Raw genomic sequence first — 57,671 nt, 5'->3', positions numbered from 1 at the left:
GTCAACGTCATCAGCCTAACGTGTCAATATTTAAAGCCCTAGGTGCGTCAATTTCGCATGTGAGAAAACTTTATTGTCTGCATTGGAGCTTATTGAGTTGTTTAAGTATCGCAGCAGGATTAGTGGTGGGTTATGGTTTGCTGCTACTGGGTGCTAATGCCATTGCGAGTTATTTATCATTAGCTGATGCACCGCTGACTTTTGTGCCGTTTTTAACGGCGATATTTACTGGTTTATTATGTGCCATTGCTTTTGCTATTCATCCGATTATGACCTTAGTAAAAAGCTCACCCTTAAATGTTATTCGAGGTTTTAGCCAAGAAAAAGTCGCGCGCTTTGGCTGGCATCAGTTACCGCCTTTATTGGCGTTATTTTTATTACTGTTTATTTTCAGTCAAGACTTAGTGATGAGCGCTGCGTTGTTATTCGGTGGTGTGGTTGTCTCCTTTATCTTGTTGTTGTTCGGCCGTGGCTTAATGAGCGCAGGCCGTAGTGTCGGTACTAAAGCGGGAAAGTCTTGGCATTTGGCCTTAGCGAACTTAAAACGCCGAGCTAGTGAAAACAGCGTGCAACTGGTCAGTTTTACTATCGCTATAATGCTGTTGTTATTGATTACAGTAATGAAAAGCTCAATATTATCAGAATGGGAGCAACAGTTTCCTGATGATACGCCCAATCATTACCTGATCAATATCACTCAAGATCAAATTCAGCCTTTAAAAAGCTTTGTTGAAGAAAATAATATTGCCAATCAAGGTTTCTATCATGTTTACCGTGGTCGTTTATCAGCGATAAACGGTGTAAAGACCGTCGATAAAGATGATAAAGATGATGACAGTCAAGTGCAAAACGCTGAAAAAACCGATGGCACTGAAAAACAACAAGCTAAGAAAACCAAGCAGAAAAAAACTCGGCAAGGTATGGGCCGTGAACTGGGTTTAACCTGGCGTACTGAGTTACCGGATGAAAATGAAATTATTGCTGGGCAGTGGTGGCCAGTTGGCGACGAAACACCTCAAGTGTCCATTGAAAGCAACATAGCAGAACGTTTGGCGGTTAAATTAGGTGATGAGCTAACCTTCACGCTCGGCTCGGATGAGTTTACCGTGCCTGTGACTAGCATTCGTCAAGTAAATTGGCAAAGTCGGCAGTTAAACTTCATTATGGTTTTTAACCAAAGTGTACTTGAGCAATTTCCGACGACATCAATTTCCGCTTGGTCAATATCAGATGATAACCGAGACTTAGTTTATCGCTTTTTGGCCAACTTTCCCACGATTACGGTAATGGACTTTGCTGCCATTATGGCGCAGCTCAATGGTATTATTGAGCAAGTGACGGTGGCGATTCAGCTGATCTTAATTTTAGTGGTACTTGCCGGTAGCTTAGTGTTAATAGCGCAAGTACAAGCCAGCATGGAAGAAAGAGAGCGTGAACTAGCGATATTGAGAACCTTGGGCGCTAAAGGCAGTTTACTGCGTAATAGCGTGTTATATGAGTTTGTAGCACTAGGGGCTATTGCTGGACTCATGGCAAGTGTTGGTATGGAAATAGCGGTTTATATTTTGCAAAGCCAAGTCTTTAATATGTCAGGCAGTTTTCACTTTCAGTATTGGTTAGTGGGTATTGGCGCGGGCGCATTCTTTGTGGGCTTAATTGGTATGCTTAGTTGTTGGCGTTTACTTAAATTGTCGAGCGTTACCTTAATCCGACGAACCATGTAACTTTCTCGGCTTATAACAACTATATCGCTTTTAATACTAGCGGGCATGCTATGAAATCGCGTATAGTTTTAAGCGCTTACACTATATTAGATAACCAACTAGGTTTAAAAAATGGCTTTACAAGGCAAGTCCGAAGGCGCGGTGAAATTTTTATTGGTTACCGCGGCATTATTTGTTGTGCTAGCCGGGATAAAAACCGCGGCAACATTATTAGTACCGTTTTTATTATCAGCGTTTATTGCCATTATTTGTAACCCATTAGTGGTGATGGCGGCGCGCTATAAAATTCCGAAACCGATAGCGGTTATCTTTGTTATTGGTATCTTTGTTTCTATTGCGCTTTCACTGGCGGGGCTTGTGGGTAACTCGTTAAATGAGTTGTCACAACTTATTCCCGTTTATCGCGCGCAACTTCAAGAACAGTTTGTATGGTTAACCCAACAACTTGATGCCTACAATATTAAAATATCGTCAGAATTACTTATTGAATACTTTGACCCCGCTGCAGCAATGGGCTTAGCCGCTAACATGCTCAGTGGTTTGGGCAGCGTTATGGCTAATTTATTTTTAATCATAATTACGGTTATTTTTATGTTGTTTGAAGCGTCATCTGTACCGCGTAAATTACATTTAGCGCTTGACGATCCACAAGCTCGCTTAAAGCAAATTGACCGATTTTTATCCTCAGTAAATAATTATATTGCGATTAAAACCTTGGTGAGTATTGCGACCGGCATTTGTGTTTCATCAATGCTGTGGGTGTTTGGTTTAGACTTTTTCTTACTGTGGGGTGTGTTGGCCTTTTTACTGAACTATATTCCCAATATTGGCTCCATTATCGCCGCCGTACCGGCAATGTCGTTAGCTGTACTGCAATTAGGGCCAGCGGCGGCAGGTTTTATTGGCTTAGGCTATTTGACCATAAACACGGTCATGGGTAATGTGGTTGAACCGCGTTATTTGGGCCGTGGCCTTGGGCTATCAACCCTAGTGGTATTTATTTCATTAATATTTTGGGGCTGGTTGCTAGGCACAGTGGGCATGTTGTTGTCAGTGCCTTTGACCATGATCATTAAGATAGCCTTAGAAAACTCTGCTGAAGGTAGTTGGTTTGCGGTGTTATTATCGGGTGAAGAAGAGTTGGAAGAGACTTAATCAAGCAAAAGGTGGCGATAAGCTACCTTTTCTAATCCACAGCACTTTAAAAGCTTAACGTTAAATCCTAACTTATGGGCTCATAACGTTCTAAAATTATAGGATTTTTAGCTTACCATATGATTCTTAAATAGCTCTGTAGCTAATTATTAGTCCATTATTAGTCAATTAATAACAGCCATACAAAAAAGCTCACAATTGATGGCGAATATTAAAAATCAACAAGATAACAATCACAGCCCCAAGTTATCGGCAATGCTTTAGCAAGTGGCTATAGCATTGAAGGGGCCAAGTGCCCATGTTTAAATTAACTGGGTTTTTGACCAACCTTAAAATAACCGGTTGAAAGAAATTGCACCGTTTCATTGCGCTTTTTACCAATTAAGATTGCTCCGTCATCCATAAACAGAAAATTCTTCCAGCAACGTTGAAATACTGCCCAAGTGGTTTCAATAACGTTATCTCGTGAACTACAATAATAAACCACGGTATTATTATCCCATTTTAGGTGCGCTAAAATGATCTCGGGTAATAAACATGCTTCACTATCCCAAATATTTTCCCATTTACCATTATCAAGCCAAGATGCAGAATTTTCTGGCCAGTCACCTTTTTTAAAAAAGTCTGGGTGATCAACTTGTTTACTGATAGCGCCATCCCAAAGTACTTTGGCACGAGTACTGATCATAGGTTTAATTTTTGTTTTGTCGCTATCGCTAATAGGTAAGCTTTTATGCTTAAAGATCCAAGCGTTTTTTAATTCGTCAATTGAGGTGTAATTCATAAAGATTATATTTGTAGCTTCAATTTTAGTAGAACAAGAACAACTAGTATCTCATTAATTTGCTTAAAATTGCAGGTTATAAAATGAAAAAATACAGTTAAAGTTACTGATTAGAGCGATTCGCTGGTTTTGTATTAGTTCACATGGGCCATTTGTCTATTAACGTTTTAGCTGTACTCACCAGTACGGCTAAATGTATTGATTTTTAGCCGCTTGTTGAGCTTTATCGTTTGTTATATTTAAAGCCGTATTAATGAATTTTTTGCTGGATAATTTTAAATTCTGGGCTGTTTTGCTCTTGTTTATGACAAATACTTAATAAATCTTCAATCAAACAAGAAAGTGCACGACGTTCAATTTTCTGGATTAATGCTTGCTGCTCGCCAGTGAGCATGTGGTACATAGTCGCGGCGCCAAAATCGCCAAAAATAATATTAGCGTTTTCATCAAACAAGGTATTATGCGCGTATAAATCACCATGAGATACTTGATTTGCATGCAAATGTTCAAACACGTCTTCCATTTGCAACACTATTTTATCAATTTGACTAACACTTAAGGTAAAGCCTTCTGGAAAAGTATCACGGGTACAGCTTTTAAAGCTTGGCGGTAAACCCAAATTTTTAAAATTAGCCGGTATTAAGTTCATGATTAAGGCTAAATAGTCTTCCTCATTAACTTGTGCTAAAGAACGGACAAGGTTTTGATGATCGCCGACTTTTAAACATGCCTGTAATTCGTCTTCTGGGTAGCCATCACTGGTTACTTTGCCTTTAAAAACTTTCACCGCAACATTATCTGGAAATGCTGATGGACTATCAGTCCAAGTGGCACTGGAAATAACGCCTGAAGCACCTTGTCCCAGTACCTTTTGTAAGGTAAAACTTGTTGAGGGCAGTGATGGAACTGAGGCAATATTGAGGTTAGCAAGGCTAAAAGGATTACCGGAAAAGGCAAACCATGCAAGTTTAGGTAATCTCAGTAATTGCTCGGGACATTCAGTTAAATTGTTCGCTGATATACGCACTAACTCAAGATTATGTGACTGCGCTAGTGTTAACGGCAGTTTGGTTAACCTATTGCCGGCTAACGCCAATTTTTGTAGTTTTGGCCGTTCGCCCAAAGCGTCAGGCAAAGTTTCAAGGCAGTTGTCGGTCAAGATTAACCAACGTAAATTCTCCGGTAAGGAGTTAGCAGGCACCTGTTCAATTTGATTTGATTTAAAGCCGACCATTTCTAGGTTTTCACAGCGCCCAAGCACTTCAGGTAATACTTGGAAGCGATTGTTTGAAGCAAAAATTATTTGAAGTTTTGTTAGCTTAATTAACGCCTTGGGTAGCGAAGTTAATTGATTGTCAGATAAATCTAGAATTTCTAAGCTATCTGCTAATGACAGAATTTCTACTGGGAATGAGCTTAAGTTTTCAGATAACTTTAAACGCTTAATACCCCTGAGTTGGCCAGATTTTAACTGAGATAGCGTATGCATTTATTAATCCAATGTTAGTGTTATTTTGAGTAAATGAAAATGTAGAATGCCACAAAGTGATATGACATGGCTAAGCATGGCTAAGATATAAAAAAACCGAGAAACTAATTTAAAGGCTTTCAGGTTTATCGGGGGGTAATTAACCAATATATTGTTTGTTACCAGCATTAAGCCAGTGAGACCTTATATCTTGTAAACAGGAATTTACCACAAGCTAGTCCCTATTAATATGGATGATCTTAAAGGAAATTCTGTGATTTATCAATATCAATGAGGCAATATCATGGCGGCTATAAAGCAAATAAAATCAGATGATTGGAACGCAGCGATTTGCATTTAAAGCACTAGACCTATTTGTAAACCTTAAGCTTAAAAATTGATGCAGAATCATTTGTTATTCAAAAGGAATAGAAGATAAAGCCCCATTTGAAAAGTCAGAAAATATTAAGTTTACAGTTTTTGAGATAGCTATAGGAAAGGGGGGCTTAATGATGATAGTTCACTGCGCGCTAGCGAACATGATATAGGCGATTTAGAAAAATCATGAGTTAAATTTTTTGCTGATACCACTTTAGATTAACTTACATCAACTATAAAATCTGACAGATAGCGATAGGTTATTAATTAATAAAAAAGGACCTTAATATATGATTAAGATTCTTTTTATGTTTAACTTTTTAATCCTTAATGGCTCAGTGGTATACTCATTATTTACTTTTTCGTCTTAAAGTAAGCGACTGATCTTCCCCCGCTTTAACGGACACCAAAATCTAACTATAGATGAGGTGTTCTATGCCCAAGTACAACAATCCAAGGCGAATGTTGACCAAGTCAATTCGCACAAAAAAGGTATCTGGTTTACACTATTCATGCAAGATTAATGACTTTTTTATTTATCGATTTATTGACAATAAGCTTTGTAAAACTAATCGAACTAATAGAGTATTCCAATGAAAATTAAATCCTTATTTTTTTTAGTATTCCCAATATTAATAGCGTGTGATGGTGGCAGTAGTAGTGAGATTAGTATCGAAGTGGTTATCTCAAATGGAAAACTACAATGCCAAGATAATGCCATCCCTATTAGCACGACTAAAGGTTATCTAACTGATTCTGGAATATCAGTTAAGTCCGAAAAATGGAATATCTGGGGTCAGAGTAAACTTTTAAGTAAGGCGAATATGGTAGCTTAGCTTTCAGAGTACAAATGGTTAAGCTAACAAATAAATGGATTAGGAAAGCAACCAGAACTTTGTATTGCGCACCCGTTATATTTGGCGATTGATAGGCAAACTAGTCGACGGTTAGAAAGTTACCGAGCCTTTATTGCTGAGCATGTCGATAAAGCGTTAATAACGGATATCAGACAAGCGACAAATAGAGGGATGGCTATTGGCAGTGAAGAGTTTAAACAACAAATAGAAGCTATAACAGACAGAAGAATGCGCCCAGCCAAAATGGGAAGACCTAAAGTTAAGGGTGATTAATAGAGGTTAGAAAAGTTTAGTCTGACCCTAGATAGATACTTTACAATATGACCCCAGATACTTTATAAAGGTTGTTTAAATTGACACTGACCCTTTTATTTCACTGACCCTTTTATTTCATGACTCAATTGAAAAATTAACAAGACACCCATGATAACGAGCAGCCTAAAAAATAGTTTTGCGATTTATTACGATGGGTGTGATCTTCCCCCGCTTTAACGGACACCAAAATCTAACTATAGATGAGGTGTTCTATGCCCAAGTACAACAATCCAAGGCGAATGTTGACCAAGTCAATTCGCACAAAAAAGGTATCTGGTTTACACTATTCATGCAAGATTAATGACTTTTTTATTTATCGATTTATTGACAATAAGCTTTGTAAAACTAATCGAACTAATAGAGTATTCCAATGAAAATTAAATCCTTATTTTTTTTAGTATTCCCAATATTAATAGCGTGTGATGGTGGCAGTAGTAGTGAGATTAGTATCGAAGTGGTTATCTCAAATGGAAAACTACAATGCCAAGATAATGCCATCCCTATTAGCACGACTAAAGGTTATCTAACTGATTCTGGAATATCAGTTAAGTCCGAAAAATGCGGAATTCATAAAGGGATTGATTTTCCCGCTGTTTGCTCTGGGGAAACAGGGCAGGTCCATATTTTCACTATTAATAAAAAAGATTTAAATGAGGCTGAAAATCTTGGATTTATTGAAAGCTCAACTTTCGAAGAAGGTTTTGAATTAGTAGAGTGTGACAGTTTATAAAAATTACAATTAAAAGCGGTGTCAAATCATCCTGAGTTACAAAAGTCAAATAGGGTGTCAGGTCTTGCCTTTTGTCTCTAACATGAAATGGCAAAAGACAAGACCTGACACCCTTTCTTTTCTTAAATTAATGTAGCACTTTATTTTTAATGCTACATATATGCTACAAAAATATAGGTAGCTCCATCGTATTACTGGTTAAGTCTATGTTTTTTATGTCTTTATTGTTTAGCTTTACTAGAGGGTTTGGGTGAAAATTAAAACTAAGAGGCAACATGCAAGATTATTTCCATACACAACAGGTTGTTTAATGGCTCCTATTGTTATTGGCTCTAATAATGAATTTGTTGGTATTGCACTTATCTCTGCTTGTGACTCGATTCTTCTATTTTATTTTGATCCTGTATTTAAATACTATAAGTCTCACCTTCCAAAATTCGATAAATATTGTAAAGTATCTTTTGCTCTGGAGTGCTCATTGCTGTTATTTCAAATTTATTACCTAGCTATTCTGGTGTTTTGTTGGCTTTTTGGGGGATTCCTGTTTTTATCTATGGGTTTGTATTCTGTCGTGAAATTGATCTGCTTGTGCAAAAGTAAAGCTAACAACTTAAAGAGGGACAAAATAAAGTTGGCTATTTTGTTCACTCCGTTCATCTGTTTTAGCCAACTCTATTTTGCCCCTTAATTGGGCGTTGCAAAGGTCTGGATTCTTTGGTGGCTAAGTTTGGTGGCACACATCACGGCTAAAAAATATTATAAATATAATTAAGGCGTTAAATGAAAATATCCAAAAAACTTAGTGAGTGGCAACAAGAAAATCTAATTGATGCAGCTATTGTAGAAAAAATAAATGAATATGAGTCACACGCTTCTAAACCTATCGCGTTATGGGTAGTTGGTGGTCTGGGTGTTTTTGCTGTAATAGTTGGGATTGTTTCCGTGATTGCGTCAAATTGGCAGCAAACACCTGCATGGGTGAAACTGTTTGCTGCGCTACTTATTTGTTTGTGCGTAGCGACTGCCTTATATCGAGTAGCGCGTCGAAATGACAACACTACTAAACGATTTTGGGTACAAGAATTACTTGTTATTTTTTATTACGGTTTTGTTTTGGCCGCTATGGCGCTTATAGGGCAAACCTATCAGCTAGGTGGGGGCTTAAATAAATTATTCCTTGCATGGACTTTGGCAACCATACCGCTGGTGTTGTTAGGCCGTGGAAAATTTCTTGCGACGTTATGGATGATAGGCATTGGTATTACATACTTTTTAAATATCGAAGTACTTTACGATGTGCTTGAAAAAATAACACAATCAGAATTCTATTCTAACATTACGGCGGGTTCTCTATGTGTTTTAACACCGGTGTTGTTTATATTGGTTTCACGTATACCTTGGCTGTATAAAAATCGTCCTTTATTTTCAGAGGCGTTTTCTACATGGAGTTGGTTTGCAATCATTTTGATGGGTTGGTTCTCTCAGTTCTTTTGGTATGACAATGCTAATTTAAATGGAAGCGTTATTAATTATATTACATTGATTTGCTTTTTAGCCGTAGTTGTACTTGTGCTTTTAATTCCAAAATTGTACGCCAATGGGCCTGAGGAAATGCATTTAGCAATGCGTATTGTATTAATAACCGTGCTTGTATTGAGCGCTGTTGGCGCATATTTTTGGCAAAATGACAGCTCACATCTAATCGGCGCTTTGAGTAATTTAGTGTATTTGTGTGTTTTAGGTTGGGCGGCATTGAAAATTAAATCGATAGGTTTTTTTAATACCGTAACAGCTTTAATCTGCTTACGTATCATCGCTATTTATTTAGAAGTATTTGGGACAATGTTTGATACAGGCATAGGATTAATAATAGGCGGTGTTTTAACTTTGTTTATTGCTTGGTGGTGGTTTAAAAAATCAGATGCCTTGGCAAGTCGTTTAACTATGGCGGGGGATGCCTAAAATGAATAATAAAATTTTAATCGCCGTTGCTATCCCTTTTGTTTTATTGTGTTTATTGATTGCTCGCGCTGAGTATCATGTAAAAACTGGGGAACAATGGAATGTGAATATCACAGGTTATGATCCTCGTGATCTTTTAAGAGGGCATTATTTACGCTTTAATCTTGCTTACGACTGGGAGACTACCGCGCATAAATGCGATTCAGGAGCAGCGTGTTGTTTATGTTTGACGAGTACAGACAGTCAAATTCCTAAAGTTAATAAAGTGAGTTGCGATGTGGCAAAAACACAATGTGATGCTTTTATAGCGCCAGAGTATGAAAGAAGCTTACACAGGTTTTATATAGCAGAAACGGATGGAAAGCGAGCTGAAGATTTATTGAGTGAAGCACGAGCCAATAAAAATGCATTTATTTCTCTTTCTATTAACAAAAAAGGTGAGCCAATAATTAGAGATCTGCTTATTGGTGATAGACCTATCGGTAATATATTGCGTGAGACAGCAGCAGAAAATAATATGCATAAATAAAAAGATGCATAACAAGTTGCTGCAGCGGAAAATGATTGCTACATAAACCGCAACAATTTGAAGATAAATTTACTTTCTGTAAGTTATTGAAAGGCAATCTGGAAGCAACCGCAGTAGACGACTCATGTGCCGAGGTTTGGCTTCTTGGGTTGCACGCCACCATAATGTAATTTATCCCCCAAAGACCTCTTATAATCAGACTCACTTAGTTTAAAAGTCTGTCCGTAGTAAATTGGTCATTCGTTGAAGGGAATTTTTTAGATACCATCTACAAATCAATAAGAGATAGTGATTTAGATTAGCTATAACATTTTGTTTGTGGAACAAAAAAGGGATAACATTTCTGTTATCCCTTTTTCTATAATATGGTGCTCGCTACTGGACTCGAACCAGTGACACCTTGCATGTCATGCAAGTACTCTAACCAACTGAGCTAAGCGAGCGTTACTTCTAAGTAAAATTGTTGAGTGACTCAACGAGGCGCTATGTTAGCGATCTGTTTTAGCAAGTGCAAGCAATTTTATCTAAAATATGATGCGATTGCTGTTTAATTCAGCACTGGGTATTGTGCTTGCTTATTTAAGCAACAAATAGCTCAATAAAAGTTACACGCTATTTTAAATAGTCTAAAAGCAAGGCGTTAGAGTACCAAGCTAAAAACATTCGATTAACTTTTCAAGGCTGCGTGTTGCTCAAAGCGCTTTTGCACTATTTTTAAGCGCCAAGCCAGTAATACGGCTGCTACTGTTAAGCCAGAAATAAAGCCTATCCAAAAACCATAAGGACCTGATGCTGGTGCTATCCAATCGGTTAAGCCCAGTATTGAACCAAAAGATAAACCCACAACCCAGTAGGAAAAGAAGGTGATATACAAAATCGACTGTGTGTCTTTATAACCACGAAGTGCACCCGCTGAAATAACTTGTATGGCATCGGAAAACTGAAATAAAGCCGCTAAAAACATTAAGCTGGCAGCAAGTTCAAGGACTTCGGTGTCTGTGGTGTAGATAGTGGCAATTTGTGTGCTGAACAATAAGGTAATGGCTGCGGTTACTACCGCAATAACCAGTCCCAAAATAACCGAGTATCGGCAGAGTTCCTTGGCTTTTTCAAAGTTTTTATTACCGACTTCAAAACCCACTTTTATGGTCACGGCCATGGCTAAACTTAATGGCACCATAAAAACCAAACCAGAAAAGTTAATGGCAATTTGGTGGCTGGCAACAACATTAGCGCCAAAGGGCACCAGTATTATGGCTACGGCGGCAAATAAGCTTACTTCAAAAAGTAATGAAAATGCTATGGGTGTGCCTAAAGCTAATATAATTTTAATTTCTGACCATTGTGGCCAATAGAATTTGGTAAACAATGGCGCGTGTTTTAGATGTTTTGAAAAATAAGCATAGGCAAGCATGCCAAGGAACATCACCCAGTAAACAATGGCTGTGGCAATACCACAACCCGCACCACCGAGTGCAGGCATACCAAACTCACCATAAATAAAAATATAGTTGGCGGGTATGTTAATCAACAAGCCTAATATGCTGATGATCATGGTCGGGCGAGTAAAAGACAAACCTTCTGAATAATTACGTAAAACCAAATACAGACAATAGCCTGGGCCGCCCCAAACAATGTAACCTAAATAGTCAAACATTAGATGTTTAAGCTTAGGCTCCATCGAAATAGAGTCGATTAACATAGGGGTGGCAATGTAGTAGAGAATAATGATGATTATTGAGAAAAAAACCGCTATCCAAGCGGTTTGATAACTGGCTTTTGCCACTTGATCAAACTGTTTGGCTCCCGATAATTGCGAAACAATACTGGCCAGTGCCATCACAAGACCTGATAGGGCTAAAATTAAGGGCAGCCAAACACTGCTGGCTACGGCAACGGCTGCCATATCAGTGGCACTAACACGACCCGCCATGACAGTATCGGCAAAACCCATTAAATTTTGGATCAATTGGGCGATTAAAATTGGGTAAGCCAATTTCATTAAATTTTTACTATTGGAAAAAAAACGATTTATGTTCATCAAAGCAATTATATCATTAGGTTATTCTTGCTAAGATAGCAAAAAGTAGAATATTCGTTGGATGATATATGTTTACCGGTATAGTGCAATCACAAGCTGAAGTAATTGCGATAATGCGTAAAAATAATGCGATAAGATTAAAAGTTGCGTTAGAAGCCCCACTAATAGCTAATCTTGAAATTGGTGCGAGTGTGGCGATAAATGGTGTTTGTTTGACCGCTGTTGAGTTTGGCCATCTAAGTGATCAGAGCAGCTTTATAAGTTTTGATGTGATTGATGAAACGTTACGGGTGTCTAACCTTGCTGATATTAAGCTAGGTACACAAGTCAATGTTGAGCGCTCGTTAAAAATTGGCGATGAAATCGGTGGTCATATGCTCAGTGGCCATGTTCATACTCAAGCTGTTTTGGCTAATCGTATCGATAGTCAGGACAACTGCACATTAAGTTTTACCTTAGCGCCTGAATATCAAAAGTATGTATTTGCCAAAGGTTTTATCAGTATTAATGGCATTAGTTTAACGCTAGGCGCTGAAGTAGGAACGCTATTTTCGGTCCATCTGATACCCGAAACCTTAGCGCGTACCAATTTACAGCATGCAGCGATTGGCGATAAAGTGAATATTGAAATTGATCAACAAACCATGACGATTGTTGAAACCATTGAACGTATGAAACTAAGCTGAAATTATTTTTGACGCGAGCATTTTTCTACGCGAAGGTGACTTGCTAGTACTCACCTTTTGCTAGTACTCACCTAAAGTGCAGTTAACTGTTGGGGGTTAGTACCTAGTAATCTTCTTGCTTGTTAGGTATTTACTTAACCGGATAATAGTGAGTTTAACTCACCATAAGTTTTAACAGAACGAAGGTTTAAAAAAACTGTTCATTATTACTACCCATACCGAACAAAATTTTTTGATGAGACTCGTCAATATGTCAATTCAAGTGCATTTTCATGTAACAAGCGGGGCATTCATCCTAATAATTTTGCTCACCTGCACTAGCGTCTAAGGCCAAATGTATAGGGTGGCCGAAATGTGGGCATTCAATGCGTTGTTCTTTAATTTTATGGGGCATGATGGCTCCTAGATTTTAAGCTCGAGGCGTTGTACGTTTTAGTATGAACATTTTTAGTTAACGTGCGATTTTTCTCTAGGCTCAATATCGCCCAAAACACTTGCCACTAAGGGCGAAACACTGTTTGGGTAAAACCCTGAGTTAGTGGAGGTAAAGCGCGTGGTAAAACTGTTGACAATTTTATGGGCGAAATTAATCAACTTCAGTGATTAGATGATTAATTTTATTGGGTACACCATCCCATTGCTCTGCATCAACAGGTGCTGGAATAATTTCGGTGATCACTGGCCATATTTTTGCCAGTTCAGCGTTGAGTTCAATAAAGTCTTTTTGATCTTCTGGCACATCATCTTCTTGATAAATCGCGCCAACAGGACATTCAACAGGGCACAAGTCGCAATCAATACATGAGTCAGGATTAATGACTAAAAAATTGGGTCCTTGATGAAAGGCATCAACAGGACAAACTGCGACACAATCAGTGTATTTACATTGAATACAATTATCAGTAACTACAAACGCCATTTTATTCCGCTTATTTTATCTTATTGAGCTATCAAATCGACTAGCATTACTACTATCAAAGGTCAGATCATACCTAGCTTATAAACAAATTCAATTATTGTTTTAGCTTTGTATTTGGTATCGCTAGTACTATCAGGTAAAATAGCGCCAATTTTTACCCTAGCCTCGCTTTGGATACACGATATGTTGCGTTTAACTAACGTCAAATTACCACTAAATCATCAACCGGAAGAATTAGAGCAAGTTATTCTTGCAACATTAAAAATCACCGCTGAGCAGCTTACCAGTTTTTCAATCTTTAAACGTGGTTACGATGCACGTAAAAAGAGTAAGATCATTTTGATGTATACCTTAGACGTAGAAACAACAAAAAATGAACAGCTTATTGCTGAGCATGTCAATGATCAAAATATTAAAGTTAGCCCTGATACAAGTTATAAGTTTGTTGGTCAAGCACCCGAAAATTTAATCGAGCGCCCAGTGGTTATTGGTATGGGACCTTGTGGTTTATTTGCGGGCTTACTCTTAGCACAAATGGGCTTTAAACCCATTATTTTAGAGCGCGGTAAAGAAGTACGCCAGCGTACTAAAGACACTTTTGGCTTTTGGCGGAAAAAAATTCTTAATCCTGAGTCCAATGTGCAATTTGGTGAAGGGGGTGCGGGTACATTTTCTGACGGCAAACTCTGGAGCCAAGTTAAAGATCCAAAGCATTATAGTCGCAAAGTATTACATGAGTTTGTTGACGCCGGCGCGCCAAGTGAAATTCTATACGTCAGTAAGCCACATATAGGTACCTTTAAATTGGTCACCATGGTAGAACAAATGCGGGCAGAAATTCACCGTCTTGGCGGCGAAGTACGTTTTGAACAACGTGTAGACGATATTCACTTTGCCGAAACGCAAGATAACAACGGCAATAGGCAAGTTACCGGTTTAACTTTATCGACAGGCGAGGTCATAAATACTAAACACATTGCTTTGGCTATTGGCCATAGCGCACGTGATACTTTTACTATGTTGCATGAAAAAGGTGTCTTTATAAAAGCTAAGCCATTTTCTGTTGGTTTTAGAATTGAGCATGAACAATCAGTTATTGACGATGCTCGTTTTGGCGACAATGCCGGCAATCCTATTTTAGGTGCGGCTGATTACAAACTTGTTCATCATTGTAAAAATGGCCGTTCAGTTTATAGTTTTTGTATGTGTCCTGGTGGCACAGTGGTTGCTGCCGCGTCAGAAGCAGGGCGTTTAGTCACCAATGGCATGAGCCAATATTCACGCCATGAACGTAATGCTAATAGTGCTATTGTCGTCGGTATTTCACCAGAAGATTATGACGAAAATGGTAGCAAAGACAACGTACTGGCGGGCATTGAGTTTCAGCGTCGGTTAGAAGAAGCAGCCTTTAAACTGGGTGGCGAAAACTATGATGCACCGGTACAGCTAGTGGGTGATTTTCTTGCTGGACGAAAAAGTGGCGAGCATGGTGTTGTAGCGCCATCTTATAAACCTGGTGTTAAATACTGCGATTTAAGTGAAATTTTACCTGACTACGCTATCGAAGCTATTCGTGAAGCATTACCGGCATTTGAACGCAAAATTAAAGGTTTCTCGATGGCTGATGCAACATTAACCGCTGTTGAAACACGGACTTCGTCGCCGATTAGTATAACCCGTGATAAAGATAGCTATGAGAGTTTAAATACAAAAGGCTTATATCCGGCCGGTGAAGGTGCAGGTTATGCGGGGGGTATTTTGTCTGCGGGTATTGATGGTATTAAAGTCGCTGAAGCCATGGCGCTTTCGATGCTGAAACATTATCAATAAAATGTTAACTGCGCTAGCCTTAACTAACTCATCAAAGTGAATAACCTAGCTTGATGAGTTACTTTAGCCTTAACTTTAGCCTTAACTAAAGGCTTTAGTTAAGGCTAAAGTTAAGGCTTAATACCTCATGCTAGCGTTTGAGTTGTACTGAGCTTACAAGCGCTTTACGATTAGTGTATTTCCTGGATATCTTCGTTAACTTGTCGTTGCCACTGACTTTGAGGCAATTGGCTTTGAATATTATGTAGCGTGGTCCAAATGCCATTCAGTGTCATGGGTTTGGTTAGCCATAGTGGAATATTACCTTTAGGGTCAACCATAAACTGGTAAGTTATTGCTATGCGGTCAATGGCCACAGGTACTATTGTCCAATGGGCGCTCAGTAAGTGCATACGTATCACATCTTGGGTTTTTTCTATGGCATGACTAGCGTCTTTAACCGCAATCTCAATCGATAGATCCTCGTTTTGCCAATAACGAGAGTGCGCCACTATTTCACGTGCTGAAATTGGCCATAAGCCTTTAAATCGAGTAACAAATACACTTTCGTTACTTGAACTTTGGCTAATGCATTTAGCGGACTCCACATTGTCTAGCCAATGAGGAACCTGCTTAAAATCTTCAATAAAATAGATAAAGCCCGCTAAGCTTGAATTAACCTTAGCCTGGGCCTTAATTTCAATCACATCGTCATATTGACTAGCACGATAAAAAACACTTAATTCACTATTTTTCTTCCAAATGTTCCATGACGACAAATCATTTGCTTGAACGTTATGACTTAACAGCAGCAGGAAAATTAGCAGACAGTAATTTAAGCACCTTAAATGAGTCACTGAGAAAAATATAACGCTGACATTAAAAGCTTGACGCAAATGCCTATTCCTTATCTTAAAGTATTGCTGGTATAAACAGTGTTTGTGCAATAACCTAGGTGATCAGGCACTAGTTCATCGATTTAATTATTTTTGATGGCGTGGGTTGCCATACACCGGCACCGTTGTGTACAAGATGACTCATACCTTGATTTAATACTTTATTACCAACAATCGTTGAATTTTCAGGATGACTAATTAAAAATCCTTGGATGTATTTAACCCCTAAAGACTTTAATAATTCTAGCTGTATAATATCTTCTATACCTTCAGCGACTATTTTTAAATCAAGTTGATAGGCCATATCTATGATTGATTTTAGTATTTTCTTATACTTAATACTACTAGTGGCTTCATTAACAAACATTTTATCAATTTTTAAAATATCGACAGGTAATGTTGCCAATATTGCTAATGAGCTAAAACCTGTACCAAAATCATCAATAGCAATAAAAACACCTTCTTGGCGAAGTTTCTCTAATTCTGTGATAATTTCATCTGATATATCAAGGAAGCAAGACTCGGTAATTTCAAGCATTAATGATGAAGGTGGCAGTCCGGTTTTTATCAGTGTATCCATAACCCACTGATAAAGTGGACGATGCTTAAGTTGAATAACAGAGACATTAACAGAAACTTTGGTTTTTTTCATACCGGCGTTATACCAAGCAAACATTTGACGACAGGCTTCATTTAATATCCAATCACCTAGTGGCAATATTTGATTAGACTCTTCTGCGATCGGAATAAACTCTGTGGGTGAAATAACCCCTTCCTCTGGGTGCTGCCATCGAACAAGTGCTTCAAAATAACTGATCACACAACCTTCAACATGAATAATAGGTTGGAAGCTTAAAAAGAAGCTGTTGTTAGATAAGGCTTGTCTCATCTCTTCCAATAAATAATGATAGCGCCTTAATTGGCTACCCATTTCAGGAGAGTAAATTCTATAAATCCCACGTCCATCTTTTTTAGCACGATACATTGCCACATCAGCTAATTGTACTAATGTATTAGGTTTGCTAGCACTCTCAGGGTACATAGCAATACCTATGCTAGCACTAATCTTAATCGTTTTATTGCCTAAAATGAATTCACGCTCTAGTTCTGATAAGACAAATTTTGCAATATTAATAGCAAACTCTGAATTTTCTATGTCAAAAAGAAAAAGAGTAAACTCATCACCACCAAGTCTAGCTAAGTTTTTTTCAATACGGTTATTTGATTGGCTGAAATTTAGTTTATTACTGCGAACAAGTGAGTTCAGTCGCTCAGCAACTTGGATCAGTACTTCATCACCGAATGAATGGCCAAACGAGTCATTAACTTGTTTGAAGCCATCAAGGTCAATAAATAATAGCCCACTTTTTAATTTTTCACTCTGTGTTAACTGCTCTTGGATATGTTGCAGGAAAGTGTGGCGATTGGTTAACTTTGTTAATGCGTCACAAAAGGCACCTTGCTCAGTATCTATTTTATATTGCTTTGCATATCGTGCTATATCTTCTAACGTAGAGTTTAGATTAGCTAATATAGAATATTCTGGTTTGTATGCATGCTTTTCACCAAATGTGTTTGCTATGCCATCAGTAATCGCATAAATAGCTTTTAATTTACTTTTTTGATAATTTAAAATTAAAAAACCAGCGATAAAACCAACCAAAAGTAGCGCTAGGGAAGGATAAAATACGGCTAATATAATGTTAAATAAAATAAAGTTTAATGGTGTTACTAACCAGTTATCATTCTTTTTTTCTACTTTAACAACCAGCTTCTGCTCATTATCTCTAGCTAAGTTATCAATCAGTAAAATATGACTTAAATAGCCATCAACATCAGTTAATTGTTGTTGAGGTAATTCATAAGCAATAGTGGGTTGGCTGGGATGAAAAGTAGTTATTTCTTTAGATAAAATTGAAACAAAAAATATATAAACAATAAGGAAAAATAATATAGTCAAAAGCGTGGTTGTTTGCCAATATTTAGCGGTAGATTTATTCATACTTTAATATTCCGTTATCAAGAAGCCCTACAATCAGTCATATTGCTTCTACAATACTGCTGACTAATATTAGGTTACATTTTATTTTTATTATTTTATATACGTCTAACGCTTTTTACATGTTATTAGCATTTTTATACACGTTTTTATACATATGAGTAACTTAATCGGGTCGCCATCATATCCACACTCGTTGATTTTATCAAGCCGTTACGGGCTTTCAACTATAATATTAGGGCTTTTAACTATCATGTTATGAATGGGTAGCGTGAGACTTAAAAAGAAACTTTATACTAACGAGTGTAACTAATGCATACAATATATATACAGATTGATAATAAAACTGAGTAACATACATTTATTTTTTATGCTCAATGATAGCGTCAAGGCTGTACTTAAAATTTATTTTCGGTTACCCTACGGCGAAATTTTATTGCTAGTTGTTAACGCTTAAGTAACGAGATACTCAAACGATACTCAAAGGTTAATGGCTGAAAAGATAATATTAACCAATTAATTTAATTGCCAAAATAATTTAATTCAAGTGACACTTCGTATGTGCCACCACTGAACAAAGGAAAATACATGCCTGTTATTACGCTTCCCGATGGTAGTCAACGCACTTTTGAACAAGCTGTCTCTGTTATGGCGGTTGCCTTAGATATCGGTCCTGGTTTAGCAAAAGCCACCATTGCGGGTCGCATTAACGGTGAGTTAGTCGATGCTTGTGAATTAATTAAAGAAGATGCAGCGTTACAACTTATCACCAGTAAAGATGCGGAAGGCCTTGAGATCATTCGTCACTCGTGTGCGCACTTATTAGGCCATGCTATTAAGCAGCTATATCCAAACGTTAAAATGGCGATTGGCCCAACGATTGATAATGGTTTTTATTATGATATTGACCTTGAAGAGTCAATTACGGAAGACGATTTAGTTAAACTTGAAAAACGTATGACTGAATTAGCCCGTACCGGCTATGAAGTGATTAAAAAAACAGGCTCATGGCAAGACGCTTACGATGCGTTTACTGAACGTGGTGAAAGCTACAAATTACAAATTCTTGATGAAAATATCGAGAAAACAGATACACCTGCTTTATACCATCATCAAGAATATGTTGATATGTGTCGTGGTCCTCATGTACCGAGCATGCGTCATTGTCATCATTTTAAATTAATGAAAGTAGCCGGCGCTTATTGGCGTGGTAATTCAGATAATAAAATGTTGCAGCGTATTTACGGCACAGCATGGGCGGATAAAAAACAACTTAAAGCCTATATTGTTCGTTTAGCAGAAGCTGAAAAACGTGATCACCGTAAAATTGGTAAAACATTAGATTTATTTCATTGGCAAGAAGAAGCGCCAGGCATGGTGTTCTGGCATAACGATGGTTGGACGATTTATACTGAGTTAGAAAAGTTTATTCGTGAAAAATTACGCGAATACGATTACGACGAAGTTAAAGCACCGATGATGATGGACCGAAGTCTTTGGGAAAAATCAGGTCATTGGGATAAATATGCTGATGGCATGTTTACCACTGAATCTGAAAAGCGTGAATACGCAATAAAACCGATGAACTGCCCAGGGCACGTACAAATATTCAACCAAGGGTTGAAATCTTACCGTGACTTACCTTTGCGTATTGCTGAGTTTGGCTGTTGTCATCGTAATGAACCTTCAGGCTCTTTACATGGTTTGATGCGCGTACGTGGTTTTACTCAAGATGACGCGCATATTTTCTGCATGGAATCGCAAGTGCAAGCCGAAGTCACCAAATGTATTGAAATGGTTTACGACGTATATGGCTCATTTGGTTTTGAAGATATCATCGTTAAACTATCCACTCGACCTGAAAGTCGCATTGGTAGTGATGAAATTTGGGATAAAGCGGAAGCCGGTTTGGCAAAAGCATTAACCGATAGTGACATCGCTTTTGAGTATTTACCCGGCGAAGGGGCTTTTTATGGCCCTAAAATTGAATTTACCTTAATGGATTGTTTGGGACGTGCTTGGCAATGTGGTACTGTGCAACTCGATTTTGCACTGCCAGAGCGTTTAGGCGCAACTTATGTCGGTGAAAACAACGAAAGATACATTCCGGTCATGATCCATCGTGCCATTTTAGGTTCACTTGAACGTTTTATTGGTATTTTGATCGAAGAGTATTCTGGAAAATTTCCAACTTGGTTATCGCCAATTCAAGCAACTGTGATGAATATTACTGATAAACAAGGTCAATATTGTGAAAAAGTTGTAAAAAAACTAAAAGAAAGTGGATTTAGAGCAAAACTAGACTTGAGAAATGAGAAAATAGGCTTTAAAATCCGCGAGCATACTTTAAAGCGTGTTCCGTATTTGTTAGTCGTCGGTGATAAAGAAATGGAAACTGGCGAAATTGCAGTACGAACGCGAAGTGGTGAAGATTTAGGAACAATGTCGGTTGACGACTTTATTGCTAAATTATCTGATGAAGTGAAAACTCGTCGCTAAACACTTTGTAAAACGAACACGTATATTATTATTTTATCCAAGTAAGCTAATACTAGCGCTTACTTGGTAACAACGTTCTTTGGAGGAACATGGCTATTAAAGGTGGACAACGTGGCGGGCAAAAAGAGCCGGCGCATCGTTTAAATGAGTTAATCACAGGTATTCTAGGCAATGAAGTTCGTTTAATTAAATATGACGGCGAACCAGGTGGCATAGTTTCATTCGATGAAGCTATGGACCAAGCGGAGGACGCAGGTGTAGATCTTGTAGAAATCAGCCCAACAGCAAAACCTCCTGTTTGTCGAGTTATGGATTACGGTAAGTTTATCTATGAGAAGGCTAAAGAGCAGAAAGAGCAACGTAAAAACCAGAAACAAATACAGGTTAAGGAAATTAAATTCCGACCTGGTACAGATGAAGGCGATTATCAGGTAAAGCTACGCAACCTGAAACGCTTTTTAGAAGGCGGCGACAAGGTCAAGGTAACATTACGTTTCCGTGGCCGTGAAATGGCCCACCAAGAGCTTGGTCTTGAAATTTTAACTCGTGTTAAAAACGATTTAGAAGAATTGACCGTAGTTGAGTTCTTCCCTCGTAGAGCGGAAGGGCGTCAAATGGTGATGGTTCTAGCCCCTAAAAAATAGATAATACCCGGTTTGCAAGTAGCTCAATGTTTTTCGAAATATTGAGCTCACCGCTATTATCTTTAAGCTGGTAAACAAGGCCTACAAGCAGAGTTCGACATCTTAGCTTAACCGCTAAGCACTGAGAAACCCTCGCCTAGTTTACTTTATATTTGGCATAACAATGCGGAGTTATTAACATGCCTAAAATGAAAACCAATAAAGGTGCTGCAAAGCGCTTTAAACAGACAGCCACAGGCTATAAATTTAAACAAGCCGGTCTTCGTCATATTTTGACTAAACGCCGTACTAAAGTTAAACGTCATCTTCGTGCGAAATGCATGATTTCGGCAGCTGACATTAAGTCAGTTAAAAAACTTTTACGTCACGGTTAATAGGAGAAATAGAAAATGGCAAGAGTAAAACGTGGTGTACAAGCGCGTGCACGTCACAAGAAGGTTCTAAAGCAAGCTAAAGGTTACTACGGTGCTCGTAGTCGCGTTTATCGTGTTGCTTACCAAGCTGTAACTAAAGCTGGCCAATACGCATACCGTGACCGTCGTCAACGTAAGCGTCAATTCCGTCAACTTTGGATTGCTCGTATTAACGCAGCAGCTCGTCAAAATGGTTTATCTTACAGCCGTTTCATTAATGGTCTTAAAAAGGCTTCTATTGAAATCGATCGTAAGATCCTAGCTGACATTGCAGTATACGACAAAGCAGCTTTCACATTCTTAGTTGAAAAAGCGCAAGCTTCTTTAGCATAGTTTGAGATAATAGCTCTGAGAAAAGGACGCCCTAGGCGTCCTTTTCTTTTTTTAATTTTTAAAAAATTGACTAAAAAGTCAAGAAAGTTGAATCGTTAATTAAGCAAATTAAGCGAGTTGAGTACAATATCAAACTGAGCAATAAACTAGCCCAATAGGTATAATACCAATCTCACTAATTATCTGATCATTTTTACTGGTTAAAACAACCAACTACTGCGTTATTTATTTAATAATTAGAACAACTAGTTATTAAAATAAATGCCTTATATTTGGTCATTTTCCCTGCGTATAAAGTAGACCACCTAATTAATGAAATGGGTATAAGTTTGTTTAATTAAAAGTTCATGTTCAATTATAGGAAGTAAAGGTCTTATTATGAGTCTTGCTGATCAAATTTTAGCGGTAAATAATGATTTACCTATTCGCACTGATGTTGCCGTTCATAGCGGTAAAGTTCGTTCTGTTTATTGGTTAACTGAAATCGACAGTCGTCGCTTAATTCAAGAAAAAAATTATGATGTTGCACAAGATACCCCATTAGCGATTATGGTGATCAGTGATCGCATCTCAGCGTTTGATTGTATTTGGCACGGCGAAGGTGGTATGAAAGGTGTTCCTGGTAAAGGCGCAGCATTAAATGCCATTTCTAATCATTGGTTTAAGTTATTTAAAGAGCAAGGGTTAGCTGATAGCCACATTCTTGACATACCGCACCCGTTTGTTTGGATTGTGCAAAAAGCTAAACCTGTGATGATTGAAGCCATATGCCGACAATATATTACCGGTTCAATGTGGCGATCGTATGCTAAAGGCGAGCGCGAATTCTGTGGTATAGAACTAACCGATGGCCTTGAAAAAGACAGTAAGTTGCCGCAATTGCTACAAACGCCATCAACTAAAGGTGTGTTACAAGGCATACCTGGTGTACCTGCAGTAGATGATGTCAATATCACTCGACAAAATATTGAAGATAATTTCGCCGACTTTAATTTTAAATCAGTAGGCGATATCGCTCTGTATGAAAAGTTATTAACCGAAGGTTTTGATGTTATCTCAGATGCATTAGCGAAACTTGATCAAATCTTTGTCGATACTAAGTTTGAGTTTGGCTATGTTAAAGACCGTAAAGGCAATGACAAGCTTATTTATATGGATGAAGTAGGCACACCTGATTCATCACGTATTTGGGACGGCGAGCAGTATCGCGCGGGTAAAATTGTGGAAAACTCTAAAGAGGGCTTTCGTCAATTATTACTTAAGCACTTCCCAGACCCTGATATTCTTCTAAATAAAGACCGCATGACTGAACGTGAAGCACTTGCCCGTGACAATGAGTTACCCGCAGAGGTATTAATGGCAGTTTCAGCAACCTATATCGCGATTGCTGAAAAAATAACGGGTAAAGAAATTGTTTTATCGACCAATCCTAAACAAGAAGTTATCGATATTTTACGCGACGAATATCAACTAATTGACTAACGTTTAGCTTTAGCCTTACATAGCCTCGCAATAGCGGGGCTTTTTTATGCTCAGGACGAGCGGTATGCTGCGCTCACATGGATGTGAAAGAGCAGCGATGCTCAGGACGAGCGGTATGCTGCGCTCACATGGATGTGAAAGAGCAGCGATGCTCAGGACGAGCGGTATGTTGCGATCACATGGATGTGAAAAAGCAGCGATGCTCAGGACGAGCGGTATGCTGCGCTCACATTATTGTTCCTAACCATCTGGGTCATGGCTCCTGCATTACGCTAATGACTTAACTCCTTTTTAAGAGCATAGCTTGATGGCATCAGCACATTGATGTGCAAAATAACGATGGTGAGTATTTATATTTTTCGCCTTTGCCAATGTCAACGTTAAAGCATTCGCCTTTAAATAACATTTAATCAGCCATCTATATTTAATTGTTCGTTTTTGATGCAAAGATAAAGGCTCTGCACCAAAATTGCTCCTTTATATTACTTTAATGCACCGTCCTGGTGCGATTAAATTATCCTCACCTTTCATTTTTAGTCTAATCTTTTGTATTTAAAGTGTTTTTTATTTTGGGTACAAATGGTGCTTAGTGTTATTGAAATAATAAGATTCAAACTTAAATTGACCGTGAATGCACTAAAGGTGATCGAATGAAATTAGTAACAGCAATTATTAAACCCTTCAAAATGGATGATGTCCGCGAAGCGTTAAGTGAAATTGGTATCGAGGGTATGACAGTGACAGAAGTGAAGGGCTTTGGTCGTCAAAAAGGTCATACCGAACTTTATCGTGGCGCAGAATACTCTGTCGACTTCCTCCCTAAAATAAAATTTGAAATTGCGGTTAAGGATGACTTTGTTGAACGGGTTGTTGACACTATTGTTAGCGCTGCTCAAACGGGAAAAATAGGAGACGGCAAAATATTTGTCACCAATATTGAGAACATCACCCGTATTCGTACCGGTGAAGTAGATGATGACGCCATTTAATCAAGCTTTATCGAGCAATAAAAATAAAATTGGCTGTTCAGTCTAAAGCCTAAAATGATTTAAATAGTGGATGTAAAAATGAATAAAATAATTATCGCACTTTTCGCTTTAACTTTTTCTCTACCAAGCTTTGCTGAAGAAGCAAGCCTTAATGGTGCCAATACCGCGTGGATATTAACAGCCACAGCACTGGTATTATTGATGACTTTACCGGGCCTAGCTTTGTTTTATGGCGGCCTAGTGCGTCGAAAAAATATTCTGTCAATTTTGATGCAATGTTTTGCCATTGCTGGCGTTTCATCCATTTTATGGTTTATTGTCGGTTACAGTTTAGCCTTTGGCGAAGGTAATGCATGGATTGGCGACTTTAGTAAAGTGCTGATGGTTGGCATGACCAAAGAAACCCTTGCAGGGGATATTCCTGAAAGCCTATTTATGCTGTTTCAAATGACCTTCGCGGTGATCACACCGGCGCTAATTATTGGTGCTTACGCTGAAAGAATGAAGTTTTCTGCGGTATTGCTGTTTTCAGGGTTATGGTTGTTAGTGGTTTATGCACCGGTTACTCATTGGGTTTGGGGTGGTGGCTGGCTTGCACAAATGGGCGTTTACGATTTTGCCGGTGGTATTGTTGTTCATATTACTGCTGGTGTTGCCGCACTTGTAGCAGCGTTAGTGTTAGGGCCTCGTCACGGCTTCCCAAAAACGCCGATGTTGCCGCATAACCTAACCATGACAGTGACAGGCGCGGGTATGTTGTGGGTTGGTTGGTTTGGTTTTAATGGTGGTAGTGCTCTAGCGGCGAATGGTGATGCAGCAATGGCCATGTTAGTCACGCATTTGTCTGCTTCAGCTGGGGCGCTCACTTGGGCTGCTATCGAGTGGAAAAAGTTTGGTAAAGCCAGTGTACTTGGCGCCGTAACCGGTATGGTTGCAGGCTTAGGTACGATTACACCCGCATCAGGTTTTGTTGGGCCAGGCGGTGCTTTAATTATTGGTGTTTCAGCGGGTGTTGTTTGCTTTTATTCTACGGTTTACATTAAACATAAACTGAAAATTGATGACTCATTAGATGTTTTTCCTGTGCATGGTATTGGCGGTATTTTAGGTACGTTACTTGCGGGTATTTTTTCTTCAACTGAGCTAGGAGCCTTTAGTGGTTTTGGTTACGCTGAGGGTATTAGTACCATGATAGGACAGGTAACCGTGCAGCTAGTTGGTATTGGTGCGACTATTATTTATACCGCGATTGTCTCTTACCTATTATTTAAATTAGTGGCGTTAATGACCAAGGGATTACGTGTGTCGAAAGACCAAGAAATCACCGGGTTAGACATAACTGAACATGACGAAGTGGGTTATAACCTTTAAGCACTAACTATTTAATCTATCATAGGAAAAGGCTGTAACAGGCCTTTTTCTAATATCCCCACCGAGTATATTTTTAATTCCAAACGCCATTATGGTTAAAATCAGTTACTTTTATAAAAGTATAAGTTAAATAGCACTGTTTTTTCTTGAAAAACGTAGATTTACCCTACTTTATCTACGATTTATTGTGTAAAATTATCTATCATTTTATTAATCGAAAAAGTCTAGCTAAAGGCCAATATTAGGCCGATGTTAATGTCCGATATTTTTATACTAAAAAACTATCGGCGCTTTAAACACGCTTTAGAGGAACTCATGAATTTAGACGATATTATATTGCAGGCAGAACAAGCCATTGCGGCGGCGACTGACCCTGCAGAACTTGACCAAGTTCGCGTTAACTTCTTAGGAAAAAAAGGTTTGTTCACTGAACAAATGAAAGGCCTAAGTAAGTTGTCAAAAGAAGAGAAGCCCAAAGCGGGTCAAGTGATTAACATCGCTAAACAGCAAGTGCAAAAGTTGTTAACTGAACGTGGTGAATTGCTACGTGCACAAGTTATTAAGCAACAACTTGCTGCGGAATCTATTGACGTAACCTTGCCAGGTCGTGGTGATGAGTTAGGCGGTTTACACCCGGTTACGCGCACTATAGAGCGTATCGAGAGTTTTTTTGGCGATTTAGGCTTTTCAGTAAAACAAGGACCTGAGGTTGAAGACGACTTTCATAACTTTGATGCCTTAAATATCCCAGAGCATCATCCGGCTCGCCAAGACCACGATACTTTTTACTTTAATCCTAAGTTAGTGCTGCGTACTCAGACCTCTGGCGTGCAAATTCGCACCATGGAAAAAGAACAACCGCCGTTGCGAATTATCTCACCCGGTAAAGTGTATCGTAATGATTATGACCAAACCCATACACCTATGTTTCATCAAGTAGAAGGGCTAATGGTTGATAAAGATGTCAGTTTTACGCATTTAAAAGGTGTTTTACATGACTTTTTACATCACTTTTTTGAAGAAGAAGTAGAAATTCGCTTCCGCCCGTCATATTTCCCCTTTACTGAGCCTTCTGCAGAAGTAGATATCATGGGTAAAAATGGCAAATGGTTAGAAGTATTAGGCTGTGGCATGGTGCATCCCAATGTACTGCGCAGTGTTGGCATTGATCCTGAAGTTTATACCGGTTTTGCCTTTGGTATGGGGGTTGAACGTTTAACCATGTTACGTTACGGCGTCAATGACTTACGTTCATTCTTTGAAAATGATCTTCGCTTCTTAAAACAGTTCAAGTAGGAAAGCCATATAATGAAATTTAGTGAATCTTGGTTACGTGAGTGGGTAAATCCTGCTATATCTTCAGATGAATTAGCACATCAAATTACCATGGCTGGCCTTGAAGTTGACGCCGTAGAACCTGTTGCAGGTGAGTTTAGTGGTGTGTTGATTGGTGAAGTGGTTGAATGCGGCCCGCATCCTGATGCTGATAAACTACAAGTAACAAAAATAAATTTAGGACCTGATTACAATAATGGCGAGCTCGCTGATATTGTTTGTGGTGCTAAAAACTGTCGTTTAGGCTTAAAAGTTGCCGTTGCCACCGTTGGCGCTGTTTTACCGGGCAACTTTAAAATTAAAAAAGCAAAACTGCGTGGCGTAGCATCAAACGGTATGCTGTGTAGTGAGTCAGAAATAGGTTTATCTGAAAGTGCTGACGGCATCATGGAGCTAGCAAGTGATGCGCCGATCGGTATGTGCGTGCGTGAATACCTTGATCTTAACGATGTAACCATAGATGTTGATTTAACTGCGAACCGTGGTGATTGTCTTGGTTTAAAAGGTCTTGCACGCGAAGTAGGCGTATTAAATAGCTTAAGCGTTACTGAGCCAAACATTACGGCCGTTAAGCCCACTATTGACGATACCCTTGCAATTACCTTATCAGCTGAAAAAGCTTGTCCGCGCTATTTAGGGCGAGTTATTAAAAATATTAACATTAAGGCCCAAACGCCTTTATGGATGGTGGAAAAACTTCGTCGTTGTGGCACACGTTCAATTGACCCTGTGGTTGACGTAACTAACTACGTCTTACTAGAGCAAGGCCACCCGATGCATGCTTTTGACTTATCAGCAATCGAGGGTGGTATAAACGTACGTTACGCCAATGAAGGCGAGAAGTTAACCCTGTTAGATGGTAATGAAGTCAGCTTATCACCACAAACACTCGTCATTGCAGACCAAGAAAAAGCACTCGCTATGGCGGGTATTTTTGGTGGTTTAGCTTCAGGTGTTACTAGTGAATCTACAGACATTTTTCTAGAAAGTGCCTTCTTTGCACCTTTAGCTATTTTAGGTAAAGCCCGTCAATATGGTTTACATACTGACGCATCACATCGTTATGAACGCGGTATTGACCCTGAACTACAACGCGATGCGATGGAACGTGCGACTAAGCTTTTACTTGACATTGTCGGTGGTGAAGCAGGTCCAATCGTTGAAGCAGCATCAAAAGAACATATTCCTGCCGAACGAACAGTGATACTTCGTCGGACAAAACTTGATAGTCGTATTGGTCATCACATTGATGATACTAAGGTTAGCGAAATATTAACGCGCCTAGGCTTTACTGTCGCAGAAAAGGGTACAGAGCAAGATAAAGTTTGGACCCTTGTTGTACCCGCATATCGTTTTGACATCAGCATTGAAGTTGACTTAATTGAAGAAGTCGCCCGCATTTTTGGTTACAACAATATTCCCAATGTTTCGCCAAAAGCCACCTTAGCAATGCGCGAGCAAAAAGAAGCTAAGTTACCTTTAAGCAAATTACGTCATGTTTTAGTTAACCGTGGTTACCAAGAAGCGATTACTTATAGCTTTGTTGATCCAAAGGTACAAGCGCAGCTTCATCCTGGTCAGGCCACTATGACCTTACCACATCCTATTTCATCTGAAATGTCAGAAATGCGGGTGAGTTTATGGACAGGATTATTGCAATCAGTTGTCTATAATCAAAATCGTCAACAACACCGTGTGCGTTTATTTGAAACAGGTTTACGTTTTATTCCGGATGAAAGTGTTGAAAATGGTGTGCGCCAAGAGAATATGATCGCCGGTGTGCTTAGTGGTCAACGCAGCGAAGAGCATTGGGATATTGAAAAAGCAGCAACAGATTTTTACGATATTAAATCTGACGTTGAAGCCTTGCTTGGTTTAACGAGCGACGAAAGTGCATTTGTATTTTCAAAGGCTGAAGTAGAGGCTTTACACCCAGGACAAACTGCCGCTATTCACAAAAATGGTGTGCTGGTTGGGCATGTTGGAGCCTTACATCCTGAATTAGAACGGAAATTAGGCCTTAACGGTCGGACATTAGTTTTTGAACTTTTATTGTCTGAAATTTGTACACAGAATATACCGCAATCGCGCGACATATCTCGCTTTCCGGCCAATCGACGCGATATTTCTGTAGTGATTGAAGAGCAAGTTAGTGCAAATAAAGTACTACAACTTATTGAAAAGGTTGGCGGAAATTATTTAGTTGATCTAAACTTGTTCGATGTATACCGAGGTAATGGTATTGACTCTGGTTTTAAGAGCTTAGCAATAGCAATGATATTGCAAGACAATAATAAAACCTTAGAAGAAAAGGATATCACTGACGTGGTTAACCGTGTGGTTGACACCTTGAAAATTGAACTAAATGCATCTCTGAGGGATTGAATAATGGCGCTAACAAAAGCAGAAGTAGCAGAACATTTATTTGAAAAAGTTGGGCTGAGTAAGCGCGACGCAAAAGATATGGTTGAAGTGTTTTTCGAAGAAGTTCGTGAAACACTCGAAGCAGGCGAGCAAGTGAAATTGTCTGGTTTTGGGAACTTTGACCTTAGAGTGAAAAATGAACGTCCTGGACGTAACCCTAAAACGGGTGAAGATATTCCAATTTTAGCACGTAAAGTGGTGACGTTCCGCCCAGGTCAAAAACTTAAAAGTCGTGTTGAAAACGGTAACGGCGAATAAGTTAGCAAGTCAGTTTTGCATTAGTATCCTATAAAATACCGTATAAAAAAGGTTGCTTTGGCAACCTTTTTTATTGTGAAAAAAATAGCGCTTCTTTCAAATATGACTTTAAATAAGCGTAGTTTTCTTGCTTTTAAAAGTACGTTTAATAGTGAGTAGCATTAACTCTTTCAATAATAATGCGCCAATCGCCAGTGTTGCACCGGTAGCAATAGCATTTAATTCAAGTGGAATAGCCATAGAAAAATGCTCTGCAGTCCCACGAGCAATTTCTTGATCTAAATGCCAAATGAATTGATAAACGCTATGGAGATAATCTGCTTGGGTAATTTGCGTTAAATGACTGACTAGGTATTCAACACGAGCGGACAAACGCTCAATGAGCTCACCTGTGCTGATAATAGACGCTTCAGTATTGTCTTTGTAACTTGTAATCATGGTGATTAGACTGCCATCAAAGTGTTGTTGAGCGATGTTCTCAAATTGGCTTAATTGCGAGCTAGCTTCAGTTAATTGGCCAGCGAGTCGCTGTTGATATTGCTGCATAAACTCAGGCAGTTGCACGCCTAATATAAAAGTAAGCGTGAAAAAACAACGATCAATAACATTGTTAATTAAGGCAAACATAATGGCTAGTTACCCTGTTAGTAGAATAGCCTCACGTTAGCACAACTTCTGACAAAGTTCATCGGCAATATAATGTTAATTCAAAAGTCAGGTTTTTCAGATATTCGTACAGAATCAATGTTAATATACTGACCATCAAAGCAGTTGATTTTGACTGAAATTCAATTGGAAATTACTAGCGATTATGCGCAGATCCTCTCATCAACCCGATCATGAAGTCACCACCTTTAATTGGCGTGTTGTTAAACTTTTACTGCCCTATTTATTTGAATTTAAAGCACGTATCTTTTTAGCCTTAGCCTGCTTAGTGCTAACAAAAGTTGCCAGTGTTTATTTACCTTTTATTCTTAAAGATATTGTTGATATTTTAGATAACCAAGAAGAAAACCGAGTTTATTTAGTCCCCTTTGCGCTAGTGGGTGCTTATGGCTTGGTAAGACTAACCACGGTTATATTTGCAGAAATTCGCGATACTTTATTCGGCCGAGTAACTGAACGGGCGATCCGCAGAATTGGCTTAAAGGTTTTTCAGCACCTACATAAGCTAGATTTAGACTTTCATTTAAATCGCCAAACCGGTGGATTATCGCGTGATATTGACCGTGGTACCTCGGGTATTAATTTTTTAATGCGCTTTATGGTTTTTAATATTATCCCCACCTTAATTGAAATTATCATGGTGGTGGGTATTTTGTTCTTTAATTATGGCATTTGGTTTGCGCTAATTACCCTATCTTCTATTGTGTTCTATGTGGTGTATTCTGTTTATGCGACAGATTGGCGCACACGTTTTATACGCGAAGCCAACAAGGCAGACTCATCAAGTAATACCCGTGCTATCGACAGTTTACTTAATTATGAAACGGTAAAATACTTTACCAATGAAGATTTTGAAGCAAAAGCATACGACAGCCAATTAGCGACTTGGGAACAGGCGAAAATGAAGAATCGCTTATCTTTATTTGCCTTAAACGGTGGCCAAGCCCTTATTATCTCTTTTTCGATGACCGCTATGTTGGCATTAGCAGCATACGAAGTTACTTATGGAAAAATGACCTTAGGTGATTTTGTGCTGATCAACGCTTTCATGATGCAACTTTTTATCCCGCTGAACTTTTTAGGCTTTGTTTATCGCGAAATTAGAGGCTCATTGGCCAACATTGAGCATATGTTTGACCTGATGCTAAAGAAACCAAAAGTAGAAGACAATGACGATGCAGACACTTTGATCCTATCTGATGCGGAAATTAAATTTACAGATGTATCGTTTGCCTATGATATAAAACGACCCATCATCAAAAATATATCATTTACTATCAAGTCAGGACAAAAAGTGGCGGTAGTTGGTGAAAGTGGATCAGGCAAATCTACCTTAGTTAAGTTACTGTTTAGGTTTTACGATTGTGACAGTGGCAAAATAACCATTGATGGGCAAAATATACGTCAAGTAACTCAGCACTCGCTGAGAAAAAATATTGGTATTGTGCCACAAGATACCGTGTTATTTAACGATACACTTTTTGCCAATGTTAATTATGGTGCACCTGAAGCCAATGAAGAAATGGTCAATAAGGCTTTTAAGCTGGCGCATTTATCTGACTTTGTTAGTAGATTACCCGATGGCGCAAAATCTATGGTAGGAGAGCGCGGCTTAAAACTCTCAGGTGGTGAAAAACAACGTGTTGCTATTGCCCGTACTATTTTGAAAAACCCTCGCATTTTGGTGTTTGACGAAGCAACTTCTTCACTTGATAGTCAGTCAGAACAAGCAATACTCAGCGCCATTAAAGAAGTTGCCGAACATAGAACCAGTTTAGTGATCGCCCATCGACTATCCACGATAGTGGACGCTGATAATATTATTGTTATGCAACAAGGTGAAATTGTTGAGCAGGGTACACATCAAGGTTTATTGGTTAAAAAAGGCCATTACCACAAAATGTGGCAACTGCAACAAAGTGATAACAGCTAATAGCCTAGCGGTTGTTGAGCACCAGTAATGGCAGGTTAGTAAGCCAATACCCATATGTAAATAAGTAGAACATTGAGAAAGTTGTTATGAGCACAATAGATGAAGTTGACCAAACCAAACAATGGCTAGAGCAAGTGATTATTGGGCTCAATTTTTGTCCATTCGCAAAAAAAGAGTTTGTTAATCAAACTATTCATTATTTTACTAGCGATAAAGAACAGCTAAAGTCAGCGCTAGTTGAATTTTTATCGCAATGTCACTACTTACATGAGAATCCTGAAATAGAAACGAGTTTATTAATCTATAATCAAGGTTTTAGAGACTTTAATCGCTTTTTAGACTTGGTTGATTATGCCAATGACATTATTGTTGATTATAGTTTTGAAGGCATATTCCAAGTGGCTACCTTTCACCCTGAATATTGCTTTGCTGAGGCTGATTATGACGATGCGGGCAATTTTACCAATCGTTCTCCCTATCCTACCTTACATTTAATTCGTGAACACAGCATGGCAAAAGTGCTCAGTGTCTATAAAAACCCTGAGATTATTCCAGATAATAATATCGCTTTAGCCAAGAAAAAAGGCGCTCACTATTTTAAAACCTTGTTGATGAATATTAAAAACAATGCTTAACCTTTTATAAGGTTAAACACGGTTATCAGCAAGTCAGTTTTAAGGCATAGTTATCTCCTGTAAATTGGTATTTATGCAGTCAAGTTAACTGACTTACCCTATAACCTTGGTAAACTGGATAGGCTGAATGTTAATAACTTTTCTCTGCTTATTCACAGGCAGTGGTGAATTACGATATACTGGTAACAATTAAGACAAGCGTCAATGATACGCTTACTCATTAGGTAATATTTTTGTGGAAAAACTTCCTGTTGAAAACGTTGGTGGTAGTGTCGAAGAAGCTGTAAAAGGTGAATATAACCTTGATGTAGCAACTATATTGAAAGAAGGCTGGCAAATAACCTTAAAATCGCGCATGGCGATTAATTTGGGGCTGTTTACCTGTTTGATGATTGGCATGTTGGTTTCATTGTTAGTGAGCAGCCAGTTAGGTGGCATTGAAGTGGCCATTCAAGATCAAAGATCAGCGACTTTACTTAATATTATCGTTACCTTAGTGGTTTATCCTTTTATCGTCGGCGTTGAAATGATGGGTATTTTCCATTCAGTTGGCTTAAAAACACGACCAAAATTGGTTTTTGGCTTTTTAAAGCGAGGCAGTTGGGTTGCTGTTAGTGCCTTATTAACCTCAACTTTGGTTACCATCGGCTTAACATTATTTTACTTGCCTGGCATATTTTTGGCGGTAGCCTTGTCACTTGCGTTGCCTTTGGTGGTAGAAAAAAAAATGTCACCTATAAAAGCCATTTCAATAAGCATTCAAGCTACGCGTTTTCAATGGTTTAAAATTTTCGCCATTTATTTGATACTGTCTTTGGCTGTACTGATATCAGCTTTACCTGTTGTAATGGCGGGTGAATCTGAACTTAGCTTTATCGCTATAGCATTTTTCCTATTTTGTTTAGCTTATATAGTGCCGTTGTTTTATAACGTAAAGGGAATTTTATACCGAGAAATTTTTGGTTTACAGATGGAAATAGCCGCTGATCAAACCAAGACAATAAATGACACCTTTTCGGCCTGATTACCGTATTTTTTCAGCAAATCAGACTAAAGATAATGGAATAAGGAGCTATTAGCTTGACGATATTTAATAAGCAAAACTTTTTAGGGTTTATTTTTTTAGTTTTGCTGAGTGTAGGGTTAATCGCACCATTTACCTTCTTACCTTTGCCTCAGAGTATACCGACTGAAGAGCCGGTGTCGGTGATACCGAAAACGAAAACGGTTAAGAAGGTCATTAAAATAGTTGAGCAACCGTTACACAAGGTCATTTTACCCGACTTCGCTAAAATTCGTGATGTAAAAGAAAAGAAACGTCGTTTTTTTGCTTTTATTAAACCCGCAGTACAGGCAGAGAATAAAAAAATACTTATTTTGCGTGCCGAAGTGGCACGCTTAATTGCGCAATTAACCTTAGAACAGCCCTTTAGTGCGGAAGAATACACTTTAGTAAGCAGTTTGAGCAAAAAATATAAAGTCAGTGAAAAGTTTTCTCTATTACGACAATTATATGAATTACAGCTTAAAATTGACATTATTCCACTAGCACTTGTTTTAGTGCAAGCGGCCAATGAATCTGCTTGGGGAACCTCTCGCTTTGCTCGAATAGGTTTAAACTTTTTTGGCGTCTGGTGTTATAGGAAAGGTTGTGGCATGGTGCCGGGTAGTCGTAATACCGGTGCTAAGCATGAAGTCGCCGCTTATAGCTCTATTAGTTTAGGTATCGCACGTTATTTACACAATATTAATACTAACGGCGCCTATACGGTATTTAGATCGATTAGAGGCCAATTACGCGATCAAAACCAACCACTAGCGCCAGAAATTCTTGCAACAGGATTAATGCGTTACTCTGAACGTGGGATAGATTACGTGTTGGAATTAACTGATATGATCCGCCATAATCGACATTACTTCGCGTTATATAATAAATAAGCGATAATAAATAAGCGCTATGTCAATGTGCTATTCCTAATTTATTTATAAAAATAAATTTATAAATAAATTCAAATGTACGTCGATTAAAAATTTGCGCTTGAATTGCCTTTAAAAAGTAGACCGTCCTCAGTTTTTTATCAGCAAAAGTAATAACCTCTAAATTAACTGCTGCCTTATTATAATGCCATCACAGGTAACCGTTTGGTATTATTTACCTTGAGGACATTATCGTCATATACTTTTCGCTCTCGGCTGTTAAAGCTTCAGTAATAGTGTGTTTGGCTTGAAGAAAGGGTCGATTTTGCATCAGAGCTCTTGGTAAATCCCTAATACCAATCTCACTAATTATCTGATCATTTTTACTGGTTAAAATAACCTACTACTGCGTTATTTATTTAATAATTAGAACCACTAGTTATTAAATAAATGCCTTATATTTGGCCATTTTTCCTGCGTATAAAGTAGACCACCTAATTAATGAAATGGGTATAATAAATTTCAGCGCATAAGCTAGTTTAAGTTATTAAACAAGAAAAGTTGAACTAGGCGTTTAATGACCCAATTCAACTTTATTTAGGGATGTTTGCTGATATTAATCAACATCAAGTGGTGAAATGTAACCATCGGGTTTTAATGCTAATACATCACAATTAAGCCTATCAATAACATGCTCTGCGGTGTTACCAATTAACGCTGCCGATAAACCGGTACGGCCAATAGTACCCAGAATGACTAATTCGGCATCTAATTCAGCCGCTATGCTTTGAATGATATCTTCCGGTAAACCTTCTTTAATATGGGTGTTTTCCGGCGCAATATTAAAGGCAGTTGCATGTGCTAACATCGCTTTTTGATGATGTTTTAACATCGAGCGATTATAATCGCTGGCATTAAACTCTGGGATTTCTATGGCGATATTAACTGGCGTACCCGGGAATGAGTTAACTAGGTGTAGATTAGCTTTCATGACTTGGGTCAGCTGTTTAGCTTCTGCTGTGATTTTGTTATTAAGTGCTTTATGTTCTTCCTCTTCACTACCAATGTTTAACGCCGCAAGAATATTACCGTTATCAGGCCACAAATGCTCTTTCACGAGTAAAACAGGACAAGGACATTTACGCAGAATATGCCAATCGGTAGGAGTAAATATGACAGATTTAAATTTGTCGTGTTGATGAGTACCTTTAATGACAATGTCATAACCATTATCGAGTACTTGAGCAATAATTTGCTCAAAGGGACGGTTATGCCATATAACCCGACAATCGATAGAAATTCCGCTTAAATCAAGGTCAGCGAGTAAAGACTCTAGCCATTGAGTGCGATCATTAATAACTGATTTTCGCATGGCTTCACGCTCATCACTTGACAGCATGGTGGTCATTTCATAAGAAAAATCATAGATGGTCAAAAATGCGGTAATGCTAGCACCTGTTTTACGCGCTAATTCTATCGCCCGGTTTACCGCTTTTTGCTCTTCTGTTGTTGGGTCAACAATCGCGAGTATTTTTTGATACTTTTCCATAGCTAATTCCTTTATCAATTGTCTACTAGTGTTATAACAATAGTCTACTTTCAAGCAACAATAGTTGTTTTAAATCACATTATTATGCTGTCGACGATAAATAATATTTCACGCTAAGCATAGCGTGAAATACCTTAATAAGGCAATGTAGAAAAGCTGGTGTTAGCGTTACATTAAAGTGCGGCGCATTCGTTTAATTTATCGAAACTTAGAATCGTAATGAGTTTACCATCAACTGTAATTAAACCATTTTTATGAAAGCGGTTAAGCAAGCGGCTGATAGTCTCAACCGTTAAACCAATATAGTTACCAATATCACTGCGGGTCATAGATAAACGAAATTCAGATGGAGATAATCCACGGGCATGGTAACGAATACTTAAGGTACTGATAAATGTTGCTAGTCGTTGCTCGGCATTTTTACGATTAAGTAATGTTAGCATTTCTTGATCTTCACGGATCTCAGTACTCATCATACGCAAAATTTGTTTTTTTAATTTTGGCATGCTGTTCGATAAATGATCGAGCGTATTGTAAGGGATCTCACAAACCATTGAGGTTTCTAGCGCTTTAGCGAAACTTGGATGCTGAGCATCGGCAATAGCATCAAAGCCAAGTAAATCACCCGCTAAATGAAAGCCAGTAATTTGTTCTTCACCGTGTTTATTAATGGTGTAGGTCTTAAATGTGCCCGAACGGATGGCGTAAAGCGCATGCATAGGTTGACCGTCGTTAAATATTTGCTCGCCTTTATGGATCGGCAGCTTACGGTCGATAATATTATCTAACGTTTCTAACTCTTTATCATTGAGAGAAAAAGGTAAACATAATTCACTAAGACTACAGTTTTGGCAGTGAATATGTTGATGAACAGTGCATGATTTATAACTCATAAGATCCTTTAAAATTTGTCATGATGTTGTCATGATGTTTCCATGATTTTTTATATATATAAGGTCTATATCAGACACGTTATATATATAAAACGAGTATAGTATAGATGCCGTATGAAATCACTAGGCTGGCTGCCGTCTTTCTAAATAGTGTATGACTCAATAATGATTTAATACTTATGGTGCCCAGTGATACTGAAAGTAAGGCAGGTAAGGTGCCTAGTCCAAAGAAAAACATAATCAAGGCACCATCAAGGGGATCGGCACTAGCCAATGCCCAAGTTAGTGTAGAATATACCAAGCCACAAGGTAACCAGCCCCATAGTGCGCCTAAAGCGAAAGCACTTTGTACGTTTTTAATGGGAATAAATTTTTTAGTCTGTGGTGCTATGTACCGCCAAATACTTTTGCCTAAATGTTCGACGCGGCTTAACCACATAAACCACTGGCCTAAATATAAACCTAACAAGATAAGAAAAACACCCGCGATAGTTTTTAACAGTGAAACAGGTACACCGATATTTTTGGTCGCCATTGAGCTGGTGAATGCGACAAGAGCGCCAATAAGACTATAAGAGGCGATACGACCAAAGTTATAGGCCAATATAATTGCGTATTTTTTATGCCGAGAGGTATCAGAAATCGCCGTCGTCAACATGGTGCTGATACCACCACACATTACTATACAATGGCCTGAGCCTAATAATCCGATGACAAATGCGGAGAAATAATCAAGGCTCATAGACTATTTTTTTTGACCTGTGGGTCTGCTGGCTCTTGTGAGGTGTTTGTTTTGTCTATCTGTTTTTTTATTGGCGCAGCATTATTGCTTTGATGAATGCTTTGTTTATCATTATCATCTTCAAATAAAATGCTCATGCCTTGCTTTTCTAAATCATCAAATTGCTCAGTTTTTACCGCCCAAAAAAAGAGATAAATACCAATAGCGGTAAGTAAAATAGCAATGGGAATTAATACGTATATCACACTCATTTTTTTAATAACCTTAAAGAATTACTTACCACTAGTATTGAACTGGCCGACATACCAATGACTGCCATATATGGCGCTATATAGCCCATAACCGCTAATGGCAATACAATGGCATTATAACTAAAAGCCCAAAGGTAATTTTGCTTTATAATTCGCGCAGTACTTAAGGATACCTGTCGCAGTGTTTGCACACCTTTGAGTTTATTGTTCAGTAATATCACATCCGCACCGCTTTTAGCAATATCAGTACCACTACCCATGGCAATGGACAAATGCGCCGCACCCAATACAGGGGTATCGTTGACGCCATCACCTATCATAGCTACAGCATGTGAAGCTTGCTGTAGTTTAATCGCGTTGACTTTGTCTTGTGCAGATAAATCTGCTTGCACGCTATTAAGGTGCAGTTTTGCTTGTAATTTATCACAGCCTTGTTGATGATCACCCGATAACATGACAGTTTTAATGTTTTCATGATGTAAAAAATCAATTAAGGCTTTAGCATCTTCACGCAGGCCATCATGTAAATAAAATTCAGCCACTAAGTTATCATCTTGCATTAATACGCACTGCGCACTGTGCGCACTGTGCGCACTGTTGTCATTATTACTGAGTAGCCATGAGTTTTTACCAATTCTGTAATACTGGTGATTAACCTCACCAGAAATACCAGCACCTGGCGCAACCACCACTTGAGTTGTTGTTTGGCTAAAATCACGAAACTGGCTAAAGGCTTTTGCTAGGGGGTGAGCAGAGTGTGCCTCTAACGCCGCCGCAATAGCCAACACTTGTTGTTGTCCATCTGGAGCATTTTTATCTGCAAATGCGCCATAAGTTTTGACTGCGGTAATGGTAAATTCACCCGTTGTTAAGGTGCCGGTTTTATCAAAAGCCATCACCTCAATTTCAGGCATAGTTTCTAGCACATGTGCTGATTTAATCATGATCCCTTCACGGTTAAGGCGAGTGGTTGCACAAGTTAATGCCGTAGGTGTTGCTAATGACAGAGCACAGGGACAAGTTACCACTAGAACAGACAAGGTGATCCAAAACGCTTCTGCTGGTTGATGTTGAGACCAATATATTGCGGTAGCAATGGCAACAACTAGGATAAGAGCCACAAAATATTGGGCAATTTTATCTGACAATTGCGCCAATTTAGGTTTATGGCTTTGGGCACTTTCACTTAAGCGAATTAATTGGCTTAAAAATGATTCTTGGTTACTGTGGTTAACTTTTGCTGTTAAGTTACCATCACCATTTATGGTGCCGGCATAAAGATTATCTAGCGTGGTTTTATGCAACGGCAGTTGTTCACCAGAGAGCATGGCTTCATTGATTTGGCTAGTGCCCGTTATTATTTCGCAATCTGCGGGTATGGTTTCACCGGGTTTTATTAAAATAATATCATCCGCTTTTAAATGTGTTGCTGAGATAAAGCTTTCAATGCCCTGTTCAATTTTAGTGGCGGTCATCGGCATTAATTTTAATAAATTTGCCGAGATGTCAGCAGCGCGGCTGCGGGCCCTAAACTCTAGAAATTTACCAATTAGTAATAAAAAGGTAAACATGGAAACAGACTCGAAATACACTTCACCTTGCTGGGTAAATGTAGCCCAAACGCTAGCAAGAAAAGCCAGGCTAATCGCAATAGAGACAGGTACATCCATTGAAAGTTGTCGCGCTTTCAAGGCAAAAAAAGCACTTTTATAAAACGGAAAGGCGCCATAGCTAACAATGGGTAGGGTTAAGAAAAGGCTGGCCCAGCGCAAATACTGTACATTGTACTCAGCCATATCGGCAAAAGCACCAAAGTATAAACCAAACGCTATCATCATGACTTGCATCATTAAAATGCCTGAAATGCCTAAGCGTTTAATAAAGTTTTTTGCTTGTTTTTTATTGGCCTTTTCAGCTGTACTGGCTTTAAAGGGAAGGGCGTGATAGCCAATTTTATCAATTAAACTCAGTATCTCACTGAGTTTAACTTGGCTCTCTTGCCACTGGACTGTTGCCCTTTGTGTCGTGGCGTTAACATTAATTTTATTAATGCCATCAAGTTTTCTGATTTGCATTTCTATTAACCAAGCACATGCTGAGCAACTTATACCTTCAATGGTTAATATAGTTTCTTTAAAACCATCATGATAATAAGCAAACTCGTTTTGTAAGCTTTCATCATCAAGCACTTTATTGCGTTGCAGTTGTTCAGGTATTAATACTTCGCCTTTTTGTGCTGGCGCACTGCGAAAACGGTAATAGTCAGTTAAATTGTTGTCGACAATAGTTTGTGCTACCGCTTGGCAACCTATGCAGCACATAGGTTGGTTAATATTTTCAATACTCGTGGTTAAATTAATGCCATTGGGTACGGGCTCACCGCAATGAAAACAGTCTAGGTTCATTAAGCTTGGCTCATTAATTTGCTTGGGCTGTGTCCGGTGTTATCGCAATAAAATCGGATTGAGGTAGGGTGATCTCGGCTTGAATTTTCCAGTGATTTTCAAACGGGGTGATGGTTACCTGCCATTTACCGGCCACATTTTTATCAGCTTCAAAAAGGTGGCTAAAGTCACCGTTGCCATCAGGCGTTAATACTAAAGAGAAATCTCTATCCGCTAGGGTTGGGTGGTAAAAATTGACATTAAGTAAGGGAAATTCTTTTTCGATACCCGTTGGACGAATAATAAGCTGATCGTCAACAAGTTTTAAACCAAAACTCATACCCAGTTTCTGCGCTTGTTTAATTTTACCCAATTCAAGGTTAATCGCTTTGCCTTTTTTATAATAATCACCGACAACAAGTGTATCAGGATTAGTATTGGCAATAATGAAGGTGACAATGCCAGCAACTACTGCTGTAAAAGGCAATATAAATACAAACCATGCCCAAGGTTCTCGGTACCAAGATGTTTTCATGAAAATTTCTTCTATGCTAAGAGAATAAGTATTATACGACTATTCTTAAGTGGTAACTATTAAAAAAATGCTAATTTAGTGAACTTTCATATTCGGATAAATAAAAAAGCCTTGGCAAATTAAACCACCAAGGCTTTGTTTTTAATGCTTATTTTAAGGTTCTACTCTTGCGATAAGCTATAGATATAAGCACTGATGACATGAATTTTTTGTTCACCTAGGATTTTATCCCAAGCCGGCATTACGCCAGCACGACCATTAGCAATTGACATTTCAACAGCACGCGGTGAACCACCATATAACCAAATATTATCTGTTAAGTTAGGCGCACCTAATGCAATACCCATTGCATCACTACCTTTGCCTTCGCTACCGTGACAAGCCGCACACATGGCAAATTTAACTTTACCCGCTTCTGCTGCTTTTGTGTCAACTTCACGACCACTTAAACTCAAAACATAGGCGGTAACTTCTTTAACACCTTGTTCGCCGCCTAATGCTGCACTCCAAGCTATCATGCCATTTGCCTTACGGCCATGGATGAGAGTAGCTTTGATCATTTCAGGTGAGCCACCGTATAACCAATCTTTATCAGCTAGATTAGGAAAACCAGTAGCACCACGCGCATCAGAACCATGACACTGAGAACAGTTTTGTAAATACAAGCGTTGTCCGACTTTACGTGCAGACGTTGCTTCATCATCATTAGCGGTAGCTAAGTCAATAATTTTACGCTCTGCATAGGCATCAAAAATAGGGCCATATTTTTCACCTGCAGCAGCAATTTCTCGGTCGTACTGTACTAACATGCCCGCTGCTTTCGCATTAGCAATGCTTGCTTTTGATTCTGATAAATTTAAAATGCCTTGGTTAGAGCTCTTCCAGCCTAATAGGCCTTGAAAGTTACCTAAACCTGGATAAAGCAGTAAATAGCCAAAACCCCAGATAATGGTTAATAAGAAGAAGGTACTCCACCATTTCGGTAATGGGTTGTTCAATTCTTCAATACCGTCAAAGACATGACCCGTAGGCTCACCTTCTTCAACGTCTGCAAAGTTCTTTAAGCAATAGTTCAATAATAGATAACAACCCACTAATGTACCCAAGGTAAGAACGGTAATCCAAATACTCCAGAAGCTAGACATTGTTATTAGTCTCCTGTTTGTTATTTTTGTCAGAGTGCTTTAATTCAGTTTCAGTATCTTCTTCAAAAATTGAATTTGCCGCTTCATCAAACGCTGATTTGCGTTTTTTTGAATACGACCAAACCACAATGACAATAAATAATGCCAATATTAATAGGGCAACTAGCCCTCTAAGCGTGCCGTAGTCTATAGTTATCATTTCAGTGCATGACCTAGAGATTGTAAATAGGCAATCAACGCTGTCATCTCGGTTTTACCTGCAACAGAGTTTTTTGCATTAGCAAGTTCAGCTTCAGAGTAAAGCGGAATAGCATTACCTTGCTCGTCTTTATGGCTACGATTACGGGTTAAGAAATTAAATGTTGATAATTTCTTCTCCGTTAATTCGCCGTCAAGCTTAGTTTCAGCTAACCATTTAAACGAAGGCATATTTGACTCAGGTACAACTGAACGAGGGTCAAGTAAATGCGCAAGATGCCAATCGTCGCTGTAACGACCACCAACACGTGCTAAATCAGGGCCTGTTCGTTTAGAACCCCATAAAAATGGATGTTCCCATACGCCTTCACCAGCAACAGAGTAGTGACCGTAACGCTCAGTTTCAGCACGAAAAGGGCGTATCATTTGGCTGTGACAAACATTGCAACCTTCGCGGATATAAATATCACGACCTTCCATCTCTAAAGCGGTATAAGGTCTTAGGTTATCAACCGGTGTTGTGGTGGCTTTTTGAAAGAACAACGGCGTAATTTCAACTAAACCACCTATGCTGATTGCAAGAATAGTAAAAATAGCGAACAGACCAACATTTTTTTCAAATTTTTCATGTTTATTTTTCATTGTCGGCTCCCTAACTTATTTCAAGTGGCTTAAGACTATTGTCTTTAGCATAGATTGTTTTGTACATGTTATAAGCCATCAATAAGAAACCAACAACAACCAATACACCACCAACAAAACGCATAAAGTAGAAAGGTTTAGAGGCAACTAAACTTTCAACAAAGCTGTAAGTTAACGTACCATCAGTGTTAACAGCCCTCCACATTAACCCTTGCATGACACCTGAAATCCACATAGCTACTATGTACAAAACGATACCTGATGTGTGTAACCAAAAATGCACGTTGATCAATCTAGTACTGTACATGCGACCTTGATTAAATAACACGGGAATTAAGTGGTACATAGCGCCAATTGTCACCATAGCAACCCAACCTAAAGCACCCGAATGTACATGACCTATAGTCCAATCTGTGTAATGAGATAATGCATTCACCGATTTAATCGCCATCATAGGGCCTTCAAAGGTAGACATACCGTAAAAGGACAATGAAACAATTAAGAAGCGCAAAATAGGGTCGTAGCGAAGTTTATGCCACGCACCAGAAAGCGTCATAATGCCGTTAATCATACCACCCCAAGAAGGTAAGAATAATACGATTGACATCACCATACCTACTGACTGAGCCCAATCAGGTAATGCAGTGTAATGTAAATGATGAGGACCTGCCCAAATGTACAATGAAATTAATGCCCAAAAATGAACAATTGACAAACGGTAAGAATAAACTGGACGTTCAGCTTGTTTTGGTACGAAGTAATACATCATACCCAAGAAACCAGCTGTCAGTAAGAAGCCTACGGCATTGTGTCCATACCACCACTGCATCATAGCATCGATAGCGCCAGAATATATTGAGTAGGACTTAAACATCGACACCGGAATAACCATGCTATTTCCGATGTGCAACACGGCTACCGTGAGAATAAAACCACCAAAAAACCAGTTTGCAACATAGATGTGAGATGTCTTACGTTTGACTAAGGTGCCAAAAAACACAATGGCGTAACTAATCCAGACCACAGCAATTAAAATGTCAATCGGCCATTCTAATTCGGCATACTCCTTACTTGAAGTATAACCCATAGGTAAAGTGATAATGGCAAGCACGATAACAGCTTGCCAACCCCAAAAGGTAAAGGCGACTAATTTTCCACCAAACAAAACTGATTTACAGGTGCGCTGAACAACATAATATGAAGTAGCGAAGAGTGCACTGGTGCCAAAAGCAAAAATTACCACATTGGTATGCAGTGGACGAAGACGAGAATAGGTTAGCCAAGGTGTTTCAAAATTTAGTGCAGGCCAAATTAATTGCGCGGCAATAAGTACACCTAATGCAGTACCAAAGATCCCCCAAATAACTGTCATTACGGTGAATTGACGCACCACATTGAAGTTATATGACGGATGTTCAAGCGTTGTTGTCATTTTTATTGTTCCGTTACTAAGTTAAATTTTGCATTTTTCATGAAAAACTTTCAGTAAAAAATAAACTTTTTCATGAAAAATGCTGAGAAGCTACGTAATTTTGTAATTTTACCTTTCGCCTATGCCATAAATCAACCGTAAATCTTGATTTAAATCAACAAAAAAAGTCTGTTGCTGCAATATTGTTCAATAAGTTAATAAGCAAGTGCTGATTAATCTTTTTACTCGTTTTCTTATTAGTTTTTTACTAGTAAAAGAAGACCATTTGAAATGGGCTAATTTAGCAGGAAAACGAATCAAGCCATGGTTGATATTTACACGATTAAATTAAAGATAAATGGTGGCAACTCAATAATATTTGGCAGATAGGTTTGGCAAACATCGAAGAGCTAACTACATGATACGCTTTTTAAACTATTTAACACTAGTCGCTGGGTTTAATTTAGAAAGTATCTGATTGAACATTTTCTGTTAAAAAATAAAAAAATCACCAAGGCAACTTTAATACCAAGGAAACTTTAATATTAGTTAAGCCCATGTTGTTATTTTGTCATTGACCTTTACTTTAATTACTAAGCATTACGGGGTTAATCTTGTGTAAGATCATAGCAAAAGTGAACTCTGCGTTTTTTGTTGAAAATCTGCTATGACGTATTAAATACAAGCCAATAAAAAAGTGATAAATATCACCAAGGTTTGTGTATCATGACCGACAAATATCTTTCTTTTATAGCATTTAATGAATATTTCCAAAAAATTAGCGCAAGGCATTTTATTAATAGGGTTAGCCATTCTATTGACCGCTTGTAGTCCCCAAGAAAAGGTTAACCCAACAGTGGGTGTTCAGAGCGTGCGCACCGCACAGTGCATTGCTCAGCAAAGCCAATGTCAATTCGACTTAGCAGGAGGGCGAGTTCAAGTCCTATTTACTGTTGATAGAATAGTTGCTGAGCAGGCATTTAATATGGTGTTGAATTATCAAGGTGCACAAGCACTGACCAGCGTTAGTGGTTATCTTGAAGGTGTTAACATGTATATGGGGAAAATACCTTTGTTTATTGAAGAGGATTTTCCAAACAATAGAATAAATAACAAAAAGTTAGACAATTTAACACCAGAGCAAATCGATATAACTCAGTTAAAGATAGAGAGTGAATTTGATAGTACATTTGAGAGTACAATTGAGAGTACAATTGAGAGTGAAACAGCAAGTAAACAAGTGTTTCAAACCGAGGTACTGGTCGGCAGTTGTTCCGCCGAGGAGATGACATGGCGCATATGGTTAACCTTCACCACAGTTGAACAAAAAACCTATACAAAAATGTTAACTGTGGCAAGTTATCGAAGCTGAAAGCTCAACAACCATATGAGTTTTATTTAGTGGGTGATCTTGTTGCACGCAGATTTTGTTACAGGGTCAAATCACCTATGGTAATAACTGAATAAAATGAGTCTATGCCACTACAAATCATCATTAGTTAGTGATCCGCTTTAAACATTTTCCAGTGAATTCATACCCAAATAATAAGCTTTGTATCACTGTTAAGTGTAAAGGCTTCGTTTAACTTATATCAGCTCATGGCTAACCAAATAGCGACTAATATCATTAAACAGCCTGATATTCTATTAAGGAGTTGTACATTGTTTCTTTGGGTCAATAGCTTACCAAGAGTTTTGCCACCAGTGGCGTATAGGGTCATACAAACAAATTCTGATATTAATATTACTGCCACTAAAATGCTTAATTGTGGTGCCAATGGCAGGCTTTGGCTAATAAAAGGGGGTAATAGCGAAATCATAAATGCCCAACCTTTTGGATTGGCTATGGCAGTAAAAAATCCTTGTTGAAATAAGCTGCGCTTTTTAATGACTTGTTGTTGATTTGAATTGGTCAAAAGTTTGCCTTTAGCTCGGCACATATTAATACCAACATATAATAAATATAATGCCCCCATTATTTTAAACGCTTGAAATAGTTCGGGGAACTTAGTCATTATCGTCGCAACACCTAATACAGAGGCAACAGCTACAGTAGCAACACCGAGTAACTCCCCATACATCATCCATAATGTTTTTCTCACCCCTATGGTAATCCCTAAGCTCATGGCTAATGTCATACACATACCTGGCGTTAAGCTAACAATAAAAAATGTTGGGATAAATAAGCTGAGCAGGGTGATATCAATCAAGGTAAAAACTTCCAGTAAAAAAGGTTAAGTAAATATGTCAGCGATAATAACGTAACTTTGCTGATTAGAGAAAATTTATATCCAATGTTTTTATTAAACCTTAAGGATTTCTTAAGAAAAATAAAATAAAGTGATGACCTTAAAACTAGACCAATGAATTTTACTGTTTATGCCAAAAATTTCACCAAAATTAATTAACACTTTTGCCGTATTGGCGTTATTACTCTCCTTGTTGCTGGTTAAAAATACTCAGGCGATGTCGGTACCAGAAACTAAGTTGCAGCAAACATTAGCCGAACACCGAGGACAAGTAGTTTATCTTGATTTTTGGGCCTCTTGGTGCGGGCCATGTCGTAAGTCATTTCCTTGGATGAACGAAATGCAGCAAAAATATCGTGATCAGGGTTTTGTCATCATTAGTGTCAATGTTGATGCGGAAAAAACATTAGCAAAAGAATTTTTGTTAGAAAATCCGGCGAACTTCTTAGTTATCTATGATCCCGAAGGCGACATAGCGCAACAATTTAATATTCAAGGTATGCCAAGTAGCTTATTAATTGACAAACAGGGTAAGGTGCAGCAGGCACATACAGGATTTTTTACGAATAAAGTAAAGCTTTATGAAACGCAATTAATGGCGTTATTAGCAGTTAAATAGGGAGTAGATTGATGAAAATATTTCAGGTCAAAAAAAATTACTTTAATGCGGATTTACCTTCGCCAATAATTAAGTATTCGTTATTGTCAGCGGCAATCTTTTTAGCCAGTGGCTGTTCATCATTAGGCGTACAGCCATGGGAGCGTGATTTATTAGCGAAAGAAGAGATGGCGTTAACCTCTTCAGCGATAGATTCTGCGCTTGATGATCATATCTATTTCAGCAAAGAAGCGTCAAGTGGTGGTAAAGGTTTTGGTGGCGGAGGTTGCGGATGCAATTAAATCACAAAAAGACGCCAATAAACATTAAGGCAGCATTGACTATTGCTACCTCGGCGTTATTAGGCACATTACCTGTTATTGCCAATGCAGCAGACGACACAACGACACCTGCAAAAGCACAGCAAGAATCTTCTTGGGATTTTGAGAGTGCATTTTTATATTATAGTGAAAGCGACCGCGTTTCAGCCGCCGAAGCGGTTATAAGCGCTCAAAAAACTTTTGAAAATGAAGAAGTGTTGAATCTAAAGTTAACCATAGATTCACTCACCGGTGCCTCGGCTACTGGCGCAGCGGCACAACCGAATGTGCAAACATTTACCCGACCTTCAGGCAAGGGAAGTTATCAAACGCAAGCCGGTAAAACCCCGTTAGACGACACATTTAAAGATACTCGCGTACAGCTAAATGCTCAGTGGACTCAGCCGTTAGCAGAAAACTATACCGGTAGTGCAGGTGTTCATATTTCAAAAGAATATGATTATTTATCACTGGGGGTTAATGGCAACCTTGCGTATGACTTTAACAATAAAAACTCAACATTTTCTGTAGGGTTAAGTTACTTTCAAGACACATTTACACCAGAAGGTGGTATTCCAGTAGCCTTCGCATCAATGCCATCGGCTTATGATAACGACGACGAATATGGCATTGACGAAGAGAGTGAAGATGAGACAGTAAATAGTGCGGGTAAAACGGCTTTTAATGCTACGCGCAGAACAGATAGTGACGACAAAACTACGGCAGATATCATGTTTGGTTTTACACAAGTTATCAATCGTCGCATGATCACCCAGTTTAATTACTCTTACTCAAAAGTTGATGGTTATTTAAGCGACCCTTTTAAAATGTTAAGTTTGGTCAATAGCGAAGGCATTGCGCAAGACTATCTTTATGAAAACCGGCCTGACAGTCGCGTTAAGCAAAGTGTATTTGCACAAACTAAATATCACTTTGAACAAAACGTTATTGATATCTCTTATCGTTATATGTGGGATGACTGGGCAATAGACTCTCATACTATTGATTCAAGGTTGAGAATACCTTTGTCTCGTAATAGTTATATCGAGCCTCACTTTAGATTTTATCAACAAAGTGCTGCTGACTTTTATCAACCATTTTTAGCACAATCGAATGCCATTCCAGCGTTTGCGAGTGCAGATTATCGGATTGGAGAAATGAGCGCATACACCTTAGGGGTGAAGTACGGTATGACGCTTAGCGACGGTAATGACTTGTCTTTTAGGTTAGAGTATTATCGACAAGACCCTAAAAATTCAGGCGTTCAAGCACCGGGTGCGCTAGCAGAAGTTGACTTATATGAAAGTGTAGACGCGATTATCGCTCAAGTTAGCTATTCATTTTAATTTCGCTGAACTTTGCTGGACTTCGCTTAAATACGCAGGGACGCGTTGAAAAACAAAATGGCGGTAAAAATTGGAGAACACTTGAAGAAAAAGCCAGTTAGACAAGTTGAAATAACAGCAACTGATGATGGCCATTGTCTGCGTTTTGATGCCATGGCCAGTCCTTGTGAAGTACTAGTGGCTAGCAAGGATAACAAGCTTGCATTGACCTTAGGTAAGCTTATTGCTGATGAAGTATGGCGCATTGAAGATAAATATTCACGTTATCAAGCCACCAGTGTTTGTTCTGCTATAAATAATAGTGGCGGTCAGGCGTTAGCTATAGATCAAGAAACCTATTTGTTATTAAACTTTGCTGATACTTGTTATAAACTCAGCGAGGGTGTTTTTGACATAACATCCGGGGTATTGCGGCAAGTTTGGCAATTTGATGGTAGCGACAATATTCCTCATGATAGGGATGTACAAAAAAGCTTAGAAAACATCGGTTGGCATAAAATTTTTTTTGATGAACAGCAAATCATAATGCCAGAGCATATGGAAATAGACTTTGGCGGAATTGGTAAAGAATACGCAGTAGACAGAGCGATGATCATTGCCAACGAATTTACTCAATTGCCGCTACTGGTTAATTTAGGTGGAGATTTAGCCGCTAATAAACCCCGTAAAACCAATGTGCCATGGCAAGTAGGCATTGAGCACCCAGGTTTTATTGAACGCAAGCCTATGGTGGTGAGTTTGTTAAAAGGTGCATTAGCCACTAGCGGTGACGCAAAGCGCTTTTTATTCAAAGATAATGTTCGTTATAGCCATATTTTAAATGCAAAAACCGGTTGGCCAGTTGTACAAGCGCCACGCTCTATTACGGTAGTGGCACCACAATGTATTCAAGCCGGAATATTAGCCACATTAGCCTTAATGCAGGGGCCGCAGGCGGAAGGTTTTTTGACCGAGCAAGAGATTAAATTTTGGGCTATTCGTTAACATCCCTATTAGTTAGCACGTATAGGGCGTAAATTTATTGCTCCTTGCCACTGTCTTTATCAAGCCAATAACATATCAAGTTAACCTTCCTATAGCCGTGTTTAAAATAGCGGCGTTTAAGCCGCATTTACGCCAGGTTAATGCCTTGGCCTGGTAAATAACCACAAGTAAAATACCCGCTGAATACCGGCTAAACATCCACTTAATTAAGTTATCTTTCCTAACTTTAATCAGCGAGTTAATTCGTTTGATATCATGGCTAAGTAACTGCAGTCCGTCGCTTAATTTTTAATGACTCATTTAACAAGTACCTTGTATTAATTGGGTATTTCTAGCGTTTTGTGAGGAATACCGTTAGTCTGATAGGTGATTTAAATTCACCATTAATTTTATGACTTTTAAACTGTGGTGAATAAACTTTAGGAGAATTAAGTTGAGTTATATTCGTGAAAAACGTCAGCAAATACTGCTAGGTGCTGGCGCCTTATTACTGTCGATGAGTGCTTGTGCTCAGGATAATTTCATTGCAGCGTATCAATCGTTTGATATTAACGCGATAAAAGCTGATGTAAAAAAATTATCTTCAGATAAATTCGCTGGCCGTGAACCATCAACTGAAGGTGAAATATTAACCACCAATATGTTGATTTCGAGATTCAAAAAACTAGGTTTAACGCCTGGTAATGGCGACAGTTATCTTCAAGCTGTACCTATGAATAGTATAGTGAGTGAGCCAGTTGGCACCTTAACCATTGCCGATATAGCCTTTGATTTCCCTAAAAACTATGTGGCTAGCTCACGTCAAACACGTGAACAAATTAGCCTTGAAAACTCTGAGTTAGTTTTCGTTGGTTATGGCATCAACGCACCTGAGTATCAATGGAATGATTATAAAAATATTGATGTCAAAGGAAAGACGGTTGTTGTTTTAGTTAACGACCCAGGTTATGCCTCACAAGACCCCGCACTGTTTGATGGCAATACCATGACCTATTACGGTCGCTGGACTTATAAATATGAAGAAGCGGCCCGTCAAGGCGCTGCTGGCGCTATTATAGTGCATGAAACCAAACCTGCTAGTTACGGTTGGAATGTTATCGAAAGCAGCTGGACTGGCGCGCAATACCATCTACCAGCCAAAGAAGTGAATGAAGCCGTTGTTGATGTTGAAATGTGGATCAGTACAGAAAAAGCACACGAGTTAATGGCGAAAGCTGGTTTAGATTTTAACACCTTAAAAGCTCAAGCATTGTCGAATAAATTTCAAGCTGTGCCACTTAAACTAAAGGCTAACATCAAAGTTAACAATACGATTACAGCCTCAGTATCTAACAATGTTATCGCGACTATTCCAGGTCGCACTAGCCCTGATGAACATGTTATTTATATGGGACATTGGGATCACCTAGGCTCTACCGTTATTGACGGTAAAACCCTTTACTTTAATGGAGCACATGACAACGCAACAGGTACCGCAGGTTTAATGCATATTGCTAAAGCCTATAAAGCGTTAAACAAAGCCCCTGAACGCTCAGTAACTTTTATGGCGGCAACAGCTGAAGAGCAAGGGCGTTTAGGCTCACGTTATTTTGCTAACCACCCAACCATGCCATTAAATAAAATCGTAGGTTTGATCAACATGGACAGCCTAGACATTTCAGGCTTGAAAACTGACTTAACTGTTGTCGGTTTTGGTAAGTCGGCACTTGAAGATTATTTAGCAAAAGCGGCTAAAAGCCAAGGCCGTATCCTAACCCCTGAGCAAACCCCTGAACGAGGCTACTATTATCGTTCAGACCACTTTAGTTTGGCAAAGAAAGGCGTACCGGCATTAAGTGCTGGTGGTGGCTCTACTTGGCTTAATGCCGAGCAAAAAGCCATTGGTGAGCAAGTGTCTGCTTTAGTCGCTAAGTGTTATCACCAAACCTGTGACGAATACAATGAAAACTGGGGCTGGCAGGGCATGATCGCAGAGCTGCAAGTCTTCTTTGAAACCGGCTATATGTTAAGCAACACCAAAGACTGGCCAAATTGGCGTGAAGGCAGTGAGTTTAAAGTCACTCGCGATGCCATGATGAAATAAGTTATTAAGCTTAAAATATCAATACAGGGCTAGATGAAAATCTAGCCCTTTTTTACAGGCTAATTTATATAAGCACTTTTGAAATAAACCCTTTAAGAAAAATAAGACCGGCTGCCGATGTTTTTTGGCCTATAGCATTAATCACCCGCTTAACGGTTGTCAGACTAAAGTCCGACCTACAAAAAAAAGCACAAAAAAATGGCTTAAATTTACATCGTCACTCGTAGGTTCTATGTAGGATGGACTTCAGTCTATCAGGTTAAATGAAATTTAACGGCTTTTGGTATTAAGACTAATGAAGAAAAATAAACCCTGCTGCCGATGTTTTTTGGCCTATAGCATTAATCACTCGCTTAACGGTTGTCGGACTAAAGTCCGACCTACAAAGAAATGACAAATGCTTATTAATTACAAAAGCGGGGCTGTTGCTCTGTTGCTCTACCAAGTGATTTTTTGAGGGATAGTCGTTCATCAAATTCAAGACGAAAAAAAACCTGCTTAAAAAAGCAGGTTCTTTAATGTGGCTCCTCAACTTGGACTTGAACCAAGGACAAACGGATTAACAGTCCGTTGCTCTACCAACTGAGCTATTGAGGAATTGTTCTTTCTACTATACTTGCTAATATAACCGCTAGCAATATCACGACTAGCCATTACATCTTAATGTGGCTCCTCAACTTGGACTTGAACCAAGGACAAACGGATTAACAGTCCGTTGCTCTACCAACTGAGCTATTGAGGAATTGTGCTTCTACTACTTTCTACTATAGCCGTTTCTATATTAAAATAAAAACCACTACTTCTTAATTTGGCTCCTCAACTTGGACTTGAACCAAGGACAAACGGATTAACAGTCCGTTGCTCTACCAACTGAGCTATTGAGGAATTGTTTTGAAAGCCGCTACTGGCTAACGGGGCCGAATATTAAAGGCCGCATGTCATACTGTCAACACAAAAGTTAGAAAAAAATCATTTTATTGCTCGTTTGCTCAAATTGCAGGCATTGTTGATAACATTCCTGCATTTTATGATGAATAAATACTCAGCACTAAAAATAACAACTAAAAATAGAGTTATCCACTTTATCTGTGGATAACTATGTGGGTTAAAGTGTACGTTTACGTAAGGCAAACGGTAGAATGCGGCTTGTAGCCAAATAGAGATTTTTAAGACTAACTTTAAATATTAATTAATAACAAGTAGTTAGTGTAATATTGTCGTGTTTTTGCTCATGTTCGTGTGTTTTTTGTTCAAGAGTGATGTTTTATACATTTATGGTGTTTTTTGCAAAGAGCAGCGTCGTCTATTTTATTTCAACTATATGGTTTTTTCTTCAAGTGGTGACATTATTATCACTAATAAAATATATACGTAGCGAGACCGATCACGATCTTTTACAATGGCAGGTGTATTCGGCTCATCACTTACGTTCAAAAATTAATGATTAAGACAAAAACTATTCACCAAATAAATTTACTTAAAGACCCCGTAGGTCCAACGTTAAAAACAATGACAGTGCCGATGATCTATGGCCTGATTTTATTGATGACCTTTAACTTAGTTGATACCTTTTTTGTCGGGTTATTGGGCACAGAGCCTTTAGCTGCGATTAGTTTTACTTTTCCTATTACCTTTACCGTGATCAGTCTCACTATAGGTTTAGGGATAGGTACCTCAGCGGTTATTGCAAAAGCGCTGGGTAAAGGTGACAAAGCGTCGGCAAAAAACCTCGCAACCAGCGCATTATATTTGTCAGCAATCATTGTTGGTATGCTTGCCGTTATCGGTTATTTGCTGATTGACGAAACCTTTTTACTTTTAGGGGCTAGCGAAGCACTGCTACCCTTAATCCATCAATATATGGATCTCTGGTTTTTAGGGTGTATTTGTTTAATTGGCCCTATGATAGGTAACGCTATTTTGCGTGCTGATGGCGATACCAAAACACCCAGTATCATTATGGGTAGCGCCGGCTTAATCAATGCCGTATTAGATCCTATTTTTATTTTTGGTTTTGGTCCCGTACCCGCTATGGGTATTGAAGGTGCAGCCATTGCTACCTTAATATCTTGGTTATTCGGTTTAGGCTATGTTTTATATATTTTAGCGATTAAACGCGATTTAATTCACCGCCATTTAATGGCCATTAAAGACTTTATTTATTCGGCACGCAGCATTTTACATATTGGCTTACCTGCAGCGGGCGCAAATATGTTAACACCGGCTGCTTCGGCCGTGTTAACCGCGATTGTAGCTAACTATGGCGCATCAGCCGTAGCTGCTTTTGGGGTGGGGTCAAGAATTGAATCTATTGCCTGTTTAGTGGTGTTAGCGCTGTCGATGACATTACCGCCCTTTATCAGCCAAAACTTGGGTGCCGGCAAGATGAAGCGTGTTGAAGAGGGCTACAAAACCTCAATTAAATTTGTTTTAGGCTTTCAGGTGCTTGTTTATGTTGTGCTCGTGTTAGCCGCGCCGTTTATTGCCGACGTGTTCTCTAAAGAGCAAGCGGTTGCCGATATTATTAAACTTTTCATTTGGATTTTACCGCTAGGCTATGGCTTTCAAGGCGTTATTATTTTAACCAACTCATCATTTAACGCACTGCATAAGCCTATGGTGGCGTTGGTGTTAAGTGTTATTCGTTTATTTATTTGTTATGTGCCGCTAGCTTATATGGGTAGTTTTTGGTTTGGTATAGAAGGATTTTTTATCGGCGCTTTACTTGGAAATGTAGTGATGGCGGCTATTTCTTATGGTTTGTTTAACAAGCAATGTGAAAAAGATCGTGTCACGGTAGAGGTTATTACTTAATGAAAGCGTTAAAAATACATTCAGATTATACTCCCAGTGGCGATCAACCTACGGCCATCGCAAAATTGCTCGATGGTATTGAATCAGGCTTAGCACATCAAACATTATTAGGGGTAACCGGCTCAGGTAAAACTTATACCATAGCCAATGTTATCGAAAAGCTGAATCGTCCCACTATGATGTTAGCGCCAAATAAAACCTTAGCGGCGCAATTATATGGTGAAATGAAAGATTTTTTCCCTGATAACGCCGTAGAATATTTTGTTTCTTACTATGACTACTATCAACCAGAAGCCTATGTGCCAACCACTGATACTTTTATCGAAAAAGATGCCTCGATCAATGAACATATTGAGCAAATGCGCTTATCGGCAACCAAATCACTGTTAGAGCGAAAAGACGTCATTATTATCGCCTCTGTCTCGGCAATTTATGGTTTGGGCGATCCCGAGTCCTACTTGAAAATGATGTTGCATATCAGCGTTGGCGACATTATTAATCAGCGAGACATTTTAAGGCGCTTAGCTGAATTGCAATATGCACGTAATGACATGGCATTTCAGCGCGCCACTTATCGTGTGCGCGGTGATGTTATTGATATTTTCCCTGCTGAATCAGACCGCATGGCCTTACGTATTGAATTATTTGATGAAGAAATTGAGCGCATTAGCATATTTGATCCACTCACCGGTGCTGTTGACCGTACCGTTGCTCGCGTCACTATTTATCCTAAAACCCATTACGCGACACCACGTGAAAAAATAGTGGCAGCGGTTGAAAAAATAAAAATTGAATTAAAAGACAGAGCGACTCAACTTAAAGATAACAATAAACTGATTGAAGAGCAGCGCATAGTGCAACGTACTCAATTTGATATTGAGATGATGACCGAGCTGGGTTATTGCTCCGGCATAGAAAACTACTCGCGCTATTTATCGGGCCGAGGACCAGGAGAGGCACCGCCAACATTATTTGATTACTTGCCCAGCGATGGCTTGTTGATCATTGACGAGTCACACGTCACCGTGCCGCAAATTGGCGCCATGTACAAAGGTGACCGTTCACGCAAAGAAAACCTCGTAGAATATGGCTTTAGACTACCTTCGGCGCTTGATAATCGCCCAATGAAGTTTGAAGAATTTGAAGCCCTGTCGCCGCAAACTATTTACGTTTCTGCCACGCCAAGTCACTATGAACTTGAAAAGTCAGCAGGCGAAATTGCAGAACAAGTCGTTAGGCCCACCGGACTGCTGGACCCCATCATAGAAGTTCGCCCCGTTGACACGCAAGTTGATGATCTCCTGTCTGAAATTCGAAAACGGGTAAAAATTGATGAAAGAGTTTTAGCCACCACATTAACCAAACGTATGGCAGAAGATCTCACCGATTATTTAGACGAACACCAAGTTAAAGCGCGTTACTTACATTCTGATGTGGATACGGTTGAACGGGTAGAAATTATCCGAGATTTTCGTTTAGGAAAGTTTGATGTGCTCGTAGGTATTAACTTACTGCGTGAAGGTTTAGATATGCCAGAAGTTTCTCTAGTGGCGATTCTCGATGCCGATAAAGAAGGATTTTTGCGCTCAGAGCGTTCACTTATTCAAACCATTGGGCGAGCGGCACGTAATATTAATGGCCGAGCAATTCTATATGCTGGGCGCATTACCGGCTCAATGCGTAAAGCAATTGATGAAACCGACCGACGTCGCGTTAAACAGCACCAATACAATCTTGATAACAACATTACCCCGCGGGGCGTTAGACGTAATATTTCTGATGTGATGGACCTTGATGGTGGAAAAACTCGTGCGGCAGCCGCCTTAAAAGCCGCTGAGCCAGCGTCAGAATATGAAACCTTCACCACAAAACAAATTGATGCAAAAGTAAAAGAATTAGAAACAACCATGTTTAATCATGCCCAAAACTTAGAGTTTGAATTAGCCGCGTCGGTACGAGATAAAATTGCTAAATTACGCGATCTGCAGTTGGCGACTTAGCGCGTTAAAAATTTATTTATCCAGTTAATTTTTAGCGGCCAATAATGCTTGTAGAGATTGAAATGTAGGTCGGGTTTTAGCCCGCCAGATTGTCGATGAAAAGTCCGACCTACAAAAATTGTCCAACGCGAGATTGTCATCCACAAGCCTATCTAGCTTCAATGTAAGCCCAATGTAGCTTCGATGTAGGTTAAATGTAGGGTGGACTTCAGTCCATCAAGTTAAATGAAATTTAACTGTGTTTGGTATAAGTTCTGAGAGAAAAAATAATACTAGCTGCCAGTGTTTGTTAACCCACCAAGTTAATTGCCTACATAACGGTTGTCAGACTAAAGTCCGACCTACAAAAAATTAAAAAATTAAAAAATTAAAAAAT

The 57,671-nt window shown here is 38.8% G+C and carries 49 protein-coding genes and 4 tRNA genes (1 of these 53 running past the window's edge); 31 read left to right on the top strand and 22 right to left on the bottom strand.

The window, feature by feature from the left end; all coding sequences use genetic code 11:
• A protein-coding gene (locus tag H4J54_RS04125; RefSeq protein ID WP_259366953.1) for an ABC transporter permease crosses the window boundary here: on the top strand, window positions 1–1,724 show its 3' portion. Its footprint begins 865 nt before the window's first position; 1,724 of the gene's 2,589 nt are visible here — the last part of the coding sequence; the start codon falls outside the window, past its left edge; its stop codon occupies window positions 1,722–1,724.
• 111 nt (window positions 1,725–1,835) lie between these two features.
• The gene (locus H4J54_RS04120) at window positions 1,836–2,879 is read left to right on the top strand and encodes an AI-2E family transporter (RefSeq protein ID WP_182189681.1); all 1,044 of its coding nucleotides are present in this window, start codon (window positions 1,836–1,838) and stop codon (window positions 2,877–2,879) included.
• Window positions 2,880–3,186: 307 nt separating this feature from the next.
• On the opposite strand, the gene H4J54_RS04115 is transcribed toward H4J54_RS04120, so the two are convergent.
• Together H4J54_RS04115 and H4J54_RS04110 are read right to left on the bottom strand one after the other, a co-directional pair.
• Window positions 3,187–3,663: a DUF2947 family protein gene (locus H4J54_RS04115; RefSeq protein WP_182136298.1), complete on the bottom strand. Its 477-nt coding sequence runs from the start codon at window positions 3,661–3,663 to the stop codon at window positions 3,187–3,189.
• Between the two features lie 250 nt (window positions 3,664–3,913).
• A complete protein-coding gene (locus H4J54_RS04110; RefSeq protein WP_182189680.1) occupies window positions 3,914–5,152 on the bottom strand; it encodes a leucine-rich repeat-containing protein kinase family protein in 1,239 nt (412 codons plus the stop codon).
• Between the two features lie 950 nt (window positions 5,153–6,102).
• Here H4J54_RS04110 and H4J54_RS04105 point away from each other — a divergent pair.
• The 5 genes from H4J54_RS04105 to H4J54_RS04085 all read left to right on the top strand — a co-directional run bounded on the left by H4J54_RS04105 (window position 6,103) and on the right by H4J54_RS04085 (window position 9,902).
• Window positions 6,103–6,345, top strand: coding sequence for a hypothetical protein (locus H4J54_RS04105; protein WP_182189679.1), 243 nt, complete (start codon window positions 6,103–6,105; stop codon window positions 6,343–6,345).
• Window positions 6,346–6,426: 81 nt separating this feature from the next.
• Entirely contained in the window at window positions 6,427–6,639 is a 213-nt protein-coding gene (locus tag H4J54_RS04100; RefSeq protein WP_182189678.1) for a hypothetical protein, read from the top strand.
• 412 nt (window positions 6,640–7,051) lie between these two features.
• A complete protein-coding gene (locus tag H4J54_RS04095) occupies window positions 7,052–7,411 on the top strand; it encodes a hypothetical protein (protein ID WP_182189677.1) in 360 nt (119 codons plus the stop codon).
• A gap of 780 nt (window positions 7,412–8,191) precedes the next feature.
• A complete protein-coding gene (locus H4J54_RS04090) occupies window positions 8,192–9,373 on the top strand; it encodes a DUF2157 domain-containing protein (RefSeq protein WP_182189676.1) in 1,182 nt (393 codons plus the stop codon).
• 1 nt (window position 9,374) lies between these two features.
• Entirely contained in the window at window positions 9,375–9,902 is a 528-nt protein-coding gene (locus tag H4J54_RS04085) for a GDYXXLXY domain-containing protein (protein WP_182189675.1), read from the top strand.
• 366 nt (window positions 9,903–10,268) lie between these two features.
• Here the strand turns inward: H4J54_RS04085 and H4J54_RS04080 are convergent.
• Together H4J54_RS04080 and H4J54_RS04075 are read right to left on the bottom strand one after the other, a co-directional pair.
• A tRNA-Val gene (locus H4J54_RS04080) sits at window positions 10,269–10,345 on the bottom strand.
• Window positions 10,346–10,569: 224 nt separating this feature from the next.
• Entirely contained in the window at window positions 10,570–11,943 is a 1,374-nt protein-coding gene (locus H4J54_RS04075) for an MATE family efflux transporter (protein WP_182189674.1), read from the bottom strand.
• A 68-nt stretch (window positions 11,944–12,011) separates the two neighbouring features.
• Between H4J54_RS04075 and H4J54_RS04070 the strand changes: the two genes are divergently transcribed.
• Window positions 12,012–12,629 (top strand): riboflavin synthase subunit alpha, encoded by a 618-nt coding sequence (locus H4J54_RS04070; RefSeq protein WP_182189673.1) that lies wholly within the window; start codon window positions 12,012–12,014, stop codon window positions 12,627–12,629.
• A 586-nt stretch (window positions 12,630–13,215) separates the two neighbouring features.
• Here H4J54_RS04070 and fdxA read toward each other — a convergent pair.
• A complete protein-coding gene (gene fdxA, locus H4J54_RS04060; RefSeq protein WP_182189672.1) occupies window positions 13,216–13,548 on the bottom strand; it encodes a ferredoxin FdxA in 333 nt (110 codons plus the stop codon).
• Window positions 13,549–13,731: 183 nt separating this feature from the next.
• Between fdxA and H4J54_RS04055 the strand changes: the two genes are divergently transcribed.
• Window positions 13,732–15,378 (top strand): NAD(P)/FAD-dependent oxidoreductase, encoded by a 1,647-nt coding sequence (locus H4J54_RS04055; RefSeq protein ID WP_182189671.1) that lies wholly within the window; start codon window positions 13,732–13,734, stop codon window positions 15,376–15,378.
• A gap of 170 nt (window positions 15,379–15,548) precedes the next feature.
• On the opposite strand, the gene H4J54_RS04050 is transcribed toward H4J54_RS04055, so the two are convergent.
• Window positions 15,549–16,136, bottom strand: a complete 588-nt coding sequence (locus tag H4J54_RS04050; RefSeq protein ID WP_182189670.1) for an START domain-containing protein — start codon at window positions 16,134–16,136, stop codon at window positions 15,549–15,551.
• A 187-nt stretch (window positions 16,137–16,323) separates the two neighbouring features.
• Window positions 16,324–18,255 (bottom strand): bifunctional diguanylate cyclase/phosphodiesterase, encoded by a 1,932-nt coding sequence (locus tag H4J54_RS04045; protein WP_182189669.1) that lies wholly within the window; start codon window positions 18,253–18,255, stop codon window positions 16,324–16,326.
• Between the two features lie 585 nt (window positions 18,256–18,840).
• On the opposite strand from H4J54_RS04045, the gene thrS reads away from it, so the two are divergent.
• From thrS to H4J54_RS03995, 10 genes are all read left to right on the top strand, one after another.
• Complete coding sequence (gene thrS, locus H4J54_RS04040) at window positions 18,841–20,751, top strand: threonine--tRNA ligase (protein ID WP_182189668.1); 1,911 nt, start codon at window positions 18,841–18,843, stop codon at window positions 20,749–20,751.
• An 89-nt stretch (window positions 20,752–20,840) separates the two neighbouring features.
• Window positions 20,841–21,395 carry a translation initiation factor IF-3 gene (gene infC, locus H4J54_RS04035; RefSeq protein WP_182185186.1) on the top strand — a complete coding sequence of 185 codons (555 nt, stop codon included), beginning with the start codon at window positions 20,841–20,843 and terminating at the stop codon, window positions 21,393–21,395.
• A 179-nt stretch (window positions 21,396–21,574) separates the two neighbouring features.
• Complete coding sequence (gene rpmI, locus H4J54_RS04030) at window positions 21,575–21,769, top strand: 50S ribosomal protein L35 (RefSeq protein ID WP_146878580.1); 195 nt, start codon at window positions 21,575–21,577, stop codon at window positions 21,767–21,769.
• Window positions 21,770–21,784: 15 nt separating this feature from the next.
• Window positions 21,785–22,141 (top strand): 50S ribosomal protein L20, encoded by a 357-nt coding sequence (gene rplT / locus H4J54_RS04025; protein ID WP_182130971.1) that lies wholly within the window; start codon window positions 21,785–21,787, stop codon window positions 22,139–22,141.
• A 378-nt stretch (window positions 22,142–22,519) separates the two neighbouring features.
• A complete protein-coding gene (locus H4J54_RS04020; RefSeq protein WP_182189667.1) occupies window positions 22,520–23,623 on the top strand; it encodes a phosphoribosylaminoimidazolesuccinocarboxamide synthase in 1,104 nt (367 codons plus the stop codon).
• A gap of 650 nt (window positions 23,624–24,273) precedes the next feature.
• Complete coding sequence (gene glnK, locus H4J54_RS04015; protein ID WP_182189666.1) at window positions 24,274–24,612, top strand: P-II family nitrogen regulator; 339 nt, start codon at window positions 24,274–24,276, stop codon at window positions 24,610–24,612.
• A 78-nt stretch (window positions 24,613–24,690) separates the two neighbouring features.
• Entirely contained in the window at window positions 24,691–25,983 is a 1,293-nt protein-coding gene (locus H4J54_RS04010) for an ammonium transporter (protein ID WP_182189665.1), read from the top strand.
• 315 nt (window positions 25,984–26,298) lie between these two features.
• Window positions 26,299–27,279, top strand: a complete 981-nt coding sequence (gene pheS, locus H4J54_RS04005; protein ID WP_182136314.1) for a phenylalanine--tRNA ligase subunit alpha — start codon at window positions 26,299–26,301, stop codon at window positions 27,277–27,279.
• A gap of 12 nt (window positions 27,280–27,291) precedes the next feature.
• Window positions 27,292–29,703, top strand: a complete 2,412-nt coding sequence (pheT, locus tag H4J54_RS04000) for a phenylalanine--tRNA ligase subunit beta (protein ID WP_182189664.1) — start codon at window positions 27,292–27,294, stop codon at window positions 29,701–29,703.
• A gap of 3 nt (window positions 29,704–29,706) precedes the next feature.
• Window positions 29,707–30,000, top strand: coding sequence for an integration host factor subunit alpha (locus H4J54_RS03995; RefSeq protein ID WP_182189663.1), 294 nt, complete (start codon window positions 29,707–29,709; stop codon window positions 29,998–30,000).
• A gap of 108 nt (window positions 30,001–30,108) precedes the next feature.
• Here the strand turns inward: H4J54_RS03995 and H4J54_RS03990 are convergent, their stop codons facing one another.
• A complete protein-coding gene (locus tag H4J54_RS03990; RefSeq protein WP_182189662.1) occupies window positions 30,109–30,627 on the bottom strand; it encodes a DUF2937 family protein in 519 nt (172 codons plus the stop codon).
• Window positions 30,628–30,811: 184 nt separating this feature from the next.
• Here H4J54_RS03990 and H4J54_RS03985 point away from each other — a divergent pair, with 184 nt between their 5' ends.
• The 4 genes from H4J54_RS03985 to H4J54_RS03970 all read left to right on the top strand — a co-directional run bounded on the left by H4J54_RS03985 (window position 30,812) and on the right by H4J54_RS03970 (window position 35,172).
• Entirely contained in the window at window positions 30,812–32,599 is a 1,788-nt protein-coding gene (locus H4J54_RS03985; protein ID WP_182189661.1) for an ABC transporter ATP-binding protein/permease, read from the top strand.
• An 86-nt stretch (window positions 32,600–32,685) separates the two neighbouring features.
• Window positions 32,686–33,234, top strand: a complete 549-nt coding sequence (locus H4J54_RS03980) for a DUF1415 domain-containing protein (protein ID WP_182189660.1) — start codon at window positions 32,686–32,688, stop codon at window positions 33,232–33,234.
• 235 nt (window positions 33,235–33,469) lie between these two features.
• Window positions 33,470–34,258, top strand: coding sequence for a hypothetical protein (locus tag H4J54_RS03975; protein ID WP_182189659.1), 789 nt, complete (start codon window positions 33,470–33,472; stop codon window positions 34,256–34,258).
• Between the two features lie 56 nt (window positions 34,259–34,314).
• Entirely contained in the window at window positions 34,315–35,172 is an 858-nt protein-coding gene (locus tag H4J54_RS03970) for a glucosaminidase domain-containing protein (RefSeq protein ID WP_259366954.1), read from the top strand.
• Window positions 35,173–35,767: 595 nt separating this feature from the next.
• On the opposite strand, the gene uspE is transcribed toward H4J54_RS03970, so the two are convergent.
• The 10 genes from uspE to ccoN form a co-directional block, all read right to left on the bottom strand.
• Window positions 35,768–36,700 carry a universal stress protein UspE gene (gene uspE / locus H4J54_RS03965; RefSeq protein WP_182189658.1) on the bottom strand — a complete coding sequence of 311 codons (933 nt, stop codon included), beginning with the start codon at window positions 36,698–36,700 and terminating at the stop codon, window positions 35,768–35,770.
• Between the two features lie 173 nt (window positions 36,701–36,873).
• Window positions 36,874–37,593, bottom strand: coding sequence for a fumarate/nitrate reduction transcriptional regulator Fnr (gene fnr / locus H4J54_RS03960; RefSeq protein ID WP_182189657.1), 720 nt, complete (start codon window positions 37,591–37,593; stop codon window positions 36,874–36,876).
• 79 nt (window positions 37,594–37,672) lie between these two features.
• Complete coding sequence (locus H4J54_RS03955; RefSeq protein ID WP_182189656.1) at window positions 37,673–38,335, bottom strand: sulfite exporter TauE/SafE family protein; 663 nt, start codon at window positions 38,333–38,335, stop codon at window positions 37,673–37,675.
• Window positions 38,332–38,586 carry a cbb3-type cytochrome oxidase assembly protein CcoS gene (ccoS, locus tag H4J54_RS03950; protein WP_182189655.1) on the bottom strand — a complete coding sequence of 85 codons (255 nt, stop codon included), beginning with the start codon at window positions 38,584–38,586 and terminating at the stop codon, window positions 38,332–38,334. The genes H4J54_RS03955 and ccoS overlap by 4 nt, the downstream gene beginning before the upstream one ends.
• Window positions 38,583–40,991, bottom strand: coding sequence for a heavy metal translocating P-type ATPase (locus tag H4J54_RS03945; protein WP_182189654.1), 2,409 nt, complete (start codon window positions 40,989–40,991; stop codon window positions 38,583–38,585). The genes ccoS and H4J54_RS03945 overlap by 4 nt, the downstream gene beginning before the upstream one ends.
• Window positions 40,992–41,004: 13 nt before the next feature.
• Window positions 41,005–41,505 (bottom strand): FixH family protein, encoded by a 501-nt coding sequence (locus H4J54_RS03940; protein WP_182189653.1) that lies wholly within the window; start codon window positions 41,503–41,505, stop codon window positions 41,005–41,007.
• Window positions 41,506–41,666: 161 nt separating this feature from the next.
• Complete coding sequence (gene ccoP, locus H4J54_RS03935; RefSeq protein WP_182189652.1) at window positions 41,667–42,650, bottom strand: cytochrome-c oxidase, cbb3-type subunit III; 984 nt, start codon at window positions 42,648–42,650, stop codon at window positions 41,667–41,669.
• Window positions 42,643–42,849, bottom strand: coding sequence for a cbb3-type cytochrome c oxidase subunit 3 (locus tag H4J54_RS03930; protein WP_220461033.1), 207 nt, complete (start codon window positions 42,847–42,849; stop codon window positions 42,643–42,645). The genes ccoP and H4J54_RS03930 overlap by 8 nt, the downstream gene beginning before the upstream one ends.
• Window positions 42,846–43,490, bottom strand: a complete 645-nt coding sequence (gene ccoO / locus H4J54_RS03925) for a cytochrome-c oxidase, cbb3-type subunit II (RefSeq protein ID WP_182189651.1) — start codon at window positions 43,488–43,490, stop codon at window positions 42,846–42,848. Before ccoO ends, H4J54_RS03930 begins: the two co-directional genes overlap by 4 nt.
• 10 nt (window positions 43,491–43,500) lie before the next feature.
• Complete coding sequence (ccoN, locus tag H4J54_RS03920) at window positions 43,501–44,922, bottom strand: cytochrome-c oxidase, cbb3-type subunit I (RefSeq protein ID WP_182189650.1); 1,422 nt, start codon at window positions 44,920–44,922, stop codon at window positions 43,501–43,503.
• Window positions 44,923–45,661: 739 nt separating this feature from the next.
• On the opposite strand from ccoN, the gene H4J54_RS03915 reads away from it, so the two are divergent.
• Window positions 45,662–46,273: a hypothetical protein gene (locus H4J54_RS03915; protein WP_182189649.1), complete on the top strand. Its 612-nt coding sequence runs from the start codon at window positions 45,662–45,664 to the stop codon at window positions 46,271–46,273.
• 220 nt (window positions 46,274–46,493) lie between these two features.
• On the opposite strand, the gene H4J54_RS03910 is transcribed toward H4J54_RS03915, so the two are convergent.
• Window positions 46,494–47,111 carry a LysE family translocator gene (locus tag H4J54_RS03910; RefSeq protein ID WP_182189648.1) on the bottom strand — a complete coding sequence of 206 codons (618 nt, stop codon included), beginning with the start codon at window positions 47,109–47,111 and terminating at the stop codon, window positions 46,494–46,496.
• Between the two features lie 169 nt (window positions 47,112–47,280).
• On the opposite strand from H4J54_RS03910, the gene H4J54_RS03905 reads away from it, so the two are divergent.
• The 5 genes from H4J54_RS03905 (at window position 47,281) to H4J54_RS03885 (ending at window position 52,481) form a co-directional block, all read left to right on the top strand.
• A complete protein-coding gene (locus tag H4J54_RS03905) occupies window positions 47,281–47,769 on the top strand; it encodes a TlpA disulfide reductase family protein (RefSeq protein WP_259367114.1) in 489 nt (162 codons plus the stop codon).
• An 11-nt stretch (window positions 47,770–47,780) separates the two neighbouring features.
• Entirely contained in the window at window positions 47,781–48,050 is a 270-nt protein-coding gene (locus tag H4J54_RS03900) for a DUF4266 domain-containing protein (RefSeq protein WP_259363283.1), read from the top strand.
• Window positions 48,041–49,414 carry a DUF3570 domain-containing protein gene (locus tag H4J54_RS03895; RefSeq protein ID WP_182189647.1) on the top strand — a complete coding sequence of 458 codons (1,374 nt, stop codon included), beginning with the start codon at window positions 48,041–48,043 and terminating at the stop codon, window positions 49,412–49,414. Before H4J54_RS03900 ends, H4J54_RS03895 begins: the two co-directional genes overlap by 10 nt.
• 45 nt (window positions 49,415–49,459) lie before the next feature.
• Window positions 49,460–50,398, top strand: coding sequence for an FAD:protein FMN transferase (locus tag H4J54_RS03890; RefSeq protein ID WP_259367113.1), 939 nt, complete (start codon window positions 49,460–49,462; stop codon window positions 50,396–50,398).
• A 496-nt stretch (window positions 50,399–50,894) separates the two neighbouring features.
• Window positions 50,895–52,481 (top strand): M28 family metallopeptidase, encoded by a 1,587-nt coding sequence (locus tag H4J54_RS03885; RefSeq protein ID WP_182189693.1) that lies wholly within the window; start codon window positions 50,895–50,897, stop codon window positions 52,479–52,481.
• A gap of 521 nt (window positions 52,482–53,002) precedes the next feature.
• Here the strand turns inward: H4J54_RS03885 and H4J54_RS03880 are convergent.
• The 3 genes from H4J54_RS03880 to H4J54_RS03870 form a co-directional block, all read right to left on the bottom strand.
• A tRNA-Asn gene (locus H4J54_RS03880) sits at window positions 53,003–53,078 on the bottom strand.
• A gap of 69 nt (window positions 53,079–53,147) precedes the next feature.
• Window positions 53,148–53,223: transfer RNA gene (locus H4J54_RS03875), tRNA-Asn, on the bottom strand.
• 67 nt (window positions 53,224–53,290) lie between these two features.
• Window positions 53,291–53,366, bottom strand: a tRNA-Asn gene (locus H4J54_RS03870).
• 555 nt (window positions 53,367–53,921) lie between these two features.
• Between H4J54_RS03870 and H4J54_RS03865 the strand changes: the two genes are divergently transcribed.
• Together H4J54_RS03865 and uvrB are read left to right on the top strand one after the other, a co-directional pair.
• Window positions 53,922–55,295 carry an MATE family efflux transporter gene (locus tag H4J54_RS03865; protein ID WP_182189646.1) on the top strand — a complete coding sequence of 458 codons (1,374 nt, stop codon included), beginning with the start codon at window positions 53,922–53,924 and terminating at the stop codon, window positions 55,293–55,295.
• Entirely contained in the window at window positions 55,295–57,295 is a 2,001-nt protein-coding gene (gene uvrB / locus H4J54_RS03860) for an excinuclease ABC subunit UvrB (protein WP_182189645.1), read from the top strand. Before H4J54_RS03865 ends, uvrB begins: the two co-directional genes overlap by 1 nt.
• Window positions 57,296–57,671: the final 376 nt, after the last annotated feature.

Origin of the sequence: Colwellia sp. MB3u-8 (genome assembly GCF_014076985.1) — a bacterium.
GTDB lineage: Bacteria > Pseudomonadota > Gammaproteobacteria > Enterobacterales > Alteromonadaceae > Cognaticolwellia.
The sequence above is the reverse complement of the archived record's forward strand: the minus strand, read 5'-3'. Positions and strand labels throughout refer to the sequence as shown.

Bases quoted from the DNA above. Each gene is read 5' to 3' on its own strand.
- ccoN (WP_182189650.1), bottom strand. From the start codon at position 44,922: ATGACAACAACGCTTGAACATCCGTCATATAACTTCAATGTGGTGCGT.
- H4J54_RS04055 (WP_182189671.1), top strand. From the start codon at position 13,732: ATGTTGCGTTTAACTAACGTCAAATTACCACTAAATCATCAACCGGAA.
- pheS (WP_182136314.1), top strand. From the start codon at position 26,299: ATGAATTTAGACGATATTATATTGCAGGCAGAACAAGCCATTGCGGCG.
- H4J54_RS03940 (WP_182189653.1), bottom strand. From the start codon at position 41,505: ATGAAAACATCTTGGTACCGAGAACCTTGGGCATGGTTTGTATTTATA.
- H4J54_RS03865 (WP_182189646.1), top strand. From the start codon at position 53,922: ATGATTAAGACAAAAACTATTCACCAAATAAATTTACTTAAAGACCCC.
- H4J54_RS04120 (WP_182189681.1), top strand. From the start codon at position 1,836: ATGGCTTTACAAGGCAAGTCCGAAGGCGCGGTGAAATTTTTATTGGTT.
- uspE (WP_182189658.1), bottom strand. From the start codon at position 36,700: ATGGAAAAGTATCAAAAAATACTCGCGATTGTTGACCCAACAACAGAA.
- H4J54_RS03895 (WP_182189647.1), top strand. From the start codon at position 48,041: ATGCAATTAAATCACAAAAAGACGCCAATAAACATTAAGGCAGCATTG.
- ccoO (WP_182189651.1), bottom strand. From the start codon at position 43,490: ATGAAAAATAAACATGAAAAATTTGAAAAAAATGTTGGTCTGTTCGCT.
- fdxA (WP_182189672.1), bottom strand. From the start codon at position 13,548: ATGGCGTTTGTAGTTACTGATAATTGTATTCAATGTAAATACACTGAT.
- H4J54_RS03980 (WP_182189660.1), top strand. From the start codon at position 32,686: ATGAGCACAATAGATGAAGTTGACCAAACCAAACAATGGCTAGAGCAA.
- H4J54_RS03905 (WP_259367114.1), top strand. From the start codon at position 47,281: ATGCCAAAAATTTCACCAAAATTAATTAACACTTTTGCCGTATTGGCG.
- H4J54_RS04010 (WP_182189665.1), top strand. From the start codon at position 24,691: ATGAATAAAATAATTATCGCACTTTTCGCTTTAACTTTTTCTCTACCA.
- pheT (WP_182189664.1), top strand. From the start codon at position 27,292: ATGAAATTTAGTGAATCTTGGTTACGTGAGTGGGTAAATCCTGCTATA.
- H4J54_RS03900 (WP_259363283.1), top strand. From the start codon at position 47,781: ATGAAAATATTTCAGGTCAAAAAAAATTACTTTAATGCGGATTTACCT.
- H4J54_RS04095 (WP_182189677.1), top strand. From the start codon at position 7,052: ATGAAAATTAAATCCTTATTTTTTTTAGTATTCCCAATATTAATAGCG.
- H4J54_RS04075 (WP_182189674.1), bottom strand. From the start codon at position 11,943: ATGAACATAAATCGTTTTTTTTCCAATAGTAAAAATTTAATGAAATTG.
- H4J54_RS03955 (WP_182189656.1), bottom strand. From the start codon at position 38,335: ATGAGCCTTGATTATTTCTCCGCATTTGTCATCGGATTATTAGGCTCA.
- H4J54_RS04085 (WP_182189675.1), top strand. From the start codon at position 9,375: ATGAATAATAAAATTTTAATCGCCGTTGCTATCCCTTTTGTTTTATTG.
- H4J54_RS04115 (WP_182136298.1), bottom strand. From the start codon at position 3,663: ATGAATTACACCTCAATTGACGAATTAAAAAACGCTTGGATCTTTAAG.
- H4J54_RS04110 (WP_182189680.1), bottom strand. From the start codon at position 5,152: ATGCATACGCTATCTCAGTTAAAATCTGGCCAACTCAGGGGTATTAAG.
- H4J54_RS03930 (WP_220461033.1), bottom strand. From the start codon at position 42,849: ATGATAACTATAGACTACGGCACGCTTAGAGGGCTAGTTGCCCTATTA.
- H4J54_RS03990 (WP_182189662.1), bottom strand. From the start codon at position 30,627: ATGTTTGCCTTAATTAACAATGTTATTGATCGTTGTTTTTTCACGCTT.
- infC (WP_182185186.1), top strand. From the start codon at position 20,841: ATGGCTATTAAAGGTGGACAACGTGGCGGGCAAAAAGAGCCGGCGCAT.
- uvrB (WP_182189645.1), top strand. From the start codon at position 55,295: ATGAAAGCGTTAAAAATACATTCAGATTATACTCCCAGTGGCGATCAA.
- rplT (WP_182130971.1), top strand. From the start codon at position 21,785: ATGGCAAGAGTAAAACGTGGTGTACAAGCGCGTGCACGTCACAAGAAG.
- fnr (WP_182189657.1), bottom strand. From the start codon at position 37,593: ATGAGTTATAAATCATGCACTGTTCATCAACATATTCACTGCCAAAAC.
- H4J54_RS04105 (WP_182189679.1), top strand. From the start codon at position 6,103: ATGAAAATTAAATCCTTATTTTTTTTAGTATTCCCAATATTAATAGCG.
- H4J54_RS04045 (WP_182189669.1), bottom strand. From the start codon at position 18,255: ATGAATAAATCTACCGCTAAATATTGGCAAACAACCACGCTTTTGACT.
- H4J54_RS04070 (WP_182189673.1), top strand. From the start codon at position 12,012: ATGTTTACCGGTATAGTGCAATCACAAGCTGAAGTAATTGCGATAATG.
- H4J54_RS03995 (WP_182189663.1), top strand. From the start codon at position 29,707: ATGGCGCTAACAAAAGCAGAAGTAGCAGAACATTTATTTGAAAAAGTT.
- rpmI (WP_146878580.1), top strand. From the start codon at position 21,575: ATGCCTAAAATGAAAACCAATAAAGGTGCTGCAAAGCGCTTTAAACAG.
- H4J54_RS04090 (WP_182189676.1), top strand. From the start codon at position 8,192: ATGAAAATATCCAAAAAACTTAGTGAGTGGCAACAAGAAAATCTAATT.
- H4J54_RS04020 (WP_182189667.1), top strand. From the start codon at position 22,520: ATGAGTCTTGCTGATCAAATTTTAGCGGTAAATAATGATTTACCTATT.
- H4J54_RS03985 (WP_182189661.1), top strand. From the start codon at position 30,812: ATGCGCAGATCCTCTCATCAACCCGATCATGAAGTCACCACCTTTAAT.
- ccoP (WP_182189652.1), bottom strand. From the start codon at position 42,650: ATGTCTAGCTTCTGGAGTATTTGGATTACCGTTCTTACCTTGGGTACA.
- H4J54_RS03945 (WP_182189654.1), bottom strand. From the start codon at position 40,991: ATGAACCTAGACTGTTTTCATTGCGGTGAGCCCGTACCCAATGGCATT.
- ccoS (WP_182189655.1), bottom strand. From the start codon at position 38,586: ATGAGTGTGATATACGTATTAATTCCCATTGCTATTTTACTTACCGCT.
- H4J54_RS03915 (WP_182189649.1), top strand. From the start codon at position 45,662: ATGAATATTTCCAAAAAATTAGCGCAAGGCATTTTATTAATAGGGTTA.
- thrS (WP_182189668.1), top strand. From the start codon at position 18,841: ATGCCTGTTATTACGCTTCCCGATGGTAGTCAACGCACTTTTGAACAA.
- glnK (WP_182189666.1), top strand. From the start codon at position 24,274: ATGAAATTAGTAACAGCAATTATTAAACCCTTCAAAATGGATGATGTC.
- H4J54_RS03885 (WP_182189693.1), top strand. From the start codon at position 50,895: ATGAGTGCTTGTGCTCAGGATAATTTCATTGCAGCGTATCAATCGTTT.